Origin of the sequence: Sphingomonas sp. MM-1, from assembly GCF_000347675.2 — a bacterium.
In the GTDB taxonomy this organism is placed as follows: Bacteria; Pseudomonadota; Alphaproteobacteria; order Sphingomonadales; family Sphingomonadaceae; genus Sphingomonas_E; species Sphingomonas_E fennica.
Map to the genome: position 1 here is coordinate 736,123 of NC_020561.1, position 54,987 is coordinate 791,109.

A 54,987-nucleotide genomic window follows, 5' to 3' on the forward strand; every position below is an offset into this window, starting at 1 on the left:
CCACTCTACCAATCCGCCGATCCGGCGCTAGACTGGAAAGCGAAAGCAATCGGGGGATACAGGAAGACGTGGCGGAGGAAGGGCAGCCCGACGGCGCAAAGGCCGGACGGACGATCACGGTCGATCGGCACCAGAACGGCCTGCCGTTCGCGCGAATCGCGCTGGCCGGGGCGGCCGCGATCGCGCTCGTCGCCGTGGGCCTTCAATTCTCGAAGGGCGGCGCGACGGGTGACACGGCGGTCGCGTCCGCCCCGGCCGATCAGCCCCTTTCCCAGCAGGCCGATGTCGGCACGATGATCGCGCGGCTGGAAAAGAAGCTCGCCGACACGCCCGATGATGCCGAAGGCTGGCGGATGCTCGGCTGGTCCTATTACGGCACCGGCCGCTTCGCCGATGCAGTGAAGGCCTATCGCAGGGCGACCGCGCTCGATCCCGCCAATGCGGAAGGATGGTCCGCGCTGGGCGAGGCGATCGTGCTCGCCCTCCCATCCGGCCAGCCCGCCGCGATCACGCCGGAAGCGGACGCCGCCTTCCGCAAGGCGGTTTCGATCGATCCGGCGAACCCGCGCGCCCGTTATTTCCTGGGGGTGAAGAAGGATCTGGCCGGCGATCACAAGGGCGCGATCGACGACTGGATCGCCCTTCTCAAGGATACGCCCGCCGGTGCCCCCTGGGAGGGCAATGTCCGCCAGACGATCGAGCAGACGGCCGCGCAGAACAATATCGACCTCGCCGGACGCATGCCGGCACCCGCCGTCCCGCCCGGCTCGGCCGCGACCGATGCGATCCCCGGCCCGACGCGGGAGGACATCGCCGCCGCCTCGGCGCTGCCGCCCGGCCAGCAGGATGCGATGGTGCGCGGCATGGTCGACAGCCTGGCCGCCAAGCTGAAGGCCGATCCGAAGAATGCCGATGGCTGGCTGCGGCTGATCCGCAGCTACACGGTGCTGGGCGACAGGAAGGCCGCCGCCGGGGCGCTCAAGGATGCCCGCGCCGCTTTCGCCGGGGATGCGCCCACGCTCGCGAGGATCGACGAGGGCGCCCGCCAGCTCGGAATAAGCGCCCCCTGATCCGGCTGCTGTCCGTCGTCGGCACGCGGCCGGAAGCGATCAAGATCGCTCCCATCGCCCGTGCCGCCGCCGCGCGGCCCGCGATCGATCACCGGCTGGTCGCGACGGGCCAGCATCGCGAACTGTTCGACGACATGGCGGCCGCCTTCGGCCTGACGGTGGATCGCAACCTCGCCCTCGGCGAAACCGGCCAGACGATCGAGGCGCTCGAACGGCGCATCGCCGCCGCCCTGCCCGCCCTGGCCGATGAGCTGCGGCCGGACATGATCCTCGTCCAGGGGGATACCACCAGCGCCTGGGGCTCCGCGCTCGCCGCCCACCGGCTGGGCATGGCCGTCGGCCATGTCGAGGCGGGGCTGCGCAGCCACGACCTCGCCTTGCCGTTTCCGGAGGAACGCAACCGCGTGGAGATCGACGCCGTCTCCACCCTGCTGTTCGCGCCCACCACCGCCGCCCGCGCCAATCTGGAAGCGGAGCCCGCCGTCACGGGCCGCATCCACGTCACCGGCAATACCGGCATCGATGCCCTGTTGTGGATGCGGGGAATGGCCGCCGGGCATCGCCTGCATGATGGCGGCCGCCGGCTGGTCCTCGTCACCTGCCACCGGCGCGAGAATATCGGCGCGGGCATTGCGGGGATCTGCGAGGCGCTCCGCCGCCTTGCCCGCCGGCCGGACGTGCGGATCGTGCTGCCGCTCCATCCCAATCCTTCCGTCCGGGCCGGCATAAGGGAGGCGCTGGCGGGCATCGCCAATATCGAGCTTCTCGATCCGCTCGATTATCCCACGATGGTGCGGATGATGGACGGCGCCCACCTGATCCTGAGCGATTCTGGCGGCTTGCAGGAAGAGGCCCCAGCGCTGGGCGTCCCCCTGCTGGTGCTGAGGGACAATAGCGAGCGGCCGGAAGCGCTCGCCACCGGCAACATCGCGCTCGTCGGCACCGATCCCGACCGGATCGTCGCGGCCGCGACCCGCCTGCTCGACAATCCGGCCGCTTATGCCGCCATGGCGGTTCCGGCCTATCCCTATGGCCGGGGCGACGCCGCCGAACGCATATTGGACGCGATCGAGGATTGGGCCGCCACATTCCGCCCCCGCGCGTCGCAGCCGGCATCCGGCCGTTCGCCGCCTGCGTCCCAAGCCTAGCTTCTCCGCCGTCAAGGCCAGCCCGCTTGCCTTCCGGGCGCCGCTCCCCCAAGGGGATCGCGAAAGGATGACGAACATGGCGACGAACTGGACGCCCGACAGCTGGACGCAATATGAGGCCCGCCAGCTCCCCGAATATGCCGACAAGGCCGCGCTCGACCGCGCGACTGCCGAGCTTGCGCACTATCCCCCGCTGGTCTTTGCCGGCGAGGCGCGCGCGCTTACGGCGGATCTGGCGCAGGTGGCGGCCGGCAAGGCATTTCTGCTTCAGGGCGGGGATTGCGCCGAAAGCTTCGCCGAATTCCATCCGAACAATATCCGCGACACCTTCCGCGTCATCCTGCAGATGGCGGTGGTGCTCACTTATGCCTCCAAGCTGCCGGTGGTGAAGGTGGGCCGCATGGCCGGCCAGTTCGCCAAGCCGCGGTCGGCCAATATGGAGGAGGTGAACGGCGTATCGCTGCCCAGCTATCGCGGCGATATCGTCAACGACATCGCCTTCGATGCCGCCTCGCGCGAACCCGATCCCGATCGCATGATCCGCGCCTACAACCAGGCGGCGGCCACGCTCAACCTGCTGCGCGCCTTCGCGCAGGGCGGCTATGCCAACCTCCATCAGGTCCACGCCTGGACGCTGGATTTCATGGGCCGCAGCCCGTGGGCCGCGCAATATCAGGCGGTGGCGGAACGGATCGGCGACGCGCTCGATTTCATGGCCGCCTGCGGCATCAACCCGCAGACGGTGCCGCAGCTCAACGGCACCAATTTCTACACCAGCCACGAAGCGCTGCTGCTGCCCTACGAACAGGCCTTCACCCGCCGCGATTCGCTGACGGGCGACTGGTATGACACGTCGGCCCACATGCTGTGGATCGGCGATCGCACCCGCTTCGAAGGATCGGCGCATGTCGAATATCTGCGCGGCATCGGCAACCCGATCGGCCTGAAATGCGGGCCGAGCCTGGAGCCGGACGCGCTGCTGCGCCTGCTCGACACGCTCGATCCCGCCCGCACGCCGGGCCGCATCACGCTCATCACCCGCTACGGCCACGACAAGATCGAAAAGCATCTGCCGTCGCTCGTCCGCGCGGTGAAGCGCGAAGGCCGGCCGGTCGTCTGGTCGTGCGATCCGATGCACGGCAATGTCGTGAAGGCTGCCAACGGCTACAAGACACGGCCGTTCGAACGCATCCTGGCGGAGGTTCGCGGCTTCTTCGCCGTGCACCGCGCCGAGGGCACCCATGGCGGCGGCATCCATGCGGAGATGACCGGCCAGAACGTCACCGAATGCACCGGCGGCGCCGTGGACGTGACCGAGCAGAGCCTGGCCGATCGCTATCACACGCATTGCGATCCGCGCCTCAATGCCGGCCAGTCGATCGAACTGGCCTTCCTGCTGGCGGAAATGCTCAACCAGGAAATGCGGGAACGGGAAAAGGCGGCCGCCTGAACGGACACGCCACCTGACGAACGAAAGGCCGCCAACCCATCCGGTTGGCGGCCTTGTTTTCATCCGGCCCTTGCCAGCCGCACCAGCGCCTCATCCAGTGCGGACAGGAAGCGCGATCGATCCGTCTTGGAGAAAGGCGGCGGCCCGCCGATCCCGTCGCCCACCGCGCCGGCCCGCAGATCGGCCATGATCGCGCGGGCCGCGATGGCGGTGCCGATCGAATTGACGGTGAAGGGCTTGCCGTTGGGCGCGATCACCTCGGCGCCGGCCTTCAGGCAGCGATCGGCCAGCAATATGTCCGCCGTCACCACCACCGCGCCCGGCCCCGCACGCTCGGCGATCCAGTCATCGGCCTCGTCGAAGCCCGCGCCCACCACCACCCGCTCGACCAGCGGATGCGCCGGCACGCGCAGGTGGCTGTTGCTGACGATCGTCACCGGCACCTCCCGGCGGAAGGCGACCTTGTAGATCTCCTCCTTCACCGGGCAGGCATCGGCATCCACCAATATCCGAAGGGGCGTGGCCATGGCCTATCGCCCGCGCCGGGGGCCTCCGGGCCTGGGCGTGGGCCGGGCCTGATGCCGGCCGGGCGGCGGCCCGCTGCGCCGGTTCTGGCGCTGCGTCTCGCGCGGGTTGCCGTGCATCGGCTCGATCAATATGCCGCCGTCGCCTTCCGGGTCGGCCCCGGCGGTGCGCTTCAGCGCCGATGCGAAGCGTGCCGCGACATGGCGGGGTATCTCGAACATCGTCTCGTCGGCGGCGATGCGGATCGCGCCCACATCCTGCTTGGTGATGTGCCCCCGCCGGCAGAGCAAGGGCAGCAGCCAGCGCGGATCGGCATTGTGCCGCCGGCCCACATTCATGTGGAACCACACCGTATCCTCGAAGCCGGGGCGCGGCCCTTCCGGCCGTTCGCGCGGCTTCGGCCCCTGATCCACCAGATCCTCCGGCGCGGGTAGCTTCGCGCGATGGCTGCGCACCAGCATCGCGGCGATATCCTCCGCGCTCAGTTCCGCCATCAGCCGCTGGCCCAGCGCGCGATCCTCCTCGTCGATCTCGACGGGCGCGGAAAGCGTGGCGAGCAGCCGCTCGCGATCGGCAGCACGGATGTCGTCCGCGGTCGGCACCGGCACCCATTCCGCCTGGATGCGCGCGCCGCGCAGCATGGATTCCACCCGCCGGCGCCGCTGATAAGGCACGATCAGCACGGCCGTGCCCTTCTTGCCGGCGCGGCCGGTGCGGCCCGAACGGTGCTGCAGCGCCTCATGGTCGCGCGGCAGCTCCACATGCACCACCAGCGAAAGCGAAGGCAGGTCGATGCCGCGCGCGGCCACGTCGGTCGCCACGCACACCCGCGCCCGGCGATCGCGCAGCGCCTGCAAGGCGTGGTTGCGCTCGCTCTGGCTATGCTCGCCCGAAAGCGCCACCGCCTGGAAACCGCGCTCCACCAGATTGGCGTGGAGGTGGCGCACCGCATCGCGCGTCGCGCAGAACAGGATCGCCGTATCCGGCTCGTGCAGGCGCAGCAGGTTCACCACCGCCGCCTCGATGTCCGAAGGCGCCACCGTCACCGCCTGATAGGTGATGTCGCCATGACCGCGATCCTCGGTCATGGTCGAAATGCGCAGCGCATCCTTCTGGTAGCGCTTGGCCAGCATCACGATCGGCTTGGGCATGGTCGCGGAAAACAGCAGGGTCCGCCGGCCCTCGGGCGTCGCGTCGAGTATCTCCTCCAGATCCTCGCGGAAGCCCATGTCGAGCATCTCGTCCGCCTCGTCGAGCACGACGACGCCCAGGCCCGACAGGTCGAGCGCCCCGCGCTCCAGATGATCGCGCAGGCGGCCGGGCGTGCCGACCACGATATGCGCGCCATGGCTCAGGTTCCGCCGCTCGCGCGATGGGTCCATGCCGCCCACGCAGGAAACGATCCGCGCGCCGGCCTTGCCGTAAAGCCACATCAGCTCGCGACTCACCTGCAGCGCCAGCTCGCGCGTCGGCGCGATGGCCAGCGCGATCGGCGCGCCGGCCGGCCCCATCCGCCCCTGATCGTCCAGCAACTGGGCGGCGATCGCCAGGCCGAACGCAACGGTCTTGCCCGATCCGGTCTGCGCGGAAACGATCAGGTCGCGATGGTCCGCGCCCTCTTCCAGCACGGCGGCTTGGACGGGCGTGGGCGCGGCATAGCCGCGTTCGGTGAGCGCTTCGCCAAGAAGCGCGGGCAATCGGGAAAAGGGCATAGGCTTGCAGATGGCAGCAAAAGCGGGGTTGGCAAGGGCTTTCGTGCAGAACAATTCCCGGCGAACGGATTCGTTCAATCCCGCCGGAGCGCCCGCATCATGATTTCAGGATCGGCGCGGCCGGGGCAATGCCGGTCCGGCCGCCGCTACAGCGCCTGCGCCGCCGCCCAGCCGCTCGCCCAGGCCCATTGGAAATTATATCCGCCCAGCCAACCGGTCACGTCCACCGCCTCGCCAATGGCATAAAGGCCCGGCACGCGCCGCGCCTCCATGGTCTTGGAGGAGAGGCCGGCGGTGTCGATGCCGCCGATCGTCACCTCCGCCTTGGCGAAACCCTCGGTGCCGTTGGGGTGGAAGGCCCAGGCCGAAAGCCTGCGGCCGGCCTCCTCCAGCGCCCGGTCGGTCATGCCGCCCAGTTCGCCGGGCAGTCCCAGCCGATCGGCCAGCGTCTCCGCCAGCCGATCGGGCAGAAGAGCCGCCAGCACCGTGCGCAGCGCCGCCTTGGGCCGCGCGCGCTTGGCCTCGACCAGCCAGCGCGCCGCCTGATCGGGCAGGAAATCGATCGTGATCGGCTGGCCGTGCCGCCAGTAAGAGGAAATCTGCAATATGGCCGGGCCAGAAAGCCCCTTATGGGTGAACAGCGCCGCCTCGCGGAACGCCGCCTTGCCGCACCGCGCGACCACATCGGCCGCCACGCCGGAAAGGCCCCGGAACAACGCCTCTTCGCCGCCCAGCGTCAACGGCACCAGCGCCGGGCGCGGCTCCACCACCTTCAGGCCGAACTGGCGGGCAAGATCATAGGCATATCCCGTCGCCCCCATCTTCGGGATGGAAGGCCCGCCGGTCGCGATCACCAGTGCCGGCGCCCGCACCGTCCGCCGCGCCAGCTCTACGCGGAACAGCCCGTCGCCATGGCCGACGCTGCCGATCGCCTCGCCCAGCGCCGTCTCCACGCCGCCCGCGCGGCATTCCGCCTCCAGCATCGCCACGATCTGACGGGCGGAGCCGTCGCAGAAAAGCTGGCCCAGCGTCTTTTCATGCCAGGCAATGCCATGGCGATCGACCAGCGCAATGAAGTCGTCCGAGGCATATCGCCCCAGCGCCGATCGGGCGAAATGGGGATTGGCGGAAAGATAACGGTCGGGCGCGGTGTGGATGTTGGTGAAGTTGCACCGTCCGCCGCCCGAAATCAGGATCTTCTTGCCCGGCTCGTCCGCCCGGTCGATCAGCAGCACGCGCCGGCCCCTCTGCCCGGCCACGGCCGCGCACATCATGCCCGCGGCGCCGGCGCCCAGGATCAGCACGTCATATCGATCGGTATCGCTCACCGGGCGGCGCCTGCCCCACCGGCCCCTTCCCGTCAATCGGCCGCATCCTTTCCCGCATCGCCGCGTTCAGCCGGCATCATGCACCGGGGGCTGTGTCGTCCGGGCAGAAGATGCTAGTTTCGCACCCGGCCCGATCGGCCGCGCACCGCCACGGAGTATGCCCATGAAGATGAAGGCCGCCGTCGCCCACGCATTCAAGCAACCGCTCCGCATCGAGGAGGTCGACGTCCCCACCCCCGGCCCCGGCGAGGTCTTGGTGAAGGTCGTGGCCAGCGGCGTCTGCCACACCGATCTCCACGCCATCGACGGCGACTGGCCGGCCAAGCCCACCCTGCCGCTGATCCCCGGCCACGAAGGCGTCGGCTATGTCGCCGCCGTCGGCGCCGGCGTCACGGATGTGAAGGAAGGCGATGCCGTGGGCGTGCCCTGGCTGCACGATGCCTGCCGCGCGTGCGAATTCTGCGAAACCGGGTGGGAAACGCTGTGCGAGCGCCAGCACAATACCGGATACAGCGTGAACGGCGGCTTCGCCGAATATGTCGTCGCCAGCGCGCCCTTCGTCGGCCATCTGCCGAAGGACACGGATTTCGTGGCGATGGCGCCGATCCTCTGCGCCGGCGTCACCGTCTATAAGGGCCTCAAGGAAACCGAGGCGCGGCCCGGCGAATGGGTGGTGATCTCCGGCATCGGCGGCCTCGGCCATGTCGCCATCCAATATGCCAAGGCGATGGGGCTGCACGTCGTCGCGCTGGATGTCGCGGCGGACAAGCTGGCGCTGGCGAAGCAGGTCGGCGCCGATCTCGCCTTCGATGCCCGCGCCAACGATCTGGCGGATCAGGTCCACAAGGCCACCTCCGGCGGGGCGCAGGGCGTGCTGGTGACGGCGGTGTCCCCCGCCGCCTTCGGCCAGGCCATCGCCTGCGCGCGGCGCAAGGGCACGGTCAGCCTCGTCGGCCTGCCGCCGGGCGATTTCCCCACGCCGATCTTCGATGTCGTGCTGAAACGCATCACGGTGCGCGGGTCGATCGTCGGCACCCGGCGCGATCTGGCCGAGGCGATCGACTTCGCCGTGCGCGGCCAGGTGAAGGCCCATGTCACCGCCCGCCCGCTGGACGATGTGAACGCCGTGCTGGACGAACTGCGCGCCGGCAAGGTCGAAGGCCGGATCGCGCTGGTACCCTGACGCCTCAAAATCTTGCCGTCATGCTGACGAAGGTCAGCATCCATTATCGTTACGCTCGCGATCGAATGTAGCGTCAATGGATCCTGGCTTCCGCCAGGATGACGGAGGTCCTCTACTCCAGCACGCCCTCGTGCAGCCGCACCACGCGATCCATCCGGGCCGCCAGCCGTTCGTTATGGGTGGCGACCAGCGCGGCCGATCCCTCGCCGCGCACCAGCCGCAGGAACTCCGCCAGCACCACGTCGGCGGTCGCCTCGTCCAGATTGCCGGTCGGCTCGTCCGCCAGCACCAGCGCCGGCCGGTTGGCGAGCGCGCGGGCCACCGCCACGCGCTGCTGCTCGCCGCCGGAAAGCTTGCTCGGCCGGTGATCCAGCCGGTGCGCCAGCCCCAGCGCGTCCAGCAGCACCCGTGCCCGCGCATTGGCCTCCAGCGGGGTCGCCCCATGGATCAGCTGCGGCAGCTCGACATTCTCGATCGCCGAGAAATCGGGCAGCAGATGGTGGAACTGATAGACGAAGCCCAGCGCCTCGCGGCGCAGCCGGGTCCGCCCGTCATTGTCCAGCCGCGATGCCTCCTGCCCCTGGATGCGGATCGATCCCTCGAACCCGCCTTCCAGCAGCCCCACCGCCTGCAGCAGGGTGGACTTGCCCGATCCCGACGGGCCGAGCAGCGCCACGATCTCGCCCGCGTCCACATGCAGGTCGACGCCGCGCAACACGTGGATCTCCACCTCGGCCTGGCGGAAGCTGCGCTTCAGCCCCGTGGTCCGCAGCACCTCATTCATAACGCAGCACCTGCACCGGATCGGTCTTGGCCGCCCGCCAGGCCGGGATCAGCGTCGCCAGAAAGCTCAGGCCCAGGGTCAGGCCGATGATCGCCGTGATCTCGAACGGATTGGCCTTGTAGGGCAGCTCCGTCAGGAAACGGATGGAGGGGTCCCACAGATTCTGCCCCGTCACCGCCTGCACGAAATTCACCACCTGCTGCCGGAACAGCGCGGTGACGACGGCGAACACGATTCCCACCACGATCCCGGCGATGCTGATCGAAAGGCCGATGGCGATGAATATCTTGAGGATGGACCGGCTGGTCGCCCCCATCGTCCGCATGATCGCGATGTCGCGCGTCTTGGCGCGCACCAGCATGATGAGGGACGACAGGATGTTGAACGCCGCCACCAGCACGATGAAGGCCAGGATCACGAACATCGCCACCCGCTCCACGGCCAGCGCCTCGAACAGGGAAGCGTTCATCTGCCGCCAGTCGGTGACGACACCCTGCCGCCCCACCTTGGCGGCCAGCGGCGCCAGGATCGCGCCCACCTTGTCGGGATCGGCGGTCTCGATCTCCACCATGCCCACGGCGTCGCCCAGCATCAGCAGGGTCTGGGCATCCTCCATCGGCAGCAGCACGAACGCCTTGTCATAATCATAGACGCCGACTTCGAAGATCGCCGCCACGCGATAGCTCACGATCCGCGGCACGGTGCCGAAAGGCGTCGTCTGGCCCTGGGGGCTGATCAGGCTGATCTGCCCGCCCACCTCCGCGCCCAGCGCCTCGGCCAGCCGCGATCCGATGGCCACATTCTCCGATCCCGGCACCAGCGCGTCCATGGTGCCGGCCACCACATGGCCCTTCAGCGTGGGATTGGCGCGGATGTCCTCCACCCGCATGCCGCGCACCAGCACGCCTTCGACCCGCCCGTCATAGCTCGCCATCAGCGGCTGCTCGATCAGCGGCGTGGCGCTGGTCACGCCGGGGGTGGCCTGCGCCTCGCGCACGATCGCCTGCCAGTCCGGCAGCCGCCCGCCATAGCCCTGGACGACGGCATGGCCGTTCAGCCCCACCACCTTGTCGAACAGCTCGGCGCGAAAGCCGTTCATCACGCTCATCACGGTGATCAGCGCCCACACCCCCAGCGTCACGGCGAACAGGCTGATCGCGGCGACGAGGAAGATGAACCCCTCGCCCTTGCCGGGCCAGAGGTAGCGCTTGGCGATGGTGCGCTCGAAGCGGGAAAGGATCACCCAGCCAGCCTCGCCAGCGCATCCTCGATGGAAAGCTCCACCTTCTCGCCCGACTTGCGGTTCTTCAGCTCGACGACGCCGCGTTCCAGCCCCTTGGGGCCGATCACCACCTGCCAGGGCAGGCCGATCAGGTCCATCGTCGCGAACTTGGCGCCGCCGCGTTCGTCGCGGTCGTCGTAAAGAGCTTCCACACCGGCCGCGTTCAGCCTGGCATAGAGGTCGTCCGCCGCCGCCGTGCACCTGGCGTCGTCGGCGCGCATGTTGATGATGCCCACCTTGTAGGGGGCCACCGCCTCCGGCCAGATGATGCCGTTGTCGTCGTGGCTCGCCTCGATGATCGCGCCCATCAGCCGGGATACGCCGATGCCGTAGCTGCCCATGTGCGGCACGACCTCGCCGCCGTCCGGCCCCTGCACCTTCAGGCCCATCGGCGCCGAATATTTGGTGCCGAAATAGAAGATGTGGCCCACTTCCACGCCGCGCGACTGGCGCAGATCGCCGCCGATCGCCGCCTCGCGCGCCTCGTCGCGCTTCTCGTCGGTCGCGGCATAATCGGCGGTGTAGCCGGAAACGATCGCCTGCAGCCCTTCCACATCGTCGAAATCGACCGAGGAAAGCTCCGCCGGCTTCTCCCAGTTGCTGTGATAGAACACCTCGCTCTCGCCGGTCGGCGCCAGCACGATGAATTCGTGGCTAAGGTCGCCGCCGATCGGGCCGGTATCGGCCTGCATCGGGATCGCGCGCAGGCCCATGCGGGCATAGGTGTTAAGGTAGGCCACGAACATCCGGTTGTAGCTGTGGCGCGCGCCGGCCTCGTCCATGTCGAAGCTGTAGGCGTCCTTCATCAGGAATTCGCGGCCGCGCATCACGCCGAAGCGGGGGCGCACCTCGTCGCGGAACTTCCACTGGATGTTGTAGAGCGTGCGCGGCAGATCACGATAGCTTTTGGCGGAATCGCGGAAGATGGCGGTGATCACCTCCTCCGCCGTGGGGCCATAGAGCATGTCCCGCTCGTGCCGGTCCTTGATACGCAGCATCTCCAGCCCGTAATCGTCATAGCGACCGGACTGGCGCCACAGGTCGGCGGACTGGATGGTCGGCATCAGAAGCTCGATCGCGCCCGCCCGGTCCTGCTCCTCGCGCACGATCTGCTCGATCTTGCGCAGCACGCGATAGCCGAGCGGCAGCCAGGCATAGATGCCGGCAGCGGTCTGCCGAATCAGGCCGGCCCGCAGCATCAGCTTGTGGCTGATGATCTGCGCGTCGGCGGGGGATTCCTTCATGACGGGGATGAAATGGCGGGAAAGGCGCATGGGTTTCCTGATCCGAAAAAGCGGCCCCTGCTCTAGAGCGATTTCGGGCCGGATGGAAACATCCTCCCGCCGGAAATAGCGGCGACGGAGAAAATCGGGCGATTTCCCGGCCAAAACCGGGCCGGCGGGCGATCATCGGCCGCCCGGCCACGCAGATCGCGACGGCATGGCGGCGGGATTGCGCTGTTGCGGATAGAACACAGCCCCCCGCCTTTCGTGCGCCTGCCCCTTCTGCCCCGGTGACAGGAACGCGGGCAGGGCTTAGGACTCGCTTCACGAATTGCAGGCAATGGCCGTGGTTCGGGGAGGGCATGAGGTGTCCCGCAGCGCCGTTTTAGGGGACGGATGTTGCGTGTGGACCCCAGGTCTTCAAGGGGGTTGACGGGAGAATTCGTCACGGGCGCCCGGGTTGCTTCGGCAATCCGGGCGTTTCGTTTATAGCTCCCCTTTATCGGCCACAGATATTGGCGCAGATATTCATGGCCGGATCGCTCCGCTTCCAGGGCGGATCGCGGAGAAACCAGCCCCTTCCGCGCGTTCTTACGGTTGCCCTCAACATTGCCGTCATGGAGACGCGCTATGGCCAGCCAGCCGCCCATTCCCGAAACGCCGGGCGAATTCCCGTCCGACCCGCCAGTGCCCTCGCCCACGGACCCGATCCCGCCCAAGCCCAGCGATCCGGTGAAGGAAATCCGGCGGTAGAGCCCCTGCCCGAATGGCGAGCCGCAATCCTATCCTTTCGGCGGATCGCCCTCGGCCACGCCGTCGCGCCGCGCGCCTTCCAGCACGGTCTCCATCCGCGCCCGCTCGGCGGCCTCCAAGGCCTTCTGGCCCTTGGTGCGGCCGAAATGGGCGCGGTTGCGCGCGGCTTCGGCCTGCTTGTCGGCACGTGCCCTGGCCTTGCGCGCCTGGCGGAGGTTGATGACGTCGCCCATGGCCCTTCCATGCCGCCGCGCCGGCCGCCTGTCGATCCCACACATGACGCGCGCGTCGGGATCGGCTAGTGGGCCGGGATGAACGCCGATGCCTTCCCCGAATGGATCACCCGCACGCTGGGCCATGCCCCGCGCGACGTCGCCCTGTTCCAGCGCGCGCTGACCCATGGCAGCCACAGCGGCGCCAGCTATGAGCGTCTGGAATTCCTCGGCGATCGCGTCCTCGGCCTGATCGCCGCCGCATGGCTCTACGAACGTTTCCCCGACGAACCCGAAGGCGCCCTATCCCGCCGGATCAACGCGCTCGTCAGCCGCGAAACCTGCGCCGAGGTCGGCCGCGCGCTCGACGTGCCCAGTTGGCTGCGCCTCGGCAAGCAGGCGCGCGACGATGGCGCCACCGGCAGCGACAATGTGGTGGGCGATGCGGTGGAGGCGCTGATCGGCGCGCTCTATCTGGAAGCCGGGCACGATGCCGCCACCGCCTTCGTCCGCCGCGCCTGGGCGCCCTTCGTCGACGGCCAGCGCGCCGCGCCGCGCCACCCCAAGTCCGCGCTGCAGGAATGGGCGGCCGCCCATCGCTGCCGCCCGCCCGTCTACACGCTGGCCGGGCGTTCCGGCCCGCACCACGCCCCCCGCTTCACCGTGACGGTCGAGCTTCCCGGCCGCGCCGATGCGCAGGCCAGCGCCGAAGGCGCGTCCAAGCAGGAAGCCGAAACCGCCGCCGCCAAGGCCCTTCTGGAGAAATTGTCATGACCGCCCCGCACGCCGAAGCCGGCGCCCCCGAACAGCCCGGCGCCGAACGTTGCGGCCTCGTCGCCGTCGTCGGCGCGCCCAATGCGGGCAAGTCCACGCTGGTGAACGCGCTGGTCGGCCAGAAGGTCGCGATCGTCAGCCCCAAGGCGCAGACGACGCGGGTGCGGCTGATGGGTATTGCGATCGAGGGATCGAGCCAGATCCTCCTCGTCGACACCCCCGGCATCTTCGATCCCCGCCGCCGGCTCGATCGAGCGATGGTCGCGGCCGCCTGGGGCGGCGCCACCGATGCCGATCTGATCGCGCTCGTCATCGATGCCAAGGCCGGCATGAAGGCGAAGATCGAAACGCTGGTCGAAACGCTGAAGGACCGGCGCGAACCCCGGATCGTCATCCTCAACAAGGTGGACGTGACGCCCAAGGAGAAGCTGCTGGAACTGGCCGTCCAGCTCCAGCAGGCGCTCGATCCCGAGGCGATCTTCATGGTCAGCGCGGCGACGGGGGACGGCATCGCCGATCTCAAGGCCACGCTCGCCGCGCGCATGCCCGAAGGGCCGTGGCATTTCCCGGAGGATCAGGTTTCCGACGCCACCGATCGCATGCTGGCGGCCGAGGTGACGCGCGAGCAGCTCTACCTCCAGCTCCATGCCGAGCTGCCCTATGACAGCGCGGTCGAGACCGAGAAATATGAGGAGCGCAAGGACGGGTCGGTCGCGATCCACCAGCAGATCCTCGTCGCCCGCGATACCCAGCGCGCGATCGTGCTGGGCAAGCGCGGCGCCCGCCTCAAGGAAATCGGCAGCCGGGCCCGCGCGGAGCTTGCCGAGCTGCTGGGTCGCAAGGTCCACCTCTTCCTCCACGTCAAGGTGAAGCCCGATTGGGAGGAGGATCGCGGCCTTTACAAGGAAATCGGGCTGGACTGGGTGGACTGAGGCTCGTGGGCGGCGGCGCGGGGCGCCCTGCGCTCAATCGCGCCGGGCCGGCCCCAGCGCCTCGACGATCCGGCACTGCGCCACCGTGCCGCCGCCGCAGGAATCGATCATTGCCGCCAGCTCGCGCCGAAGCGCCGCCAGATCCGCGATCTTGCGCTCCACCTCGGCCAGATGCTCCCGCGCCAGCAGGTCGATGGTCGCGCAGTCGCGGCCGCGATCGTCCGACAGCGACAGCAGGGCGCGCACCCGATCGAGCGGGAAGCCCAGGGCACGCGCCCGGCGGATGAACGAAAGGCGGCCTAGATCGGCCTCGCCATAAGCGCGATAATTGCCGCCGGTCCGCGATGGCCGGGGCAGCAATCCGATCCGCTCATAATAACGGATGGTCTCGACCCCGGTCTCGGTCGCCCTGCCCAGCTCGCCGATCGTCAGCATGATCCGCCCTCTTGACCCTGTAGCTGCTACAGGGTGCATGTAGGCCGTCACATCGATGGAAGCGAGGTGGCATATGGCGGGCGGATGTTGCGGCGGATGCGAGGCGCCGTCGCCGAAGCAGGATCAATCCTGGCGGCGGGTGCTCTGGATCGCGCTCGCGATCAATGCCGGCATGTTCCTGGTGGAGATCGGCGTCGGCCTCGTCGCGCACTCGGCCTCGCTCAAGGCCGACGCGCTCGATTTCCTCGGCGACAGCGCCAATTACGCGATCAGCCTGGGTGTTGCCGGCATGGCGATCGGGTGGCGCGCGCGGGCGGCGCTGCTCAAGGGCGCCTCGCTGCTCCTGCTCGGCCTCTGGGTGTTGGGCAGCACGGCGTGGATGGCGCTGGCGGGCACCCTGCCCGGGGCCGAGGCGATGGGCATCATCGGCATCCTCGCCCTCGTCGCCAACCTCGTCTGCGCCGTCCTGCTGTGGCGGCACCGCGACGGCGACGCCAACCGCCGCTCCGTCTGGATATGTTCGCGCAACGATGCGATCGGCAATATCGCCGTCGTGGCCGCCGCCTTCGGCGTGTTCGGGACGGGCACGGCGTGGCCGGACCTGATCGTCGCCGCCGTCCTCGCCGGGCTCGGCATCAGCGGAGGATGGCAGATCATCCGGCAGGCGCGGGCCGAGCTTCGGGCGACCGCCCGCCTGTCGCTTCAGGCCGGGGGCTGACGCCCGCCATCCTCGGCCGCCGGTCCCGGCCGGGCGGCAGTGGGAGCGGCGGCGTCCAGCCGGGCGGCCACCTCTTCAACCGGCGTGCCGGCGGGAACGATCAGCCATTCGCCGGGGTGGCTGGCATCCACCACCGTCACGGCATGTTTCGGGCAGACGCCCAGGCAGCCGACCTCGACCACGCCCAGCCGGGCCTTGCGGCCCTTGCCGCCGTGCATTTCCTTGCGCAACGCCTTGGCGAGGCTGGTCTTGCCCTTCGGGCCGAAGCCGCCGCCGGCCTTCTTGCCGCATTTCCGGCAGACGAGGATCGCGCCCCGCCAATCCGAGCGGACGTGCGTTTTCACAGGCCCGGCCTCATGCCGCCGTCCGCCGTTCCTCTGCCTTGCGCAGCACCTCGAACGCGGCTTGGATCGATTGGAAGCGGGCGGCGGCGGCCGCGTCGTTGGGCTTCACATCGGGATGATTGGCCTTGGCCAGCCGGCGCCAGGCGGCCTTGATCTCATCGAAATCGGCATCCGATTCCAGCTCCAGCACGGCAAGCGCGCGCATTTCGTCGCGCGATCGGGTGCCGTCGCCAGGGCCGCCCCAGCCATAATGCTTCGAATCGGCATAGCCCGATGCCTCGCGCCGCTCGCGCGCCTCGCGCTCGGCCGCCTCCTCCGCGTTCAGCCCTTCGAAATAGTTCCAGTTACGGTTGTATTCGGCGGCGTGCTGCTCGCAGAAATACCAGCGCTCCGGGCTGTTGGGGGATTTGGGCGCGGGCCTGTCGCCCGGCTGGTCGCAGCCCTCGCGATCGCACATACGCACGGTCGAGGCGCCGCGTTCGCTGCCATAGCCACGCCAGCGGGGAAAGCCCCAGTCATAGGATCGGGAGGAACGCGCCATCCGCTCCATTTAGTGCGGGCCGCGTGAACGATCCATGGCCGAAGTGCAGGAAATCGCCAGAGGGCCTGTAAGCCGGGTTCTGTCCACCGGCCGAAGCCGGATGGGCGACCATTCCTCTAGGACCGCGGTTGCCCGCGGCCTCAAGCAACCAACCCGGACGACGGGGCGAAGCGAGCCCATATGCCGTCCCTATTCGGTCTTGCTCCCGGTGGGGTTTGCCATGCCGTTCCGGTTGCCCGGCCCGCGGTGCGCTCTTACCGCACCCTTTCGCCCTTACCCGGAGCCCACGGATGGGCCAGCCGGGCGGTATGCTTTCTGTGGCACTTTCCCTGACCCCGACCTTCGCCGGGGCCGCCGGGCGTTACCCGGCACCGCTGCTTCTTGGAGCCCGGACTTTCCTCCCGCCTCCGCGAACGGAGACCGGTGGCCGCCCGGCCCTCTGGCGCCGCGACCGATAGCAGGAACCGGCCCAAGAGCAAGATTGTCCGGCCGGCCGCCGCCGGTATAAGAAGCCGCACGACCGAATATGGAGACCTTCCTTGTCGAAGACGACGACGCGCGCGCTGATCCTGCTGGCCTGCCTGGGCCTGGCCGCCTGCAACACCGTGGAAGGCATGGGCCGCGACGTGCAGTCCGTCGGCAAGACGGTGGAAAAGGCCGCGAAGTAACGCCTATTCGCGGCCGCGCTCGCGATCCAGCAGCAGCGAGAGCAGGATCGCCCGGGTCTCGCCATCGGCGATGCCGTCGATCAGCTCGGGGCGGAAGCGCCGCTGGAAGGCCCGCACCGCCGCCGGCCCGTCGCTGACGTCGTAGCCGAACCGTTCCAGCGCGAGCAGGAAGCCGCCCGGCGTCCAGTGCGGATCGGCCAGCCCTTCGCGCGGGCGGGCCAGCGCGAGGCGGTGGCGGGCGAGCAGTTCCCAGTCGAACAGCTCGCCGGGATCGAGCTTGCGGGTGGGCGCGATATCCGAATGGCCGACGACATTGGGCCGCTGGATGCCATGCCGGCCGACGATATCGGCGACCAGCGGCAGCAGCGCCGCCATCTGTTCCGCCGGGAACGGGCGGTAGCCATATTCATGGCCGGGGTTGACGATCTCGATGCCGATGCTGGCCGAGTTCACGTCGGTGATGCCCCGCCAGTGCGATCGGCCGGCATGCCAGGCGCGGCGGCCTTCATCCACCAGCCGCAGCACCTGCCCGTCCTCCGTGACCACATAATGCGAGGACACCTTGGATTCGGGGCGCGTCAGCCAGTCGATCGCCGATGCCGCGTCGACCATGCCGGTATAGTGCAGCACCAGGATCGATACGGGCAGCGCCCGCGCGTCATGGTTGGGCGACGGGCAATCGATAATCTCGTCCATCAGGGGGCCTTGCTGATATCCGCCGGCCGTGGGGCCGGGCCGGCACGCGCGCTGCGCAGCGTAATGATGACGACCCCGGTGAGGGTGAGCAATCCCCCCGCGATCATCGGCGCCGTCAGCACCGTGCCGAAGAAATAGGAAGAAGCGCAGACCGCGATCACCGGCGCGGCGAGCGTGAGCGGCAGCACGGTGGAGATCGGGTGGCGCTGGAGCAGCCAGGCCATGCCGCCCTGCCCGATCAGGGTGGAACCGACGGCGGAAAAGACCAGCCAGCCGAGGCTGCGCAACGGCAGGTCGGGCAGCGCCGCCATCGCCCCCGGCTCCGCCCAGAGCGCGATCGGCAACAGGCCCACCACGCCGCCCAGCCCGATCCACGCATAGATGGTGAGCGCCGGCACGTCCGCGAGCTTGCGCTGGAGCAGCGCGCCGACCGACCAGGTGAAGGTGCCCGTCGCCATCAGCACGAGGCCGGGCAGCTCGCGGAACACGCCCGGATCGAACACCAGCACCACCACGCCCCCGAAAGCCAAGAGGATGCCGAACATGCGGGGTAGCGCGATCCTTTCGCCGAGAAAGGCGATACCCAGCAGCAGGGAGAAAGGCACGCCGAGCTGGCCGGCGATGGCCAGCGCGCTGACATTGTCGGCCGCCTCCAGCGCGACATTGACGAAGATCAGGTAGATCGCGCCGTTGAGCGCCGCGAGCCAGGCGAGCGGCACCATCCGCCCCGGCACCCAGCGGAAGAAGGGAAGGCAGAGCAGCAGCACGATGAGCTGGCGGAGCGCGCCGGCCGTAAAGGGCGCCGTGGCCGTCACCGCCATCTTCACGGCGATGATGTTGAGTCCCCAGGTGACGTTGATGAGCAGCGCCACCAGCAGGTCGCGCGGAGAAAGCCGGGCCGTCTTCTCGATCGTCATGGCTCTGCCACTAGGCCGGTTTCGCCGCGCTTGGAATCCTTGCCATGCGCCGATCGGGCCATGGATCACGCCACCGGGCGATAAAGCCCGCGATGGACGAAATCCGGATCGAAACGGATGGTGCTGCCCAGCACCGTCTCCCCCGCCCCCAGCATCAGGAAGCCATCGGATGCGATCGCGGCGGCGAGGCCGTCGAACACGCGCACCCGCTCCTCCGCCCCGAAATAGAGCAGCACGTTGCGGCAGAGGATGAGATCGACATTCGCCACCGGCGGCGCATCGAGCAGATTGTGCCGGTCGAAGCGCACCATCCGGCGCAGTTCCGGCGTCGCCCGCCAATTCTCCCCTTCGGGCGCGAACCAGCGCATCATCTGCCGGATCGGCAGGCCGCGCTGGATTTCGAACTGGGTGAATGAGCCTTCCGATGCGCGGCCGATCACGCCGGCGGAGATATCGGTGCCGAATATGTCGATCGTCCAGCCGTTCCAGCGATCGCCCTGTTCGGCAAAGGCCATGGCCAGCGAATAGGCTTCCTGCCCGCTGGAGCAGCCCGCGCACCAGATGCTGAGCCGGCGCCGCGTCGCGCGTGCCGCCGCAAGCGCATCGATCGGGCCGGCCATCAACTGGGTGAAGGCCGCCTGATCGCGGAAGAAGAAGGTTTCGTGGTTGAGCAGGGCTTCCACCACGGCTTCGGCCAGATTGCGATCGGCGGGATTGGCGAGGCCCGCCGCCAGCGAATCGAGCGAGGGGAATTCCCGGTCCTTGAGCAGCGGCTTCAGCGCCGTCTCGATCCGCCAGTGGCGGCCGGCGGAGAGTTCCTGGCCGGTGCGTGCCTTGAGCAGGCCGGCGAAGGCGCGCCGGGCGACGGGGCTCAGTTCCATCGCGCGGCGCCGCTGCGCTGGGCGACCCGCCGCGCGATGGCGGCGGGCGGAAGCACGGCGGCGGCCAGCCCGGCACGCGCGACGGCGCCCGGCATGCCCCAGACGACCGAGGTGCGCGAATCCTGCGCCAGCACCTCGCCGCCGGCGGACGCGACATTGTGCGCGCCGATCAGCCCGTCGCGGCCCATGCCGGTCAGCACGACCGCCACGGCCGCCGATCCGTAGATCGCGGCGATCGCGGCGAACATCGGGTCGACCGAGGGCAGGCAGCCGCTGGGCGCGGGATTGCGATCGATCCACACCTGGACGTTGGAGCCGATGCGGACGAGGCCGAGATGCCCGTCGCCCGGCGCCACCAGCAGTTCGCCGGGCCGCAGCTTCATGCCGTCCCTGGCCACCTGCGCGCGGCGCCCCGCCATCTCCGTCAGCTGGGAGGCGAAATAGGGCATGAATACCGGCGGCAGATGCTGGGTGATGAGGATCGGCGCGGAGAAATCGGCCGGAAGCTCCTGGAAGAAGTCCGCAAGCGCGTGGAGCCCGCCGGTGGAGGCGCCGATGGCAAGGCAGGCGATGGGCGCGTTGCCGGGCGCCGTTTCCGCCGCGATCCGCGGCTCCGCCGGCTCAGGCATGGCCGGCACGGCCCCGAACGGATCGGGCCGGGCATGGCCGATGCGAAGGAGGCGTTCGATCAGAGTGGCGGCGAAGCGGCCCGCAAAATTGCCCGCCCCCGGCTTCAGCAGCGTATCCGCCGCGCCGAGCGTGAGGGCGCGGATGGTGGCGGCCGCCCCGTCCGCCGCCGCCGAGGAGACGATCAGCACGCGCGCGCCGTGGCTGCGGGCGAGCAGATCGGGCAGCGCCGTCAGCCCGTCCATCCCCGGCATTTCGACATCGAGCAGGATGATATCCACCCGCACCTGATCGAGCAGCGCCAGCGCCTCGCCGGCATGGCCCGCCGTCGCCACCACGTCGAAGGCCTCATGCCCTTCGAGGATGCGGGAGATGACGGTGCGCGCGACGATCGAATCGTCGACGATCATCAGCCTTATCCGCCGGTCCCCCGGCGATATTGGCGTGCCGTTGCTGGATGGCAGGTGCGCGAGCACGGCCGGCGCCGATCAGGCGAGGCCGACGATCTGGAGCTTGCTTTCCAGCGTCTCGCGATCGAACGGCTTCATCACATATTCGTCGGCCCCCGCCTCGATCGCGGCGCGGATATGGCCGACGCCGTTTTCCGTGGTGCAGAACACGATCTTCGGCCGCCGGGCCACGCCGCTCGTGCCCAGCGCGCGGAGAAATTCCATCCCGCTCATCACCGGCATGTTCCAATCGAGCAGCACCACGTCCGGGGGCGTTTCCTGGCAGTAAGCCAGCGCCTCGCGGCCGTCGCCCGCTTCGGCGACGTTGAATTCCAGCGTTTCGAGGATGTGGCGCGCAACCTTGCGGATGACCTTCGAGTCATCGACCACCAGACATGTCTTCATCAGTTTTCCCGTCCTCGCGCCAGAAATGGCCAAACCGACCTATCCCGCTTCGGTAAGCGGCGGGTTAACGCCTTTCCTTCAGGCCGCCATCGCCCCCGGCCCCGCCACCAGGGCGGCGGGATCGATCAGCAGCAGGGCATCGCCGTCGATCTCGACCATGCCGGAGGCGACGCGCGACCAGCCCGGCTCCAGCACCGCGCATACCGGCGACGGCGCGTCGGCGAGCGAGATCACGTCCTCCACCTCCTCCACGAGCAGGCCGTAGAGATGGCCGTCGATGGTGACGATCACCGCCTGCATGACGTCATCCAGATCCATCCGGCCAAGGTCGAGCGCGGCGAGCGTATCGACGATGGTGAGCACGCGGCTGCGCAGCGCCGCGAGCCCCGCGATGTGCGGGACGACGAGCGGCACCGGCGTGACCGAATCGATTTCGACCACCGATTCGACATGCCTTGCCGCCAGCGCCACGCGTTGGCCGGCGATGCCGACGATCAGGTGAAGCGCCTCCATGCCCTACCTCCTCACCGCCGCGACGCCATCCAGCGCGGCGAGCAGGCCGACGCGGTCGTAGCGGTAGATGCTGTCGTCATTGCCGTTCGCCGGTGCCGGCGCCGCGCGCAGCCGCACGACCGGAACGCCGCCGCTGGCCTCGCCGCCGGTCGGCTCGCCGCCCCCGCCGCTGTCGATGATGATGTCGGGACGCATATCGGCCGGACCGCGCCCGACGACGACGCGATAGCCGGCCGCCTCGACGAGGGGGCGCAAGATTTCCGTGGTCCAGCGATCCTCAGCGGCCACGAGCAGGCAGGTCGGCCGCGCGGCCGGGGCCGGAAGCCCGCCGGCGGCATCGGCCAGCAGCCAGTGCGGATCGAGCAGTTCGACCTGCCGGCCGTCCACCATCACCACGCCCGCCACCGGGCCGGGCCGGAGCGCGCTGTCAGCGAGCGGCGGCAGGGCGACGATATCGATCACCTCGTCGATCATGTAAGCGAGCTGGGTTTCCCCATCGCTGATCCGCAGCACGCGCAGCCGCGTCCGTTCCGCCGGATCGGCATGGCCGAGCAGCGGCAGAAGCTGGTCGTTATGGGCGATGCGCAGGCGGCCGGCGCTGAAGCGCGCCGCGCTGGCCGGCACTTCCTCTATCCGTTCCACCACCGAAAGGCGGATGGCGCGCTCCACGCCGTCGCTGTCGTGGAACAGCAGGGTCTGGACCAGGGGCGTCTCCTCCTCGGCCGCGGCCTCCGGCTCGCTCTGCGCGATCGGCTGGCTGGCGACGCCGGAGACGACGGCGATGCCGGCGGGATCGAGCAGCAGCATCGGCCGGCCGTTATCGGGCAGCGTCGTGCCCGCATAGATGCCGGTCGCCATCACCGCGGGCGCGGCCGGCTTCACCACCAGTTCCTCATGATCGTGCACCGCATCGACGGAGAGCGCGAAAAGCGCGCCGCCGGCCGGCCGCAGCACCACCAGCGTGGGCGACGCGGCCGGACGGCCCGGCCCACGGGTCAGTGCGCCCAGCGGCACCACCGGCATCCGCCGTCCGCGAATGGCGGCGATATGCACGCCGCCCATCGGCTCCAGCCGGACGCCGTCGCCGGACGCGCGAACGATCTCCTCGATCGCGGAACGCGGGATGGCGAAGGTCTGGCCGGCGGCGCTGACGGTGAGCGCGGGGATGATGGTGAGGGTGAGCGGCACCCGAAGCGTGAGCCGCAGGCCCTGCGAGGGGCGGCTTTCGATATCGACCAGCCCGCCGATCCGCTCGACATTGGAACGCACCACATCCATGCCCACGCCGCGCCCGGAAATCGCGCTGACCGCGTTGGCGGTGGAAAGGCCGGGTTCGAACACCAGCGCCAGCTTCTGCGCCCAGTTCAGCGATTCGGCGCGTTCCGGCGCCAGCACGCCCGCCGCGATCGCCCTGGCGACAAGGCGGTCGCCGTCGATGCCGCGGCCGTCGTCCATCACCTCGATCAATATCTGGTTGCCGGCCTGCCGCGCCGAAACCGAAAGGCGGCCGGCGGCGGGCTTGCCGGCGATGCGGCGATCCTCGGGCGGCTCGATGCCATGGTCGATCGCGTTGCGGATGATGTGGGTGAGCGGATCGCGGATCATCTCGATCATCTCGCGATCCAGTTCGACATCGCCGCCGTCGATCTCCAGCGCCACCGCCTTGCCAAGCTCCGCCGAAAGATCGCGGACCATGCGCGGCAGCGCCGAGAAGATATGGTCGATGCGCTGCATGCGCGTGCGGGTGATCGCGTCGCGCATTTCCGCCACGCAAAGCGAAAGCCGTTCGAACGCGGCCTCGACCGCGCCGTCCGCCATCGAATCGCGCAGCTTGCGGGCCAGCTCGTTACGGGCGAGCACCATATCGGAAACGCCGCCCATCATCCTGTCCAGCAGGTCGATCGGCAGGCGGATGCTGCGCGAAACCGTGCGGATCGGCGCGCCGGAGCCGGGCTGCGCGATGCTGGGCGCGGCCTGGCTGGCCCTGGCGGCTTCGGCCGCACCGCTTGCCGAGAATGTGGGTGCCAGCGCCGCGAGCAGCCGGCGGTCGTCCTCTTCGGGCAGGCTTTCGCCCGCCTCGATCGCGTCGGTCAGCTCGCCGATGCGGTCGATGATCGCCAGCACGGCGTTCACCAGCGGCACGTCCGCCTGGCGCTCGCCGCCGCGCACCGAGGCGAGCGCCTCCTCGGCGGCATGGCTCAGCCGTTCGAGGCGGGGAAGATCGAGGAAGCCGCAGCTTCCCTTCACCGTGTGGACGAATCGGAAGATCGAATCGAGCCGCGCGCGATCGCCGGGCTCGGTCTCCCAGGCGATGATCTCGCCTGATATCGCCGCCAGCATCTCGCGCGTTTCGGCCAGGAATTCCTGCAGCAGATCGTCCATCGAGCCCTTCCGTCCGAAATCCGGAAGCAGCCATCTGCCATGCCACTGGTGAAAAAGGGGTTTACCCTGCGGCCGTTTTCGGCCGGGGCCAGCACCCCGCCGGTCAGGGCCGGGGCAGCGTCGCCCCGAACATCAGCACGCCTTCCTCCGGCTCGGAAACCTGCACCGATCCGCCGACATCCTTGGCAAGCTGGTGGACAAGCCAGGCGGCCGCCGCGCGCGGGCTCAGCGCATCCTCGCTGGTCCAGCCCAGCAGCGCATCGCGCAGCTCGGAATCCAGCACCAGGCGCGGGCCTTCGGCGCGGATCACGATTTCCGATCCTTCGGCGCCCACGTCCAGCCGGCCGCCGCGCACCAGCGCGTCGCCCGCGATCAGCGCGAGGTTCAGCAGGATCTTGATCGCCGTCTTGTTCAGCGACGGTTCGGCCACCATCCAGCCCAGCAAAATCTTGCCGTCCTGGCCGAACAGCCCCTCGATCGCGGCGCGCGCCTCGCGCGTGTCGACCTGATCGGCGAAGCCGCCGGCGGCGCCGAAAGCGAGGCGGAAGAATTTCAGCTTGTTGGCGGACGCGCGGGCGCTTTCGGCCAGCAGCTCGATGCAGCGGGCGCGCATCTCGGGGTCGGTCTCGTCGGCCAGCAGCTCGATGCCATTGTTCAGCGCGCCGACCGGGCTCAGCAAGTCATGGCACAGGCGGGAACAGAGCAGGCTCGAAAAATCGACAGCATTCGTCATGAAAAGGATGGTCCCCGAATGAGGAGGCCGTTTTGGAGGCTGACGCCAGCGAACGCAAGCGGGCAAGCCACGTCTGGCCGCGCCCCGGCATCGGATCAGTCATGGACCGATAGCGTAACGCGATCAAAACAATCGTGGATTTCGCCGCCGCGATGCGCGCGGAAACAGGTCGCCTCGCCCCCGGCGACGATCAGCCACAGGCGATCGGCCGAAGGATCGGCGGCGGCGGCATCCTCAACCGAAGGAAATGCGGGGCCGCGCGGATGCGAATGATAATGGCCGATCAGCCGCTCGCCCCCTGCCCGTTCCCCTCGGAGCGCGGCGAACAGCGCCACGGGATCGACCTCGAAGAAGGAAGCCGGATCGGGATGGACGTTCGCCGCAGGGCGGGCGGCCGCTATCTCCGCCCCATCGCCGAACAGCAGGCCGCACACCTCCTTTTCCGGGTCCGCCGCCGCATGATCGATAATTTGGGCGAGCAGGCGCCTTGCAATCGCGATCTTCATCGCCACATCGCTAGGCGATGGATGCGGGGGTGTCGACATTGCGCGCGATCGTGCCGGCGGAAGCCGGGGGATGGCGGCTGGACAAGGCCCTCGCGGCCGCGCTCCCCGAATTTTCCCGCGAAAGGCTGAAGGGCCTGATCGCCGACGGGCGTGTCCGCCGCGCGGATGGCGCGCCGGCGAACGATCCCGCGACCAAGGTGGCGCCGGGCAGCGCCTACGACGTTTCCGTGCCGCCGCCGGTGGCCTTGGAGAACGAGGCGCAGGATATCCCGCTCGATATCGCCTATGAGGACGAGCATCTGATCGTGGTGGACAAGCCGGCCGGGCTGGTCGTCCATCCCGCCGCCGGCAATCTGGACGGCACGCTCGTCAACGCCCTGCTCCACCATTGCGGCGGCAGCCTTTCCGGCATTGGCGGCGTCGCGCGGCCGGGGATCGTCCACCGGATCGACAAGGACACGTCGGGCCTGATGGTGGCGGCCAAGACCGATCTCGCCCATGAGGGGCTGGCCAGGCAGTTCGCCGCGCACAGCATCGATCGCCGTTACCGCGCGATCGTCGCCGGCCTGCCCCATCCGACGTCGGGCACGGTGGACGGGCCGATCGCCCGATCCGCCACCAACCGAAAGAAGATGGCGATCGTGGACGACGGGCGCGGCAAGAGGGCCGTGACGCATTATCGCCTGATTCAGGCGCTAAAGAGCGCGGCGCTGGTGGAATGCCGGCTGGAAACCGGGCGGACGCATCAGGTGCGCGTGCACATGGCGTCGATCGGCCACGCGCTGATCGGCGACCCGGTTTACGGCCGCACGCGGCCGGAACATCGCAGCCTGCTCAATCGTTTGGATTTTGCGCGCCAGGCACTGCACGCCGCCCATCTCGGGTTCATACACCCGTATAGTGGCGCCCACCTTGCGTTCGACAGTATGATCCCGGCTGACATGCAGGCCCTGTTAATCGAGCTTGCGCTATGAAAGGTTTCAATCGGGCACGGAAAGATTCGGCCCATCAGTCGGTCCATCTGGACCAGGGAGTGAAGTAGATCATGGCAAGCGGCAAGAACGTCCCTGCGACGATTCCCGCGCTCGGCGGAGAGGCTGGCCTCAACCGCTATCTCGCCGAGATCCGGAAATTTCCCCTCCTCGCCCCCGAGGAGGAATATATGCTGGCGAAGCGCTATCAGGAACATGGCGATCCTGAAGCGGCGACGCGGCTCGTGACCTCGCACCTGCGGCTGGTCGCCAAGATCGCGATGGGCTATCGCGGTTACGGCCTGCCCACGTCGGAGCTGATCTCCGAAGGCAATATCGGCCTGATGCAGGGCGTTAAGAAGTTCGAGCCCGATCGCGGCTTCCGCCTGGCCACCTATGCGATGTGGTGGATCCGCGCCTCGATCCAGGAATATATCCTGCGGTCGTGGAGCCTGGTGAAGCTCGGCACCACCGCCGCACAGAAGAAGCTGTTCTTCAACCTTCGCCGGATGAAGTCCAAGCTCGATGCCTTCGAGGATGGCGATCTTCGCCCCGAGGATCTCGCCAAGATCGCCACCGACCTCGGCGTGACCGAGGAAGAGGTGACGAGCATGAACCGCCGCATGGCGATGGGGGGCGATACGTCGCTCAACGTCTCGATGCGCGAGGATGGCGACGGCCAGTGGCAGGATTGGCTGGTCGACGAAGATCCTCTGCAAGACGAGCGCATCGCCGATGCGGAGGAACGCGACGTCCGCCACAATATGCTGGTCGAGGCGATGGACGCGCTGAACGATCGCGAGAAGCATATTCTCGCCGAGCGTCGCCTGTCCGACGATCCGAAGACGCTGGAGGAACTGAGCCAGGTCTACGGCGTCAGCCGCGAACGCGTCCGCCAGATCGAGGTGCGCGCGTTCGACAAGCTGCAAAAAGCGATGATGCGCATCGCCGGTGAAAAGCGCCTGCTGCCCTCGCTGGCCTAAACCACCACGAAGGCACGCCACCAAGGAAAATGGGCGCGCCCGGCAACCAGGCCGGGCGCGCCCTTTTCATATCCGGCGGCACCGCTCGGGACCGGTGCGGTTGGGATCAATCCACATTCGGGGACCGAAGGCGGCACAGTTAAATTGGCGACTTTCGAGCCTCGGAGCGCGGGCTACTCAAAATAGACCAGCATCAGAAGCGCTGGGATCAAACCATCAGGGTCGATCGTCGATTGCCTTGGTAAATCAGGACATAAATCAACGTCGGTTTCAGACATCACGCAAGCGATCAGCACAGCCGATTTGGCGAGGAATTGCGGACAACACCCCCCATCGTCACCCCGGACTTGTTCCGGGGTCCACCGTCAAGCAGGCGCCACCATCAGCGGCTCAAGCCCGAACGCACCGCCATACATGTCATGACGGATCGTCCCGCTCGATCAAATTCCGTTTTCACCCTCCGCCAGCCCTTGATCCGCTTTTTGTGCAGGATCGCGAGATAGATCGGACATTACGCCGACATACAATGCGCACTTACAGCGGCTGACGGGAATGTAGCCACAAGGCTGGCCGTTCGATCGCCAACGCCAATGCCTGCGGCATAGTGGCCCCCAGAACACGTCCGGGGTGACGATCAAGCCTGTGCGCAAGGCCATGCCCGCCTTGCCGGCGTGTCAGGCCTGCCCGCCATCGGCCATTCCAACCGGCATCGGTTCCGATCGCCCGGCGCCACCCGCTGGCTAAGCGGCTCTCCAAGCGAGCACGGCGGACCGCGATCGACCCGCCGCACCCCTCCCCTTATGCTTCGATCGGTTCGGCGTAGAACTGGCTGAACCACTTGCGCCACAGCAGGATCGGTCCGTCGCCGTCGCACAGCAGCGGCTGCGGGCGATATTTCTTGTTGTCCCACACGATCAGGTCGACGGATTCGAAGCCGGCCGAATCCTCGCCATCGGCCGCACCGATCGAATGTTCGTAGAGATGCTGGGCGATGGCGCGTTCCTTCGATCCTTCCGGATAGTTGCGGAAGGTGAAGGCCATGCGCGTCTTGGTCATCTCCGTATCGATCGGCGTGGACATGGCGAACATCGTCATCGTCACGCCATCCTTGGTGAAGCGCTGGATGACCACGCCCGGCCCATGGGATTCGCCGATGATGTAGCCGGCGCCGATATCGGTGCGGAAGATATGCCCTTCCGCCTTGGCCGTGCCCGGCGGGATGATCGGCGCGTGGTGCAGATATTTGAGGTGGGGATAATCGACGCCGTTCTCGCCGATTTCCTGGATCATCGTGCCGATATCCCATTCGCCGCGGCGCATCGGGATATATTCGTCGCTTTCCAGCTCCGGCACGTCGGGAATACCGAAATAGGGCTCATCGCCATTGGGATGATACCAGGCGAAGATCACGCCGTAACGTTCCTCGATCGGCAGCGTCTTCAGCACCGGCTTCTTGCGCGCGATGCCGGGCATCACCTTGGCGTAGGGGATCTTCTTGCACCAGCCTTCGGCGTCATATTCCCAGTGATGGAAGGGGCAGCGCAGATTGTTGCCCACCACTTCGCCGCCATGGCCCATATGCGCGCCCAGATGCGGGCAATAGGGATCGGCGAGGCCGGCCTTTCCGTCTTCCCCACGGAAAAGCACCCATTCGCGGCCGAACACATGGATGTTGGCGATGCCGCCGGGCTTCAGTTCCTCGGACAGCGCCACGGCGAACCAGCCCAGGGGGATCGGAAACGGGCAGCGTTCCAGCTCGTCGCCCGTCTGGATCCGCTCCAATGTCGTCATCTCGTTCATCGCGCGCCTCTCCTACGCATATCCGAAACGGTTTAAGCGACTCATAGTGAATCACATTCAGTTTGTCACGGCGAAAGTGCGCGAAACGGAAACGGCGCGTCGGCGCGAAACGGCCATTTTCGGCCCATTATGTATCGAAATTAGCAATAAAATCACCTGTCGCCCACTCCGGACGATCGTTGCATTGCGGAGTGAAAAATTCGCCTTGCCACGCAAACGCGCATCATCCATGCTGAAGCACATTCATTTTGTGTCCAGGTGATACAAAGCACCGGGCGGAATGTAATCGCGGAACCGAAGAGTCGGTCCGTGCAGGATTTGGGGAGGAAGTCCTATGAGGAGCCTGACGCACGCCCTTTGTCTGTCCACCAGCTTACTGACGATGATCGGGGCGGCCTCCGCCCCGGCCTTTGCCCAGGATGCGGCGCCCACCGCGGGCAGCGGCGTCAGCAATGCCGAGGCCTTCGGCGACATCGTCGTCATCGCCCGCCGGCGCGAGGAAGCCGCGCAGGAAGTTCCGCTGGCGATCACCGCCCTTTCGGGCAACGCGCTCGACCAGAAGGGCGTGCAGGCCGTGGAGCAGCTTCGCGATGTCGCGCCCGGCGTGAACATCGGCGCGCAGAAGCGCGACGAAGCCCAGTTCTACATTCGCGGCCAGGGCCCGGGCGTGATCAACGCCGGCCAGCGCAACTTCTCCTCGGTCGCCACCTATTTCGCCGAAGTGCCGATCCCGGTCGCGGGGCCGGGCACCTTCTTCGACCTGCAGAGCGTGCAGGTGCTGAAGGGCCCGCAGGGCACGCTGTTCGGCCGCAACACCACCGGCGGCGCCGTGCTGTTCGAACCGAACCGGCCGAGCGACAATTTCGAGGGCCTGGCCCGCGTGAATGTCGGCAATTATGATCGCTACGGGTTCGAAGGCGTGGTGAACGTGCCCTTCGGCAACGATCTGGGCGGCGTTCGCGTCGCGGGCCAGGTGGAACGGCGCGACGGTTTCACCAAGAATATCCTGAGCGGCCAGAAGCTCGACGGGCGCGCTTTCGAATCGATGCGCGTATCGGTGCTGCTGCGCCCGGCGCCGGGCCTCGAAAACCTGCTGATCGCGGACTATTCGAACCGCGATGCCAGCGGCTCTTCCGCCATCCTGCGCGGGATCAATCCGGACGCACAGATCAGCCCCAACGTCATCCCGGCGGCTCTTCAGCCGATCTTCGACGAAAATTTCGGGCCGGGCACGAAAATCCCCATGTATCTGGGCCAGAGCGGCACGCTCGTGCCGATCGCCTGCACCAGCGCCAGCCTTCCCGGCTGCCCCCCGGGCGGCGCGTTCGGCGCATTCGCGGCTGCCTTTCAGGGTGGCGGTTTCGGCTTTGCTCCGACGCCCGCAGTGCTCGGCGTGCTCCAGCAGCAGCGCCAGCTGGGCATTCGCAAGGTCGCCTATGAGGGGTTGAACTACAACCGCGCCCAGAATTTCGGCATCACCAACAAGACGACCTGGGAAGTCACCGACAATATCACGCTGAAGAACATCATCGCCTATCGCGGCCAGCGCACGGACGAAGGCAATGATTATGACGGCACGGTGCTGCCGCTGATCGCGCAGTTCAACGAATATACGCAGGACTGGCAGTTCGGCCAGGATCAGTTCACCGAGGAATTCCAGGTCCAGGGATCGATCGCCGACCGCTTCCGCTACATCCTCGGCTATTATCACGAAAAGTCGAAGCCGGCTTTCGATCCCAAAATCTCCAGCAACACCTTCGGGTCGCTCACCACGCGCGCCGTTACCAATACCGACACCAGCGACGCGCTGTTCGCCCATGGCGAATTCGACGTGACCGATACGATCCAGGTGAGCGGCGGCTATCGCCGCACGTGGGACAAGCGCAAGGCGTCGCTGTCCCAGTTCAGCACGCCCACCGGCGAGTGCGTGCTGGTCGATCCGCAGACGATCACCGAGGATAACCCCATCGGCACCATCCGCTGCCCGATCAACTACAAGGCCAAGTTCAGCGCTTCCACCTATGACGGCACCGTCCAGTGGAAGCCGATCGATGGCGTGCTGCTCTATGCCGCCTATCGGCGCGGCTTCAAGTCGGGCGGCTTCAACCTGCCGGCGCCGACGCCGGACCTGGAAAGCTTCCAGCCCGAAAAGGTCGACGATTACGAAATCGGCATCAAGGCCGATTGGGACGTCGGCTTCCCGCTGCGCACCAACCTCTCGCTCTTCTACGACAAGTTCAAGGACGTGCAGGTGACGGTGCCGATCGCGATCGCCACCACCGGCATCGCCTCGGTCGCCCGCAACCTTGGCAAGCAGACCAACAAGGGCGTCGAGTTCGAAACCGTCGTCGTCCCGATCGAGGGGCTGACGCTTTCGGGCTTCGTCTCCTATCTGGATGCGGCCAGCGACATCACCCTGCCGTTCACGCCGGCGATCAAGGGCCGCCAGGCGGTGTATCAGCCGAAATGGAAATATAATATCAGCGGCCGTTACGCCTACCCGTTGAGCGACGGCGGCGAGATCGCCCTGCAGGCGGATTTCAGCCATCAGTCCGGCACCAATTCACCGGACTTCGCGGCGCCGCCGCCGCTCAACCGCTTCCCGGGCTATGACATGCTCAACGCCCGGCTCGAATGGAACAAGGTGGCCGGCAGCAAGTTCGATCTCGCCGCCTTCGCCACCAACCTGACCAACGAGAAATACATCACCGGCGGCTACCCGCTCTACAGCCAGATCGGCTTCGATTCGGTGATCTACGGCGATCCCAGGATGTATGGCCTGTCGCTCACCTATCGTTGGGGCGACTGATCCGGAAGGGCGGCTTCCCCCGGCCCGAAGCTGGGGGAAGCCGGCTTGCACGCCATTGACACCGCTGTTTCAATCCTGTCTGAATCCGCGCTTTCGAAGGCGTGGCTTCGGCACGCCGCCCAGCAACTATCCGGGGGTCAGGGTTTGGCAAGGGATGCGACGGCGCGCAGCGGCGGCCGCGGACGTGGCGGCGGTGATGCCGCGACCTATGAACTCGATGAAATCGACGAGAAGATCATCGCCACGCTGCGCCAGAGCGGGCGGATCGCCAACCGCGACCTCGCCCGCATCGTCGACGTCAACGAGGCGACGGTGCGCACGCGCCTGCGCCGGCTGGAGGAAAGCGACTCCGTGCGGGTCGTGGCGATGCGCGATCTCGCGGCGATGGGCTTCGAATGCCTTGCCGCCGTGGGCATCCAGGTGAAGGGCCGCTCCGCCGCCGATGTCGGCCACGATCTCGCCCAGCTTGACGAGGTCGTGACGGTCAATGTCTCGATCGGCACACATGACGTGGAGGCACAGGTGGTCGCGCGCGACCTCGCCGATCTCGATCGGCTATTGACGCACGTGATCGCGCATGTGCCGGGGGTCGAGAAGATCGTCCCCGGCCTCGCGCTCAAGGTTCTGAAATATACTCCGGATTGGGCACCGCTATGAGCAAGGGCGTCGCGCTCGACGAAATCGACCACAAGATCATCGAGCGGCTGGGCATCGACGCCCGGGTTTCCAACCGCGAGATCGGCCGCGAGCTGGGCCTGACCGAGGGCACGATCCGGTCGCGCCTGAAGCGGCTGTTCGACAATCGCGTGATCCGCGTGGCCGCGATCACCAACACCAGCCGGCTGCGCAACCCGATCCTGGCCTATCTCTGGATCGAGGCCAATTCCGCCAGCGACATAGAGGATATGGCCGCCGCGCTGGCCAAGGTGCCGGAGATCGGCTTCGTCGCCACCATGCTCGGCCGGGCCGACGTGCTGGCGATGACGCTGGTGGAGAACGGCAACGAGCTGACCGATTTCCTCCACCAGACGGTGGACCGCATCCCCGGCGTGCGCCGCGTGCGCTACAGCCTGGGCCAGAATTTCATCAAGCATGATTTCCGCTGGTGCGCGCTGGTCGATTGACCGGCGCCACCCGATGACCACCCCGAGGTTAAGCGCAATAACTTAACCCCGCCGCCCTTGCGCCCCGAGTCGTGCAATTCCGCGATCCGGGCGCTGCCGTTATGGTGCCGATCCGCTGAGCCCGATCGTTTCGGGGGCGGGTCATCCTTCCCTGTCGAAACGCGCATCGGGCTCCGTTCATATGGTTGCGGCCCCGATTGCGTGGCCGGGCTCGATCGGCCCGGCCGGCCCCGGGGCCTCGGGAAGGATCGATATCATGACGGACAGCCGCATTCAGGCGGATCACCTGCGGGCCAAGATCATGGACGCGGAAGCCGCCGCCGCGTTCATCGAATCCGGCAGCAGCGTGGGGATGAGCGGCTTTACCGGTTCAGGCTATCCCAAGGCGGTGCCGCTGGCGCTGGCCGCCCGGATCGAGCGCGAGCATGCCGCCGGCAATCCCTTCCGCGTCAAGGTATGGACCGGCGCCTCGACCGGGCCGGAGCTGGACGGCGCGCTGGCCAAGGCCAACGGCATCGAGTTCCGCCTGCCCTATAATTCCGATCCCATCGCGCGCGAGAAGATCAATCGCGGCGAGATGGAATATTTCGACATGCATCTGAGCCAGGTGGCGCCGATGGCATGGCAGGGCTTTCTGGGGCCGCTCGACACCGCCGTGATCGAGGTAACGGGCATCCGGCCGGACGGATCGCTGATCCCCTCTTCCTCGATCGGCAACAACAAGACCTGGCTGGATCGCGCGGAAAGGATCATCCTCGAGGTGAACGAGTGGCAGAATCCCGCGCTCGAGGGGATGCACGACATCTATTACGGCACCGCGCTGCCGCCCAATCGCGTGCCGATCCCGCTCGTCCGGCCCGACGACCTGATCGGCGATCCCTATTTCCGCTGCGATCCCGACAAGATCGTCGCGATCGTCCGCACCGACACGCCGGATCGCAACGCCCCCTTCACCCCGCCGGACGAGACCGCGCGCAACATCGCCGGCCACCTCCTCGAATTCCTCGTGCATGAAGTGAAGATGGGCAGGCTGCCGGCCAGGCTGCTGCCGTTGCAATCGGGCGTCGGCAACATCGCCAACGCCGTGCTGACCGGGCTGATCGACGGGCCGTTCGACGAGCTGACCGCCTATACCGAGGTGATCCAGGACGGCATGCTGGATCTGCTCGACAGCGGCAAGCTGCGCTTCGCATCGGGCACCGCCTTCTCGCTCTCGCCCGATGCCGCCGCCTCGCTCAACGGCCGGATGGATTCGATGCGCGGCCGCCTGCTGCTCCGCCCGCAGGAGATCAGCAACCATCCCGAATTGATCCGCCGCCTGGGCTGCATCGCCATGAACGGGATGATCGAGGCCGATATCTACGGCAACGTCAATTCCACCCACATCATGGGATCGCGCATCCAGAACGGCATTGGCGGCTCCGGCGATTTCGCGCGCAACGCCTTCCTGTCGATCTTCATGACGCCGTCCACCGCCAAGGGCGGCAAGATATCGGCGATCGTGCCGATGGCGAGCCATGTCGATCATATCAACCAGGATGTGGCGGTGATCGTGACCGAACAGGGCCTCGCCGATCTTCGCGGGCTCAGCCCCAAGCAGCGCGCCGACGTGATCATCGCCAACTGCGCGCACCCCAGCTATCGCCCGCACCTGGCCGATTATTACCGCCGCGCCCGTGAACATTCCTTCGGCCAGCAAACCCCTCATTTGCTGGCAGAATCCCTTTCCTGGCATCAAAGATACGTGGAGACGGGATCGATGATCCCCTGAAAATAACAAATGATCTTCCATGTTGCGCAAGTCACGATGCAAATGATGCGGCGCAACATGGAAGATCGGCTGGAATCCTGTCGAGACTCCTTACATATCCGCATCGGTCCATGACCTGCACCCCTTCCAAGTGCCAGAAACAATTACAGATCAGATTCTGGCACGCACTTTGCGTAATTTACGCTGGATGACATGGAAGGAGGGCGTAATGCGCAGAATGTTGGTTGTTGCCGCTGCGGCTGCCGCGGCTCTTGGACTTGCAATGCCGGCTCAATCGGCTCTGGTGGCCAGTGGCATCACCAGTGTCACGGATGTTCCCTCGGACAATGACTTCGCAAGTGATCTTGCCGGGCTGACGCTCACGAAAATGGCGTTCGGCTATTCGATCGGCGTGGTCGGCGCACCGGTCAACATCTCCGTCTTCCGTGTCGCGGCCGAAAGCGGCGACAATAATTGGGTCGAAATCAACGGCACCAATTATCCCGAAGGCAATGATGCGTGGGATCTGGGCGATCTGCTGATCACCTACAGCCAGGCGTCGGATGGCCCCCTGAGCGGCAATATCTCGTTCAACTCGATCTCGGGCCTCGGCAGCCCGGCGGTCGCCTTGTTCGTTCCCGATGGCGTGGGGTCGAACACCGGCGATGAATATATCTCCAGCTCGCTGTTCTTCGGCTTCAACGATGCCGGCAGCCCCGATGGAGATTTCGACGACTATATCATTCGGATCACGTCGGTGGACATCCGCTCCAACGCCGTGCCGGAACCACACACATGGCTGATGCTGATCCTCGGCTTCGGCATGATCGGCGCTTCCATCCGCTACGGCCGCAAGAACGTCATCCCCACGGCCGCCTGACATCTGACAAACAGGGGGAAATGGCTCGCCAGCAATGGCGGGCCATTTTCATTGGCCGGGCGCGTTAACCGCGGGACTGGTGGGCGATCCCGAATCTCCACCCCGTCCGCGTTCAGGCCGCCGCCGTGCACGCTCCCGCCGCGTCATCGGCCGTCATTTCGGCGACCGGCAGAGTGAAGGAGAAGGTAGCACCCGGCGCGGCCTCGTTGCCCCGGCCGCAGATGGTGCCGCCATGCGCCTCCACGATCGAGCGGCTGATCGACAGGCCCATTCCCATGCCGCTGTCCTTGGTGCTGGCGAAGGCCGTGAAAAGGCGGTCGGCAACCACCGGATCGATCCCCGGCCCGCTATCCTGCACCTCGATCCGAACCATATTGTCGCCGGCAAGCCCGGTGCGGATCACGAGCGCGCGGCGATCCTCGGGCACCTGCGCCATCGCCTGCACGGCGTTGACGATCAGGTTCACCGCCACCTGCTGTATCTGGATGCGGTCGGCCCGCACGCGGGGCACCGCCTCCACCTCGGCGATGCTGAGCGCCACGCCCCGCGCCTGCATGTCGTGCCGCACGAGCTGGACGGCTTCCTTCACCGCCTCGCACGGATGGAACAAGGTGGGCTTGGGCACAGACTTGGTCGCCATCGCGCGGATGCGGCCGATGATGTCGGAAGCGCGGCGGCTGTCCCCGATCATCCGCTCGATCGCGGCGGCGGCCTCGGCCATGTCGGGTTCCGGGCGGTTCAGCCAGCGCTTCGCCGCCTCGCCGAAATTGACGATGGCGGCGAGCGGCTGGTTCACCTCGTGCGCGATCGAGGCCGCCAGTTCGCCCAGCGTGGCGACGCGCGCCGCGTGCGCCAGCTCCGCCTGCACCCGCTGCACCTCCTCCTGCGCGCGCACGCGGCCGCTGATGTCCAGCACGCCGACCAGCACATTGCCGCGCCCCATGCATTCGGGCGGGAAGCTGCAGGTGAACAATATCTCCACCTCGCGCCCGTCGACGGTGAGCATCTTGGTTTCGGCTTCGAAATTCGATTTGCCGCTGATCGCCGCGACCACGCTGGCGGCGAACACCGCCTCGCTGTCGCGCGGCCAGAAGCGCTCCACCGTATCGCCCAGTTCCGCCCGGTCGGCGGCGCCGAACAGCAGCAAGGTCTTTTCGTTGACGTCGACGATGCGGGTTGCGCCCATCACCCGGCGCACCGCATCGGGATCGGCGGCGAAGAAGGCGGAAAAATCCTCCACGCCCATGTCGCGCCATTCGCGCAGCAGACCCTTCACCCCGGAAAAATCGAGTTCCCAGAAGGATACCGCCATCGCCCGGAACATATTCTGGTAACGATATTCGCTGCGGCGCAATTCCTCCGCCGCCACGGCCTTGACCGTCACGTCCCGCGCCGTCTCCACGATCTCGCCGATCGATCCGTCGGGACGCAGCCGCGCTGCCCAGCGGGCGGAAACGATGATCTCGCTGCCGTCGCGCGCGGTGCGGGTGATGCCGCCCTGCCAGTGGCCGGTGCGGGCCAGCTCCTCGAGAACCGTCTCCTCCGGGACATCGCACCGCGATTGCAGGCGGCCGTAACCGCCGGGGGCCGCCAGATCGGCCGCCTCCCAGCCATAGACGCGCGCCGCGCCCGCATTCCAGTAGGATATCGCCCCGGTCGCCCCGTCGCGGATGAAGATGGTGTCATGGCTGAGATCGAGCAGCGCCGCGAGGTCGGGCTGCGGCGGAGCTTCGTTCTTCTGGGTCATGACGGTGGCCATGGCGACCTCCACGGAAAGGGTGTTGCGCGATTTTCTCAAACCACGTCCGCATCGTCCAGCGACAAACGCTGCGGCGCATCAAACCTAGGTATGAGGTCCGCCATCTTGAAGATGCATCGGGCCAACCCCCCGTCTAATTTTCCCGCGCGCGCCTTCCCGGCATTGTCACATCGTCAAATCAAGGGAGGCGACGATGGCTTTTCTGGATCTCAACACCACCGAAGGCGCACCGCTCGTCTCCATCGGCGGCCGGGTGCGGGCCACGGCCATCGCCACCCCCGCCCCGATGTGGCGGCGCCCGCGCCGGGCGAAGCGCCCGCAGGGATGGCGCAAGGCCAGCCCGATCGCCCTTTCCATTCCGGCGGCCCTGATCCCGGCGGCCTATACCGCGGATTATCTGGGCGATCCGCTGCTCGGCATGCTGGCCGCCACATTGCTATATGCCATGGCCGCGCCGTTCGCCGCATGGCTTGCGGGCGATCGCGGGATCAACGCCGATCATACCAAGATATGATGCGGGAAGCCCTATGGGCAGGGTGGAAATAGCCGCCCGAACCACCATATCGCGTTCAGACGGACAGTCCCCCACCGTCTGATGGACCGCCCCCTCCCCCCCTGGGGCGGCTACCCCGAGCGGGCCGGTTCCCTTGCCGGCCCGCTCATCGGTATCAATACTATCTCATCAATAGAAAAAAGGCGGATTGCCCGCCCCCGCCCGATGGGCTTAGACGGTCGCCATGGATCGTCCGCCTCATCCGTTTCGCATCCGCGATTTCCGTGCCTACTGGTTCGCCCGGCTTTCCACCACGCTGGCGCAGAACAGCATGGTCGTGGTGATCGGCTGGCAGGTCTACGACATTGCCCGCCGCACCATGTCCACCAAGGAAGCCGCCTTCCAGCTCGGCCTGATCGGCGTGTTCCAGTTCGTGCCGCTGCTGGCGCTCACGCTGATCGTGGGCTGGACGGCGGACCGGATCGACCGGCGCTGGATCGCGCGCGCGGCGGTGCTGCTGGAGGCCGGATGCGCCGCCACGCTGGGCCTGCTGGCCTGGAACGACGCGACCACGCTTTTCCACCTGTTCGCGGTCGCCGCCCTGCTGGGCGTCGCGCGCGCCTTCGCAAGCCCCGCGCTGAGCGCGCTTGCCCCCAATCTGGTGCCGCGCGCGGTGCTGCCCAACGCCATCGCCTTGAGCTCGATCGCCTGGCAGACCGGCGCGATCCTCGGCCCGGCGGCGGGCGGCTATCTTTATGCCCATAGCCACTGGCTGCCTTATGCCGCGTCGGGCGGCCTGTTCGCCCTCGCCTTCCTGGCGCTGATGGTGATCCGGCCGGTGGCGCGGACCGCGCTGGACGGGCGGGCCAACCCCTGGGCGCAGATGGTGGACGGCCTGCGCTATGTGCGGGAGAACCGGCTGGTGCTGGGCGCGATCTCGCTCGATCTGTTCGCCGTGCTGCTGGGCGGCGCCACCGCCATGCTGCCGATCTTCGCGCGCGACGTGCTGGCGGTCGGCCCGGCGGGGCTCGGCCATCTGCGCGCGGCGCCGGCGGTGGGGGCGGCGGCCGTGGCCCTGTTCTTCGCCTTCCGCCCGTTGCGCTACAATGTGGGCGTGAAGATGCTGTGCGCGGTCGCCGTGTTCGGCGCGGCCACGGTGGTGTTCGGCTTTTCGCGCTGGCTGCCGCTGTCGCTGTTCTGCCTTTCGCTGCTGGGCGCCGCGGACATGTTTTCCGTCTACGTCCGCCAGTCGCTGATCCAGCTCTACACGCCGGACGAGATGCGCGGCCGCGTTGGCGCGGTATCCACCCTGTTCATTTCGGGTTCGAACGAGCTGGGCGAGGCCGAATCCGGCTTCCTCGCCGCGCTGATCGGCCCGGTGGCGGCGGTGGTCGCCGGTGGGGCCGGCGCGATCGCGGTGACATTGCTGTGGGCGCGCTGGTTCCCGGAACTGCGCCGCGCGCGGACCTTCGATACCCCGGAAACGATGGAAGAACGACCCGTGCAGGAGAAAGCGATATGACCAAGGCGGCCAATATCCTGGAAACCATCGGCAACACGCCGCACATCCGCATAAACCGGCTGTTCGGCGATGCCGAGGTGTGGGTGAAATCCGAACGATCCAACCCCGGCGGATCGATCAAGGATCGTATCGCGCTGTCGATGATCGAAGAGGCCGAGCGCACCGGCCGGCTGAAGCCCGGCGGCACGATCATCGAGCCGACCAGCGGCAACACCGGCATCGGCCTCGCGCTGGTGGCGGCGGTGAAGGGCTACAAGCTGATCCTGGTGATGCCCGAATCCATGTCGCTGGAACGGCGCCGGCTGATGCTGGCCTATGGCGCCAGCTTCGATCTCACCCCGCGCGAAAAGGGCATGAAGGGCGCGATCGAACGCGCGCTGGAGCTGGTGGAATCGACGCCGGGCGCCTGGCTGCCGCAGCAGTTCGAAAACCCCGCCAATATCGACATCCATGTGAAGACGACGGCGGAGGAGATTTATCGCGACTTCGCCGACACGCCGATCGACGTGCTGATCACCGGCGTCGGCACCGGGGGCCACATCACCGGCTGCGCGCAGGTGCTGAAGGAACGCTGGCCCAACCTCAAGGTGTTCGCGGTGGAGCCCACGCTTTCGCCGGTCATCTCCGGCGGCCAGCCCGGCCCGCACGCCATCCAGGGGATCGGCGCGGGCTTCATCCCCGCCAACCTGCACACCCAGCTTCTGGACGGGGTGATCCAGGTCGACCCGGCCGACGCCAAGGAATGGGCGCGCCGCGCCGCGCGCGAGGAAGGGATGCTGGTCGGCATATCCTCCGGCGCCACGCTATCGGCCATCGCCCAGAAGCTGCCGGATCTGGCGCCCGGCACCCGCATCCTCGGCTTCAACTATGATACGGGCGAACGCTATCTCTCGGTGCCCGATTTCCTGCCGGAATGACGGTGGCGCCGCCCCGGCGCGCACCGGGGCGGCGCCACCGATGGTTGCCGTGAACGTCAAGGCGGGCTAACGCGGGGCCATGACCACGCTTCCCACGGGTCGATCGTTCGATCCCGCCGCCTTCATCGATACGTTCCGATCCTACGGCCATAATGGCGCGCTCGGCACGCGCTTCGTCCAGCACGGCCCGGACTGGGTGGAGCTGGCGCTCGATTATGACGAGAAGCTGATCGGCAACACCGAAACGGGCGTGCTGGCATCGGGGCCGATTTTCTCGCTGATGGACATGGCGACCAGCCTGGCGATCTGGGTACGGACGGACATATTCCGTCCGCAGGCGACGCTGGACATGCGTGTGGATTATCTGCGTCCGGCCACGCCGGGCCGCACCGTGTTCGGGCGCGGCGAATGCTATCGCGTCGCGCGGCGCATCGCCTTCGTTCGCGGCCAGGCGCATGATGGCGATCCGAACGATCCGGTGGCCCATGTCGCCGGCACCTTCATGTTCCTGGATGGGGAATGACGCCCATGTCCCTGCCCCCTTATGCCGATTTCCTGGGCCTGAAGCTCATCTTGGACGCGGAAGGCCCGCTGCTGATGATGCCGAACAGCGATGCGGTGCTGGGCCGGCCCGGCTTCCTCCATGGCGGGGCGATCAGTGGCCTGCTGGAAATCGCCGGCATCGCCGCGCTGCAGGCATCGCTGGGGGATGGCAACACGCGGGTGAAGCCGATCAACGTCACCGTCGATTTCATGCGCGGCGGGCGGCTGGTGGATACCTATGCGCGCGGCCGCGTGACGCGCGTGGGCCAGCGCATCGCCAATGTCGCGATCGAGGCATGGCAGGACGATCCCGCCCGTCCGATCGCGGCGGCGCGCATGAACATGTCGCTCGACCGCGCCGGCTGAGAGGCCCTTGAAGGTCGAGCCTCGCCGCAAATCATGCTAGCGGACCGGCCGAAGCGCACCAACCAGCGAGAATGATGGTGAAAACGCAGGACGGCCCCACCCTTCCCGCTGCCGCCGACCTTTACGGCGATCTCGAATCCACCCCCGTCGTCCGCTGGCGCGATTATGGCCCCGGCCTGATCGTCGCGATATTGGCGACGCTGGCGGCGGCATGGATCTCCGATCGCTATGGCGCGCCGCTGACGCTGATGGCGCTGCTCGTCGGCCTCGCGCTCAACTTCCTGAGCGCGGACCTCCGGCTCGCGGCCGGCCTGGCCTTCGCGTCGCGCACGCTGCTGCGCTGGGGCATCGTGCTGGTGGGCGCGCGGGTGACGCTGGGGCAGATCGTCGATCTCGGCCCGGCCGCGCTGCTGGCGATCGTGGCGATATTGGTGCTGACCCTGCTTTCCGGCGTGGCGCTTGCGCGGCTGCTGGGCCTCGGCGCGGCCTTCGGCGCATTGGCCGGCGGCGCGGTGGCGATCTGCGGGGCATCGGCCGCGCTCGCCATCGCCACCGTGCTGGGGGAGAAAAGGGCCAATCAGGCGCAGCTTGCCCTCGTGCTGGTCGGCATATCGGCGGCAAGCTCGCTCGCCATGGTGGCCTATCCGCTGGCCGCGCACCGATTGGGCATGGGCGATGCGGCCGCCGGCTTCATGCTGGGCGCCTCGATCCACGATGTCGCGCAGGCGCTGGGCGCAGGCTATTCCTATTCGGGCGCCGCCGGCCAGACGGCCGCGATCGTCAAGCTCAGCCGCGTCGCGCTGCTGGCGCCGGTGCTGGCCGGGCTCGGCTGGTTCTTCCCTTCGACAGGTGGGCGCAAGGCGAGCTTTTCCGGCATTCCCTGGTTCGTGGTCGGCTTCTTCGGGCTGGCCGCGCTCAATTCCACCGGGATGATCCCCGCCGCGATCGGCCATGGCGCGCAGGAAGGCGCCTCCGCGCTCCTCGCCTGCGCGGTCACCGCCACCGGCATCCGATCGCCGATGCAGACCCTGCTGGAAGCCGGCGCCCGCCCGCTGCTGGTGATCGCAGGCGCCACGATCGCCGCGCTGGCGCTGTCGATCGCGGCGGCACTCTGGCTGGTCGGCTGATCCCTCAGGCCAGCAGCCGTTCGACGGCGCGCCAGCCCAGCCCGGCGATCACGCCGACCTGGACGATCACGATCATCGCCAGCAAGGCGGAAAAGGGCTGCTTGCGCGTCTTGTGGCGGAAGCGCTGCCGGGCCACGAGCGCGCCCGGCGATCCGCCCAGCGCCGCCAGCCACAGCAGATTGGCTTCCGACCGGCGGAACGCCCCGCGCCGCGCGCGCCTTTTGTCATCCCGGAAGGCGATATAGGCCATTAGGTTGATGATCAGGAAATAGGCCGGCACCATCCACCAGCGCAGGGCCGGCGGCGCGGCGGGGGGCGGCTCCGCGGGCGCGGGCATCTCCCCGCACGACAGGCGGCCATAGCGTTCGACGGCAAAGCCGTCGCGCACCATAGCGCAGGAAAGGTCGGCGCCGTCCGCCGTGCAGCGCGCGATGGTGCGGCCATAATGATCGCGGTCGACCGCCTCGCACAGCACCTTCCGCCCGGCCGTCAGCTCCGCCAGATGATCGCGCGATGCATAGGGATCGCCCGGCGTGCAGCGCCGTCCGGGCCGGCACGATCCCGGCATTTCCGGCGCGTCGATCGCATAAAGCCGCATCGACCGCCCCTTGCCGCCGCAGCGTATGCCGTCGCCGTCATGATGGGTGGGATGCGCACAGAGAAAGGCGGCGGAGGACGCCACGGCAAGCAACGGGAACATGCCGGCCTTTGAGTCCAAACCGGCCGCCAATACAAGGGGATGGCTTTGCGCTCGCCCTCAACGGCCCGCCTTTTCCACCGGTTCGCCTACCAGGCCGGATCGTCCATCCAGGGCGAGAAATGCGGCATGTCCCGCGATACGCGATCGGGGAAGGTCGCCGCGCGCTTTTCGAGGAAGCTTTCCACGCCCTCCCTGGCATCGGCCGATGCCCCGCGCGACCAGATCGCCCGGCTGTCCAGCCGGTGGCCTTCCATCGGGTGCGGCGCGCCGAGCATGTGCCACAGCATCGATCGGGTCAGCGCGATCGATACGGGCGCCGTGCCTTCGACATAGCTTTTCGCGATCGCGCGCGCGGCGGGCAGCAGGTCGTCCCCCGCGTGCACCGACCGCACCAGCCCGATGCCGCGCGCTTCCTCCGCGCCGATGATCCGTCCCGAAAAACAGAGGTCGAGCGCGTTGGAGATGCCGACGATGCGCGGCAGGAACCAGCTCGACGCCGCTTCCGGCACGATCCCGCGCCGCGCGAAGACGAAGCCGAAGCGCGCCGTGTCGCTGGCGATCCGCACGTCCATCGGCAGGGTCATCGTCACGCCCACGCCCACGGCCGCGCCGTTGATCGCGCCGATCACCGGCTTCTTCGAAGCGAAGATGCGCAGCGCCAGCAGGCCGCCGCCATCGCGTATGGCGGGGTGCGAATAATCGACGCTGCCGTCGGCCGCGACGGGCGTTTCCTCGCTGCGCCATTCGCTGCCGCCGCCATAATCGAAGGTGGCGCCGCCGGCGCTCAGATCCGCGCCCGCGCAATAGGCCCGGCCCTCGCCGGTGACGATCACGGCGCGGACGTCGTCGTCCGCATCGGCGCGATCGAAGGCGGCGATCATCTCGCCATGCATTTCGGGATTATAGGCGTTCAGCTTTTCCGGTCGCGCCAGGGTGAGCGTCAATATGCCGTCGGCGATGTCGATGCGCGTGGCATTGCCCATGCACTCGTCCTTCCGCTTTTCTTTCTCTCGGGCGACGGGAATTCAGGCGATCGGCGAACGGGCTTCGTCCACCACGAACATCCGCGTCTTCGATCGATCGAAGACATTCTCCTCATCCTCGGCCACCTGCCGGGCGACGTCCGGGCTGGTGAGCACGGCCATCGCGCGATCGTAAGCGGCGCGATCCTCGAACCACACTTCCGTCACGCAATCGAAATTGGTTTCCGATCCGTCCGCCGCCTCGAACGCGCCGTTCCAGTCGATGAAGTTGCGGTGATAGGCCTTGATGCCCGGCGTCAGCCGCACGATCAGCGGGGCGTGGCTGTTCTCGTAATAATCGATGAACTGCTGCCGGGTGAGCCCCGCTTTCTTCTTCAGAAGCGCGATCGACTTGAACGCCATCCAACCCTCTCCCATTCTTATATTTAATCAGCGCTTGCCTATTCCCCGCACGAACATGTGCGCCAGCCGCTTCGATGTCTGCGGCACTTCCAGCGGCTGCCCGCCCACCAACAGGTGCAGGGCGATATGCTCGATGCCGCCGAAGATCACGTCGCGCAGCATGCGCGGGTCGGTATCCGCCTCGACCTCGCCCGAAGCCACGGCCTCCTCGACGACATGGACGAGAAGGTCGGTGTAGCGCTTCGTCATGTGGAAAAGCGGCGAGCCACGGAAATTGCCGGAATTGCGCAGTTCGCGAATATAGAGCCGGCAGAGGTCCGGCTCTTCCTGGAAGATCGAAAGCTGGGACGCGATGAACTGCTCCAGCCGCCTTTCGATACCGGTCACCGCATGGACGGCGCTGACGGTGCGTTCGATGATCCGTTCGAACAGCCGTTCCAGCACAGCGCTCAGCAGCGCGCGCTTGTCGTCGAAATAACGGTAGATCAGCCCGTCCGAAACGCCCGCCGCCCGCGCGATGCCCGATATGGAGGTCGCGTCATACCCCTTTTCGGCGAACTGGATCGTCGCCGCATCCAGCAGCAGATCGTGGCGGTCCTGGCGGCGGGCTTCGCTCAATCTGGGCATTGGCACCTCGAAAATCGGCCCCGTGGCGGGCCTTGCCTGGCGAGACGCTTCTCCCAAGCATGATGAACATGATTCATTTTTCAGGTCAATGGCGGCGCGGCCGAACGGCCGGCCGCCCACCCGTCCGCCGTCAGAACGGCAGCTTGAACCCCGGCGGCAGCGGCAGGCCCGCGCCCATCTTGCTCATTTCCGCATTGGATGCGGTATCGGCCTTGGCGCGCGCATCGTTGAAGGCGGCGGCGACGAGATCCTCCACCATCTGCTTTTCGGACGGCACCAGCAGCGATTCATCGATCGATACGCCCAGGATGCGGCCCTTGGCGGTGGCGCGCACCGTCACCAGGCCGCCGCCCGAAACCCCTTCCACCTCGATCGTATCGAGCTTGGCCTGCGCCTCGCCCATCTGCTTCTGAATATTCTCGGCGGCTTCCTGCGCCGCCTTCATCATCTTCTCGATATCCATCTCAAGCGCTCCTGGCTTCGGCCGCTGTTTCGGGCGGCGTGTAGCCTTCGTATTCGGCATCCGCAAACGCCTCGAACGCGGCGCGCACCACCGGCGTTGCCAGAATGGCGTCGCGCGCGGCGTTTTCGGCCGATTTCTGCTGGTCGAGCAGGCTGGGTTCGGCCGGCCCGTCGCTGATCTCCACCTTCCATGGCTCGGCGAAGAGGTTTCTCAGCAGCGTCGTCAGGTCGCGGATGAAATCGGCGGGCAGCGGCCGGTTGGGCCGCAGCGCCAGCTCCGGCGGGGCATAGCGGACGAGGCCCACGAAATCGTGAAGCTGCTGCCCCAAAAGCGGGCGCTGGCCGTTCACCAGCTCCACCAGCGCCCCGAAGCTGGCCGGCGGGGCCGGCCGCGCGGGCGGTTCGGGGGCCGGCTGCGGCGCGGCCATCAGCGCCGGCTGGGTTTCCGCCGGGGCCGGCCCGCCGGAAGCCTGCGCCGCCGCCGGAACCGCCTCGCCATTGGCAAGCCGGCGCGCCAGCTCGCCCGGATCGGGCAGCGTGGAGGCGTGGACGACGCGCAGCAGCGCCATCTCGGCGGCCTCGATCGGCAGAGCGGCCGCCTGCACCTCGGCATGGCCCTTCAGCAGCAACTGCCACAGCCGGTGGAGCGTGGCGAAGCCCAGCCGCGCCGCCCATTCCGCATGGGCCTCCCGCTCCTCCATCGACAGCGCCGGGTCCTGCCCGCCGCCCGCCTTGGCGCGGGTCACGCCGTGCACCGCCTCCAGCAGGCCGACGAACAGGGTCGCCGGCTCCACGCCCAGATCATATTGATCGCGCACCGCCGCCAGCACGCCGGGGGCGTCGCCGGCCAGCAGCAGCCCGAACAGCCGGCGCACCGCGCCGCGATCGGAAAGGCCCAGCATGTCGCGCACCTGCGCCGCCGTCACCAGCGCGCCCTCGCCCGACGTGCCCGAATGGGCGATCGCCTGATCGAGGATGGAAAGGCCGTCACGCGCGGAGCCTTCCGCCGCGCGGGCGATCAGCGCCAGCGCCTCGGGTTCGGCCTCCACCTTCTCCGCCTCGACGACATGGGCGAAATGCCTGGCCAGCGCCTCCGCCGGAATGCGCTTCAGGTCGAAGCGCTGGCAGCGGGAAAGCACCGTCACCGGGATCTTCTGCACCTCGGTGGTGGCGAGCAGGAACTTCACATGCGCCGGCGGCTCCTCCAGCGTCTTCAGGACGGCGTTGAACGCCGCCTTGGACAGCATGTGCACCTCGTCGATGATGTAGATCTTGTAGCGGGCGGATACGGCCGCATAGCGCACCGCCTCGCTGATCTCGCGCACGTCGTCCACGCCGTTATGGCTGGCGGCGTCGATCTCGATCACGTCGATATGCCGGCCCTCGGCGATCGCGCGGCACGGCTCGCACACGCCGCAGGGATCGATGGTGGGGCCGCCCTGCCCGTCCGGGCCGATGCAGTTGAGCGCCTTGGCGATCAGCCGCGCCGTCGATGTCTTGCCCACCCCGCGCACGCCGGTCAGCAGGAAGGCATGGGCCAGCCGTTCGCGCCGGATGGCGTTGGCCAGCGTCTGCACCATCGCATCCTGGCCGATCAGATCGGCGAAGCGCTGCGGACGATATTTGCGCGCGAGGACGCGATAGGGCTGCGGGGATTCGGACATAAGGCGAACCTAGTGGCTGAACCGCCCAGGGGAAAGGGCTGCTAGCCGGCCCACGCCTCCGCCAGCCCCTCGACGCGGAGCACCCGCTCCACCGCGGGCCGGGCGCGGATGCGGGTGCGGTGCGCGATCACGTTGGGCACCAGCGCGGGATCGCCGCGATCGCCCATCCGCAGATAATTGGCGTAAGCGAACAGATAGATATCGGAAAGGGTGAAGGCGTCGCCATGCACATAGGGCCGCCCGTCGGCCAGCTTCGCCTCGATCAGCGCGAAATAGCGATCGGCAAGCTCTGGCACCTTCGCGCGCAGCGCCGCGGCGGCGGCATCGCCGTCGGCATAGCCGTCCGGGAAGGCGATCTGGCGGAAGGCGACGTGGATGTTGGTCGCGATGAACAGGTTGAACGATTGCACGCGGGCGAAGGCCAGCGCATCGCCGATCGGCGCCAACGCCGCCTCGGGGTAGCGCATCGCGATATAGGAGAGGATGGCCACATTCTCGGTCAGCGGCCCATCTTCCGTCATCAGCGCGGGCACGCGGCCCAGCGGGCTGATCGCCCGATATTCCCCGGTCAGATTCTCGCCGCCGGCATAATCGACGAAATGCAGCCGGTAGGCGGCACCCGCTTCCTCCAGCGCGATGTGCGGAATGATCGAACAGGCCCCGCGCGCGGCATAGAGCGTCAGCATGCCCCCTCCCCCCTTTTGCTATGGATGAGCGGCTAGCACGGCCACGCGCGGCGCGGCAACGGCGCGGCGGCCAAGGCTCTGGAGCGATGGAGGATGGGTGGGAGCCGGAACGACCCGGAACGAAATCGTTGCGGCTGCTTCCTTCCGGACCTGACCGGGTTGGCGACGGCTCCGTCCGCCCGACTCCCGCGCGCCATATGGGCGAAGGCGCGGGCGAACGCAAGCCATGGCCGGATGCGCGGATCGGGAGGACGGGTGCACCGCCCCCGCCCGCCTCATTTCATTGCAGCGAGGCCGGCACCTTGCCGCCATTGGCCGCCAGCTTCTGCATCACCTGCTTGTGTAGCCAGATGTTCATCGTCGCCGTATCGTTGGTATCGCCGGTATAGCCCAGCTCGTGCGCCAGCTCCCGCCGGTTGGCGAGGCTGGAATCGAGGCCGAGCAACGTCATCAGGTCGACGATCGAGACCCGCCAGTTGGACGGGCGCCCGCTGGCCGCGACAAGGCCGTCCAGTATCTTTTCGACGTCCACCGTCTCGATCGGCGCGGGCGCCGCCGGCGCGGCGGGCTGCACGGGCGAAAGTTCGACCGGGACGGTCGGGGCCAATGGCGCATCGGCCTTCGCCTTGCCGAAAATGGCATCCTTGATCGAACCGAAAATGCTCATCGCCGCATGCTCCTTCCAGCCCGCCCCTTCGGATCGCGAAAGGCGGGGGCGGAGCGCAAAGGCCCCGCCCCACCCCTCACTTCTTGGTAACGACCAGCTCGGTCCGCCGGTTCTTGGCGCGGCCTTCCTCCGTGCCGTTGTCGGCGATCGGATTGGCCTCGCCCATGCCGCCGGTCTGCAGCCGGGCCGCGTCGATGCCGCCCGCGATCATGCTCTGCGCGACCGTGGTGGCCCGCTTCAGCGACAGGGCCTTGTTGGCGGCCGGATCGCCCGTATTGTCGGTATAGCCGACGACCCCGGCGTTGACGTTGGGATAGGCCTTCAGGATGGCGACGAGGGTGTTGACCGTCGCCTGGCTTTCCGGCGTCAGCGCATCGGATGCCGTGTCGAAGTTCAGGTTATCGAACACGAAGGTCTTCGGCGCGGGCTCGCTCGATTCCAGGAACTTCGCGAGGCTGTGGCCGATCGTCCCCGGCGCCACGGATATCGTGCCGCCGCCCGGCAGGGTGAGCGTTTCCACCGCCGCCGTGGAGGCGACGGGGGGCGCTGCCTCCGGCGCCTTGCGGTTGCAGCTCTTCATGCCGAACAGGAGCGCGATCAGCGCCAGCGCCACCAGCAGCAGCGGCCAGAGCTTGCGCAAGCCCCCGGCCGCCGCCTCCGCCCCATGGTCGACGACATGGGCCGCCTGCGCCGCGGCACCGCCGCCCAGCCCCAGCAAGGATCCGATCCCCGCCGGCAACGCGCCGGTGATGTTCGAACGCTGATCTTCCAGCAGCCCCTTCACCGCGGAAGGCGACGGATTGGGACCGGTGCTCTTGCCGATCGCCCCCATCACCAGCGGCGCGGCCAGGGCCAGCAGGCTGGATATGCTGCCGGATTTCGCGCCGACGAGCGACGCCAGCATGTTCGCGATACCGCTGCCATTGCCGCCGAGCAGCGAGGCGACCATCGGCCCGCCCTGGTTGAGCAGCGATCCGCGCGCCGTATCGTCGCCCACCAGCGCGCCGATATTGTCGAGCGGGTTGCCGCCGCTGAGCGACTGGCTGACGAGATCGGTGATCCGCGCGGCCCCGCCCGGCGCGGAGCTTTGCTGGAGAGCGCCCGCGAACAGCGTGGGAATGACGGCCGCGAGGCCCTTTGTCGTGGTTTCGGGAGATTCGCCGAACGAGCCGGAAATCCTGGAGATCAAGTCCGGTGACACAGCACCGATCACCATCTGGACGAGGTTGGTCATACCGGTCCCCTCCAATCATGAAAAACAATGGCGACTCAATGCCGCCATCGCATCCCAATAATCATTCACATATGGCCATAAATTGAAAGACCTTTGTAAGATCAGACGCGACATGGAACCATTAGATCGCGAATACAGCATTCCACCCGATACAATATGGACCCAAGCCACGCGATATGCGTTGTGGCCCTTTTTCGCGCGGCGATTATTGTGCAAATGCAGCATTTCATCACGAAACCGAAACAAACCGGTCGCGACCTATCGGCGGAACGGTTTTTCCCAAGCGCGACTCGCCGCTTTCGCCCCGTGCGCGCATCTGCCAGACTGGCCTGATGAAGGGTCGCTTGCTTTTCCGTGCCATCCGGCTGGGCCTGCTGGGCGCCGCATTGCACTTCGCCGGCATTCCGGCCGCCACGGCGCAACCGATCGAAGGCGCCAATCCGGCGGTGTGGAGCGGCGATGTCGCGGGGCCGCTGATGCACAAGCCGACGGGTGCCAGCTTTCCGCCATCCTACGGCATCTTCCACCGCAGCCGCGTGCTCGCCCTGACGCCGGACGGCAGCGACGTCGCCCTCAATTATGATGCGCAGGATGGCGATACCCGCACCCGGCTCAGCATCTTCCTCTATCGGCCGCGCGATCCCGCGCAGCACGGCCTGAAAGGCGCGCTCGCCGCCATCGCCGCGCGATCGCCCAAGGCCTTCATATGGGCGGACGGCCCCTTCGCCATCCCCGCCCCCTCCGCCTCGCCCGTGGCGCTCCGGGCCTTCAAGGGCGCCTACAAGACCGGCATCGGCCCCCAGACGGTGATGGATTATCTCTATCTGGCCGAATTGGGCGCATGGACGGTCAAGGTCCGCGCCACGATCACCCATGTCCGCGATCCTTCGCAGGAGGAGGCGATCGACCTGATCGTGCGGCAATTGCCCTGGGGCACGATCCTGGATGCCAACGGCCCCTGCCAGGGGCCGGCCTGCCGCACGACCGGGGCGATGCCGTTCGACAGCCATATGGTGGAAAGCATGCTGCCCGCCGTGCTGGCCAAGCGGCTGCCCTTCGATCCCGCCGCCGAACGATCGCTGCCGGAAATCGCGCAGGCGCCCGTCCCGCCGCTCGGCGCCGTCGCCATCCGCCAGTCGCGCAAGCCGCCGCTTCTCTATGTGGCGGAGGTGAAGGACCTCGGCACCTTCCGCGCCGTCCGCCTGCCGGACAATCTTTCCGGCATGATCGACAGCGCCTTCGGGAAGCTCTCGATCGCAGGCCCGGTTTACGCCGTGACGATCCAGAGCGAGCCGCCCTCCGGCGCAAAACCGGGAGGCGCGGAGCCCAGCCTGCTCATCCCCCGCTTCTTCGCGGGTGAGCCGACGCCCGCGCAATTCGGCGCGGCCGTGGGCGAATTCGTCCTCCATTCCACCGCATCGCCCTTCGTGACCGTGGCGGAAACCGTGGCGGCGATGGACGCGGAGCCGTGAAGGCGGCTCAATAATCCACGATGGATTCGAACAGGGCCGTCAGCGCCTCGCGCTCGGCCGCGTCGATTTCCGGCCGCCAGATCTCGAACAGCAGCACCACGCGCGTCTCGTCGCCCCGGTTCCAGGCTTCATGCTCGATGCTGTCGTCGAAGATCAGCATCCTGCCTTCTTCCCATTCCCGCGTCTCGTTGCCGACGCGCAGGCCGCAGCCGGGCGGCACGATCAGCGGCAGGTGGCAGATCAGCCGGGTGTTGATCATGCCGTTATGCGGCCGGATGTGCGTGCCGGGGTGAAGGCGGGAGAACAGCGCCATCGGCGATCGGGACCGGATATCCGGCATCGGCGCCGCCCCCAGCGCCGCGACGGTGCGCGGGCAGCGTTCCGCGATCTCGGGGACGAGCGCGCCTTCCTTCCAGATATAGGCAGCCCCCCAGCTCGGATCTTCCAGCAGCACGTTCGGCGGGTTCGGCCGGTCCGTCCGCGCGCGGATATAGGGCGCGAAGCTGTCCTCGTCCCCCATCAGGGCGATCAGTTCCTCGCGGATGGCGGGCGCGGCCGCCTCCAGTTCGGCAACCCACGGAAACTGCTCGCGCTCATAGAACTGGATTTGCGGCAGGCCGGGAAAATAGAAGCTGTTGGGCTGTTGCAGATAGACCTGCCGGCGTCCCGACAGGATATCCATCGCCTCGGCGAAGCGCCGCCCGGCCCGCATGCCCTGGACCTGCGCCAGCTTCGCTTCCATGTGCGCCTGGAAGCTCTGCCGGTTCGCCTCGATCGCCTGCTCCACCCGCCGCAGGTCCGCCGCGAGCGCGGGGGGCACGCTGCCGTCGCGCGGCGCGGTCTGCAGCGCGCGGGTATAGAAGGCGGAAGCCGCGCGATCGTCGCCCGCCCGCGCCCGGCAATCGCCCTTCATCACCAGCCCGCGCAGGCTGTTCGGCTGATCGGCCAGCAGGCGGTCGATCGCGGATTCCTCGGCGGCATCGTCGCCGCCCAGCCGGCACGCCTGCGCCAGCAGCAGCCAGGGCGGCGCCACGCCGGCTTCGGGATCGACCAGCGCCTCGAACAGCCGGCGCGCCGTGGCGGCATCGCGCCGCTGCATCGCGGCCACGCCCTCGCGTATCATCGCATCCGCCTGCCCCGCGTCGAACGCCACGTCCCACTCCCCGTTCGGAAAGCCCCTCTATAATCCGCGCCGATCCGCACGCAACGGCCGCTTGCCGCCGCGCCAAATCCGCGATCTAATGCCGAAATCATTGAAAAGAGGGGGCGAGTCATGGCGAAGGACTTCCAGGCGGATCATCTCGGCCGGATGAATCTGGCGGACAGGCGCGCGGTGCTGCGCGGCGCGGCGGCGGGCGCGGCGCTGTTCGCCCCCGGCGCGGCGCTCGCGGAAAGCGGCGATCTCGCGGCGATCCGCAAGGCGGTGGCCGCCGGCCACGACCACGCCGTGCAGCTCCTTCAAGACTGGATACGCCTCCCCTCCATTGCCGCCGAGAATCGCGACATGGAAAAAGGCTGCGCGCACATGATGGCGCTCGCCCGCGATGCCGGCTTCCAGCATGTCGAGCGCGTGCCCACCAGCGGCCATCCTGGCGTGTTCGCCACGCTCGATGCCGGCGCGAAAAAGTGGATGGGCATCTACTTCATGTATGACGTGAAGCAATATGATCCCGCCGAATGGTCGGTGCCGCCGGTGGAGGCGCGGCTGATCGACAAGGCCGGCTTCGGCAAGGTCATCATGGGCCGCGGCGCCGTGAACCAGAAGGGGCCGGAAGCGACCTTCCTCGCCGCGCTCCACGCCTTGCGCGCGGCCGGCCGCAAGCTGCCGGTCAACCTCGTCCTCGTCGCCGAGGGCGAGGAGGAGATCGGATCGCCCCATTTCAGCGAGATCGTCCACCGGCCGGACGTGCTGGCGGCGATGAAGAAGTGCGTCGGCGTCATCATCCCGACCGGCTGGCAAAGCCCCAGCACCGGCGGCGTGGCGGTGAACCTCGGCGCCAAGGGCGTGATCGAGTTCGAGCTGATCGCCTCCGGCGAAAAATGGGGGCGCGGCCCCGCCAGGGACATCCATTCCAGCGAGAAGGCCCGCGTGGACAGCCCCGCCTGGCGGCTGGTCGCCGCACTCTCCACGCTCGTTACGCCCGACGGCAACATGCCCGTCGTCGACGGCTATATGGACAATGTCCGCCCGCTGACGGCGCGCGAGAAGGCGCTGATCGCCGAGGCCGGGCGGACGATGAGCGAGGCGGACGCCAAGCGCGCGCTGGGGGTCGAGCGCTGGATCGGCGATCTGCCCTGGCAGCAGGCGCTGGAGCGGCTCGCCGCCGTGCCGACGATCAACATCGAAGGGCTGGTTTCGGGCTATACAGGCCCCGGCGGCAAGACGGTGCTTCCCGGCCGCGCCGTCGCCAAGATCGATTGCCGCATCGTGCCCAACCAGACCAAGGACGAGGCCGTCGCCAAGATCCGCGCCCATCTGGACAAGCATGGCTTCCAGGATGTCGAGATGGCGGTTTCCGGCGGCTACGACCCGACCGAGACGGCCGAGGACAGCAAGCTCGTCAAGGCGGAGCTTGCGGTCTATGCCCGCAACAAGGTGCCCACCACTGTCTATCCCCGCCTTGCCGGGTCGTGGCCGGGCGTGGTCTTCACCGGCCAGCCGGTCGGCCTGCCCGCCGGCCAGTTCGGCCTGGGCCATGGCAGCGGGGCGCATGCGCCGGACGAATATTTCGTGATCGAAAGCACCAACCCCAAGATCGCCGGCATGGACGATGCGGCGATGGGCTTCGTCGATTTCCTCTACGAGATCGCGGCGGTGGGCTGATCCCGCCTCAATGCGCGGGCCGGCCGGTGCGGCGCACCTGGATCAGCCCGCGCATCGCGGCCACGTAGAGCGTCCCGTCCGGCGCCAGCGCGATCGATCCCCAATTATTGTTGAACGCGCCGCCATGGCCGGTCGGTATCTTCACCACCTGCCGGCCGGTGCGGAAATCGAGGCCGACGATCGACCAGTCCTGCCCGCCGCCGGGCGCTGCATCGAAGCCGTAGAAATAGGCGATGCCGTTCCCGGTCGCGAGCTTGGGGACCACGGACGGCGACACCAGCGGCGATGTCCAGACGATATCGCAGCCGCTTTCGTCCTCGCGGATATCGACGCGGACGATGCCGCCTTCGATCGCGCCCCAGTCCTTCTGGCTGAAGCCGTTGGAAAAGCCGGCATTGTTTTCCAGGATGATCGATCGTCCCCAGCCGATCATCGAATTGTCCGTGGCGCTGGCGCCGGGGGTGAAGACCGGCACGCGGCATATCTCCCGCGCCTCCCCCGGCTTCAGCACGCCCCGCCGCAGCACGACGATGTTGATGCGCGGATCGGCATTGTCCGCGAAGGTGACGTAGCGATCGCCGATCAATGTCGGCGTCGTTCCGCTGCCCTGGTTGATGCTGCCCACCTTGCGGCCGCCGCCGCGATCATAAGGATGGCGCCAGAGGATGCGCGGCCGGCCGTCCGCGCCGGCGGTCAGCGCATATTGGGCGTGATCGCTGACGATATAGGCGGCGCGATCGTCGACCGCGAAGGCATTCTGTATCTCCTCGCCCGCCAGCCGCGTCTGCGCGACCTTGCCGGTCGCGGGATCGAGCGTGCCGATCCGCCCCTGCCGCGTCACCCACCAGAGCCGCCCGTCCGGCCCCGGCATGACGGTGGTTATCATGTCGCATTCGCCGGACGGGGACCAATTGTCGTAATTCTGGCAGTCGTGCGGAACGTGCGGCGTCATGTCCCAGCGGTTCTCGGGCACGAAGCGCCAGTCCTTGCCGTCGCGCACGGTGGCGATGCGCTGGATGACCTGCCGGCTG

The 54,987-nt window shown here is 67.6% G+C and carries 56 protein-coding genes and 2 other RNA genes (1 of these 58 only partly in view); 24 read left to right on the top strand and 34 right to left on the bottom strand.

Annotated elements, in window-relative coordinates; translation table 11 throughout:
- Window positions 1–68: 68 nt before the first annotated feature.
- The 3 genes from G432_RS03545 (at window position 69) to G432_RS03555 (ending at window position 3,668) form a co-directional block, all read left to right on the top strand.
- Window positions 69–1,070: a tetratricopeptide repeat protein gene (locus tag G432_RS03545; protein ID WP_015457444.1), complete on the top strand. Its 1,002-nt coding sequence runs from the start codon at window positions 69–71 to the stop codon at window positions 1,068–1,070.
- A 44-nt stretch (window positions 1,071–1,114) separates the two neighbouring features.
- Window positions 1,115–2,218: a non-hydrolyzing UDP-N-acetylglucosamine 2-epimerase gene (gene wecB / locus G432_RS03550; protein ID WP_236626888.1), complete on the top strand. Its 1,104-nt coding sequence runs from the start codon at window positions 1,115–1,117 to the stop codon at window positions 2,216–2,218.
- A gap of 76 nt (window positions 2,219–2,294) precedes the next feature.
- Window positions 2,295–3,668: a class II 3-deoxy-7-phosphoheptulonate synthase gene (locus tag G432_RS03555; RefSeq protein WP_015457446.1), complete on the top strand. Its 1,374-nt coding sequence runs from the start codon at window positions 2,295–2,297 to the stop codon at window positions 3,666–3,668.
- 59 nt (window positions 3,669–3,727) lie between these two features.
- Here the strand turns inward: G432_RS03555 and G432_RS03560 are convergent, their stop codons facing one another.
- The 3 genes from G432_RS03560 to G432_RS03570 form a co-directional block, all read right to left on the bottom strand.
- Window positions 3,728–4,195 (bottom strand): YaiI/YqxD family protein, encoded by a 468-nt coding sequence (locus tag G432_RS03560; RefSeq protein ID WP_015457447.1) that lies wholly within the window; start codon window positions 4,193–4,195, stop codon window positions 3,728–3,730.
- A 3-nt stretch (window positions 4,196–4,198) separates the two neighbouring features.
- Window positions 4,199–5,905: a DEAD/DEAH box helicase gene (locus G432_RS03565; RefSeq protein WP_015457448.1), complete on the bottom strand. Its 1,707-nt coding sequence runs from the start codon at window positions 5,903–5,905 to the stop codon at window positions 4,199–4,201.
- Window positions 5,906–6,051: 146 nt separating this feature from the next.
- Entirely contained in the window at window positions 6,052–7,179 is a 1,128-nt protein-coding gene (locus G432_RS03570) for an NAD(P)/FAD-dependent oxidoreductase (protein WP_051128795.1), read from the bottom strand.
- Window positions 7,180–7,390: 211 nt separating this feature from the next.
- Here G432_RS03570 and G432_RS03575 point away from each other — a divergent pair, with 211 nt between their 5' ends.
- Window positions 7,391–8,416, top strand: coding sequence for a zinc-dependent alcohol dehydrogenase (locus tag G432_RS03575; protein WP_015457450.1), 1,026 nt, complete (start codon window positions 7,391–7,393; stop codon window positions 8,414–8,416).
- A gap of 112 nt (window positions 8,417–8,528) precedes the next feature.
- On the opposite strand, the gene G432_RS03580 is transcribed toward G432_RS03575, so the two are convergent.
- The 3 genes from G432_RS03580 to proS are packed head-to-tail and all read right to left on the bottom strand — an operon-like array spanning window position 8,529 to window position 11,756.
- On the bottom strand, window positions 8,529–9,200 hold the full coding sequence (locus G432_RS03580) for an ABC transporter ATP-binding protein (RefSeq protein WP_015457451.1): 672 nt from the start codon (window positions 9,198–9,200) through the stop codon (window positions 8,529–8,531).
- Window positions 9,193–10,443: a lipoprotein-releasing ABC transporter permease subunit gene (locus G432_RS03585; RefSeq protein WP_015457452.1), complete on the bottom strand. Its 1,251-nt coding sequence runs from the start codon at window positions 10,441–10,443 to the stop codon at window positions 9,193–9,195. Before G432_RS03585 ends, G432_RS03580 begins: the two co-directional genes overlap by 8 nt.
- Complete coding sequence (proS, locus tag G432_RS03590) at window positions 10,440–11,756, bottom strand: proline--tRNA ligase (protein ID WP_015457453.1); 1,317 nt, start codon at window positions 11,754–11,756, stop codon at window positions 10,440–10,442. The genes G432_RS03585 and proS overlap by 4 nt, the downstream gene beginning before the upstream one ends.
- A 579-nt stretch (window positions 11,757–12,335) precedes the next feature.
- On the opposite strand from proS, the gene G432_RS24250 reads away from it, so the two are divergent.
- Window positions 12,336–12,458 (top strand): hypothetical protein, encoded by a 123-nt coding sequence (locus G432_RS24250; protein ID WP_269078699.1) that lies wholly within the window; start codon window positions 12,336–12,338, stop codon window positions 12,456–12,458.
- 29 nt (window positions 12,459–12,487) lie between these two features.
- Here the strand turns inward: G432_RS24250 and G432_RS03595 are convergent, their stop codons facing one another.
- Window positions 12,488–12,691 (bottom strand): DUF4169 family protein, encoded by a 204-nt coding sequence (locus tag G432_RS03595; RefSeq protein WP_015457454.1) that lies wholly within the window; start codon window positions 12,689–12,691, stop codon window positions 12,488–12,490.
- Between the two features lie 78 nt (window positions 12,692–12,769).
- On the opposite strand from G432_RS03595, the gene rnc reads away from it, so the two are divergent.
- Together rnc and era are read left to right on the top strand one after the other, a co-directional pair.
- Window positions 12,770–13,444: a ribonuclease III gene (gene rnc / locus G432_RS03600; RefSeq protein ID WP_015457455.1), complete on the top strand. Its 675-nt coding sequence runs from the start codon at window positions 12,770–12,772 to the stop codon at window positions 13,442–13,444.
- Window positions 13,441–14,376 (top strand): GTPase Era, encoded by a 936-nt coding sequence (era, locus tag G432_RS03605; protein ID WP_015457456.1) that lies wholly within the window; start codon window positions 13,441–13,443, stop codon window positions 14,374–14,376. Before rnc ends, era begins: the two co-directional genes overlap by 4 nt.
- Window positions 14,377–14,409: 33 nt before the next feature.
- Here the strand turns inward: era and G432_RS03610 are convergent, their stop codons facing one another.
- Window positions 14,410–14,811 (bottom strand): MerR family transcriptional regulator, encoded by a 402-nt coding sequence (locus G432_RS03610; RefSeq protein ID WP_015457457.1) that lies wholly within the window; start codon window positions 14,809–14,811, stop codon window positions 14,410–14,412.
- 73 nt (window positions 14,812–14,884) lie between these two features.
- Here G432_RS03610 and G432_RS03615 point away from each other — a divergent pair, with 73 nt between their 5' ends.
- The gene (locus G432_RS03615; protein WP_015457458.1) at window positions 14,885–15,529 is read left to right on the top strand and encodes a cation transporter; all 645 of its coding nucleotides are present in this window, start codon (window positions 14,885–14,887) and stop codon (window positions 15,527–15,529) included.
- Here the strand turns inward: G432_RS03615 and G432_RS03620 are convergent.
- The 3 genes from G432_RS03620 to rnpB all read right to left on the bottom strand — a co-directional run bounded on the left by G432_RS03620 (window position 15,514) and on the right by rnpB (window position 16,857).
- Window positions 15,514–15,873, bottom strand: a complete 360-nt coding sequence (locus G432_RS03620) for a hypothetical protein (protein WP_015457459.1) — start codon at window positions 15,871–15,873, stop codon at window positions 15,514–15,516. The genes G432_RS03615 and G432_RS03620 overlap by 16 nt on opposite strands.
- Window positions 15,874–15,883: 10 nt before the next feature.
- Window positions 15,884–16,414 carry a J domain-containing protein gene (locus G432_RS03625; protein ID WP_015457460.1) on the bottom strand — a complete coding sequence of 177 codons (531 nt, stop codon included), beginning with the start codon at window positions 16,412–16,414 and terminating at the stop codon, window positions 15,884–15,886.
- A gap of 52 nt (window positions 16,415–16,466) precedes the next feature.
- Window positions 16,467–16,857: RNase P RNA component class A (gene rnpB, locus G432_RS22225), an RNA gene on the bottom strand.
- A gap of 96 nt (window positions 16,858–16,953) precedes the next feature.
- On the opposite strand from rnpB, the gene G432_RS03630 reads away from it, so the two are divergent.
- Window positions 16,954–17,082 carry an entericidin A/B family lipoprotein gene (locus tag G432_RS03630; RefSeq protein ID WP_015457461.1) on the top strand — a complete coding sequence of 43 codons (129 nt, stop codon included), beginning with the start codon at window positions 16,954–16,956 and terminating at the stop codon, window positions 17,080–17,082.
- A gap of 3 nt (window positions 17,083–17,085) precedes the next feature.
- Here G432_RS03630 and G432_RS03635 read toward each other — a convergent pair whose 3' ends face one another.
- From G432_RS03635 to G432_RS03675, 9 genes are all read right to left on the bottom strand, one after another.
- Complete coding sequence (locus G432_RS03635) at window positions 17,086–17,778, bottom strand: N-acetylmuramoyl-L-alanine amidase (protein ID WP_015457462.1); 693 nt, start codon at window positions 17,776–17,778, stop codon at window positions 17,086–17,088.
- Window positions 17,778–18,695 (bottom strand): DMT family transporter, encoded by a 918-nt coding sequence (locus G432_RS03640; protein WP_015457463.1) that lies wholly within the window; start codon window positions 18,693–18,695, stop codon window positions 17,778–17,780. The genes G432_RS03635 and G432_RS03640 overlap by 1 nt, the downstream gene beginning before the upstream one ends.
- Window positions 18,696–18,760: 65 nt before the next feature.
- Window positions 18,761–19,576: a CheR family methyltransferase gene (locus G432_RS03645; RefSeq protein ID WP_015457464.1), complete on the bottom strand. Its 816-nt coding sequence runs from the start codon at window positions 19,574–19,576 to the stop codon at window positions 18,761–18,763.
- On the bottom strand, window positions 19,567–20,613 hold the full coding sequence (gene cheB, locus G432_RS03650; protein ID WP_015457465.1) for a chemotaxis-specific protein-glutamate methyltransferase CheB: 1,047 nt from the start codon (window positions 20,611–20,613) through the stop codon (window positions 19,567–19,569). Before cheB ends, G432_RS03645 begins: the two co-directional genes overlap by 10 nt.
- 78 nt (window positions 20,614–20,691) lie before the next feature.
- A complete protein-coding gene (locus G432_RS03655) occupies window positions 20,692–21,057 on the bottom strand; it encodes a response regulator (RefSeq protein ID WP_015457466.1) in 366 nt (121 codons plus the stop codon).
- Between the two features lie 78 nt (window positions 21,058–21,135).
- Window positions 21,136–21,570, bottom strand: a complete 435-nt coding sequence (locus tag G432_RS03660; RefSeq protein ID WP_015457467.1) for a chemotaxis protein CheW — start codon at window positions 21,568–21,570, stop codon at window positions 21,136–21,138.
- Window positions 21,571–21,573: 3 nt separating this feature from the next.
- Window positions 21,574–23,952, bottom strand: coding sequence for a chemotaxis protein CheA (locus G432_RS03665; RefSeq protein ID WP_015457468.1), 2,379 nt, complete (start codon window positions 23,950–23,952; stop codon window positions 21,574–21,576).
- Between the two features lie 103 nt (window positions 23,953–24,055).
- Window positions 24,056–24,685: a histidine phosphotransferase family protein gene (locus G432_RS03670; protein ID WP_015457469.1), complete on the bottom strand. Its 630-nt coding sequence runs from the start codon at window positions 24,683–24,685 to the stop codon at window positions 24,056–24,058.
- Between the two features lie 95 nt (window positions 24,686–24,780).
- Window positions 24,781–25,191 carry a M67 family metallopeptidase gene (locus tag G432_RS03675; protein ID WP_015457470.1) on the bottom strand — a complete coding sequence of 137 codons (411 nt, stop codon included), beginning with the start codon at window positions 25,189–25,191 and terminating at the stop codon, window positions 24,781–24,783.
- Window positions 25,192–25,208: 17 nt separating this feature from the next.
- On the opposite strand from G432_RS03675, the gene G432_RS03680 reads away from it, so the two are divergent.
- Complete coding sequence (locus tag G432_RS03680) at window positions 25,209–26,165, top strand: RluA family pseudouridine synthase (RefSeq protein WP_015457471.1); 957 nt, start codon at window positions 25,209–25,211, stop codon at window positions 26,163–26,165.
- Between the two features lie 71 nt (window positions 26,166–26,236).
- Window positions 26,237–27,145, top strand: a complete 909-nt coding sequence (rpoH, locus tag G432_RS03685) for an RNA polymerase sigma factor RpoH (protein ID WP_015457472.1) — start codon at window positions 26,237–26,239, stop codon at window positions 27,143–27,145.
- A 798-nt stretch (window positions 27,146–27,943) separates the two neighbouring features.
- On the opposite strand, the gene G432_RS03690 is transcribed toward rpoH, so the two are convergent.
- Window positions 27,944–28,945, bottom strand: a complete 1,002-nt coding sequence (locus G432_RS03690; RefSeq protein WP_015457473.1) for an aromatic ring-hydroxylating oxygenase subunit alpha — start codon at window positions 28,943–28,945, stop codon at window positions 27,944–27,946.
- Between the two features lie 334 nt (window positions 28,946–29,279).
- Between G432_RS03690 and G432_RS03695 the strand changes: the two genes are divergently transcribed.
- From G432_RS03695 to G432_RS03715, 5 genes are all read left to right on the top strand, one after another.
- Complete coding sequence (locus G432_RS03695; RefSeq protein WP_236626845.1) at window positions 29,280–31,754, top strand: TonB-dependent receptor; 2,475 nt, start codon at window positions 29,280–29,282, stop codon at window positions 31,752–31,754.
- 144 nt (window positions 31,755–31,898) lie between these two features.
- Window positions 31,899–32,411 (top strand): Lrp/AsnC family transcriptional regulator, encoded by a 513-nt coding sequence (locus G432_RS03700; protein WP_015457475.1) that lies wholly within the window; start codon window positions 31,899–31,901, stop codon window positions 32,409–32,411.
- Window positions 32,408–32,878, top strand: coding sequence for an Lrp/AsnC family transcriptional regulator (locus G432_RS03705; RefSeq protein WP_015457476.1), 471 nt, complete (start codon window positions 32,408–32,410; stop codon window positions 32,876–32,878). Before G432_RS03700 ends, G432_RS03705 begins: the two co-directional genes overlap by 4 nt.
- 256 nt (window positions 32,879–33,134) lie before the next feature.
- On the top strand, window positions 33,135–34,649 hold the full coding sequence (locus G432_RS03710) for an acetyl-CoA hydrolase/transferase family protein (protein WP_015457477.1): 1,515 nt from the start codon (window positions 33,135–33,137) through the stop codon (window positions 34,647–34,649).
- A gap of 169 nt (window positions 34,650–34,818) precedes the next feature.
- Window positions 34,819–35,508 (top strand): PEPxxWA-CTERM sorting domain-containing protein, encoded by a 690-nt coding sequence (locus G432_RS03715; RefSeq protein ID WP_236626846.1) that lies wholly within the window; start codon window positions 34,819–34,821, stop codon window positions 35,506–35,508.
- A gap of 112 nt (window positions 35,509–35,620) precedes the next feature.
- Here the strand turns inward: G432_RS03715 and G432_RS03720 are convergent, their stop codons facing one another.
- Window positions 35,621–37,267: a PAS domain-containing sensor histidine kinase gene (locus tag G432_RS03720; protein ID WP_015457479.1), complete on the bottom strand. Its 1,647-nt coding sequence runs from the start codon at window positions 37,265–37,267 to the stop codon at window positions 35,621–35,623.
- A 193-nt stretch (window positions 37,268–37,460) separates the two neighbouring features.
- Between G432_RS03720 and G432_RS03725 the strand changes: the two genes are divergently transcribed.
- The 6 genes from G432_RS03725 (at window position 37,461) to G432_RS03750 (ending at window position 42,235) form a co-directional block, all read left to right on the top strand.
- Window positions 37,461–37,781 carry a hypothetical protein gene (locus tag G432_RS03725; RefSeq protein ID WP_015457480.1) on the top strand — a complete coding sequence of 107 codons (321 nt, stop codon included), beginning with the start codon at window positions 37,461–37,463 and terminating at the stop codon, window positions 37,779–37,781.
- 223 nt (window positions 37,782–38,004) lie between these two features.
- Window positions 38,005–39,282 carry an MFS transporter gene (locus G432_RS03730; protein WP_015457481.1) on the top strand — a complete coding sequence of 426 codons (1,278 nt, stop codon included), beginning with the start codon at window positions 38,005–38,007 and terminating at the stop codon, window positions 39,280–39,282.
- Window positions 39,279–40,199, top strand: coding sequence for a cysteine synthase A (gene cysK / locus G432_RS03735; RefSeq protein WP_015457482.1), 921 nt, complete (start codon window positions 39,279–39,281; stop codon window positions 40,197–40,199). Before G432_RS03730 ends, cysK begins: the two co-directional genes overlap by 4 nt.
- Before the next feature lie 79 nt (window positions 40,200–40,278).
- Window positions 40,279–40,722, top strand: a complete 444-nt coding sequence (locus tag G432_RS03740) for a PaaI family thioesterase (RefSeq protein WP_015457483.1) — start codon at window positions 40,279–40,281, stop codon at window positions 40,720–40,722.
- A gap of 5 nt (window positions 40,723–40,727) precedes the next feature.
- On the top strand, window positions 40,728–41,108 hold the full coding sequence (locus G432_RS03745) for a PaaI family thioesterase (protein ID WP_015457484.1): 381 nt from the start codon (window positions 40,728–40,730) through the stop codon (window positions 41,106–41,108).
- A gap of 74 nt (window positions 41,109–41,182) precedes the next feature.
- Window positions 41,183–42,235 (top strand): YeiH family protein, encoded by a 1,053-nt coding sequence (locus tag G432_RS03750; protein WP_051128796.1) that lies wholly within the window; start codon window positions 41,183–41,185, stop codon window positions 42,233–42,235.
- A 4-nt stretch (window positions 42,236–42,239) separates the two neighbouring features.
- Here G432_RS03750 and G432_RS24310 read toward each other — a convergent pair whose 3' ends face one another.
- The 10 genes from G432_RS24310 to G432_RS03800 all read right to left on the bottom strand — a co-directional run bounded on the left by G432_RS24310 (window position 42,240) and on the right by G432_RS03800 (window position 49,660).
- Entirely contained in the window at window positions 42,240–42,935 is a 696-nt protein-coding gene (locus G432_RS24310; protein ID WP_015457486.1) for a DUF1294 domain-containing protein, read from the bottom strand.
- 86 nt (window positions 42,936–43,021) lie between these two features.
- Window positions 43,022–43,918, bottom strand: coding sequence for a crotonase/enoyl-CoA hydratase family protein (locus G432_RS03765; protein ID WP_015457487.1), 897 nt, complete (start codon window positions 43,916–43,918; stop codon window positions 43,022–43,024).
- Window positions 43,919–43,960: 42 nt separating this feature from the next.
- Entirely contained in the window at window positions 43,961–44,320 is a 360-nt protein-coding gene (locus tag G432_RS03770; protein WP_015457488.1) for an EthD domain-containing protein, read from the bottom strand.
- A gap of 27 nt (window positions 44,321–44,347) precedes the next feature.
- A complete protein-coding gene (locus tag G432_RS03775; RefSeq protein WP_015457489.1) occupies window positions 44,348–44,947 on the bottom strand; it encodes a TetR/AcrR family transcriptional regulator in 600 nt (199 codons plus the stop codon).
- 130 nt (window positions 44,948–45,077) lie between these two features.
- The gene (locus tag G432_RS03780; protein ID WP_015457490.1) at window positions 45,078–45,410 is read right to left on the bottom strand and encodes a YbaB/EbfC family nucleoid-associated protein; all 333 of its coding nucleotides are present in this window, start codon (window positions 45,408–45,410) and stop codon (window positions 45,078–45,080) included.
- Between the two features lies 1 nt (window position 45,411).
- Window positions 45,412–47,073: a DNA polymerase III subunit gamma/tau gene (locus tag G432_RS03785; RefSeq protein WP_015457491.1), complete on the bottom strand. Its 1,662-nt coding sequence runs from the start codon at window positions 47,071–47,073 to the stop codon at window positions 45,412–45,414.
- A 41-nt stretch (window positions 47,074–47,114) separates the two neighbouring features.
- Window positions 47,115–47,759: a glutathione S-transferase family protein gene (locus G432_RS03790; protein ID WP_015457492.1), complete on the bottom strand. Its 645-nt coding sequence runs from the start codon at window positions 47,757–47,759 to the stop codon at window positions 47,115–47,117.
- A gap of 93 nt (window positions 47,760–47,852) precedes the next feature.
- An RNA gene (gene ffs / locus G432_RS22295) (signal recognition particle sRNA small type) lies at window positions 47,853–47,950 on the bottom strand.
- A gap of 89 nt (window positions 47,951–48,039) precedes the next feature.
- On the bottom strand, window positions 48,040–48,426 hold the full coding sequence (locus G432_RS03795) for a DUF3597 domain-containing protein (RefSeq protein WP_015457493.1): 387 nt from the start codon (window positions 48,424–48,426) through the stop codon (window positions 48,040–48,042).
- A gap of 76 nt (window positions 48,427–48,502) precedes the next feature.
- Window positions 48,503–49,660: an OmpA family protein gene (locus tag G432_RS03800; protein ID WP_015457494.1), complete on the bottom strand. Its 1,158-nt coding sequence runs from the start codon at window positions 49,658–49,660 to the stop codon at window positions 48,503–48,505.
- 344 nt (window positions 49,661–50,004) lie between these two features.
- Between G432_RS03800 and G432_RS03805 the strand changes: the two genes are divergently transcribed.
- Window positions 50,005–51,132, top strand: a complete 1,128-nt coding sequence (locus G432_RS03805) for a hypothetical protein (RefSeq protein ID WP_015457495.1) — start codon at window positions 50,005–50,007, stop codon at window positions 51,130–51,132.
- A 7-nt stretch (window positions 51,133–51,139) separates the two neighbouring features.
- Here G432_RS03805 and G432_RS03810 read toward each other — a convergent pair whose 3' ends face one another.
- A complete protein-coding gene (locus G432_RS03810) occupies window positions 51,140–52,285 on the bottom strand; it encodes an aspartyl/asparaginyl beta-hydroxylase domain-containing protein (RefSeq protein ID WP_015457496.1) in 1,146 nt (381 codons plus the stop codon).
- A gap of 120 nt (window positions 52,286–52,405) precedes the next feature.
- Here G432_RS03810 and G432_RS03815 point away from each other — a divergent pair, with 120 nt between their 5' ends.
- A complete protein-coding gene (locus tag G432_RS03815; protein WP_015457497.1) occupies window positions 52,406–53,956 on the top strand; it encodes a M20/M25/M40 family metallo-hydrolase in 1,551 nt (516 codons plus the stop codon).
- Between the two features lie 7 nt (window positions 53,957–53,963).
- Here the strand turns inward: G432_RS03815 and G432_RS03820 are convergent, their stop codons facing one another.
- Window positions 53,964–54,987, bottom strand: partial view of a hypothetical protein gene (locus G432_RS03820; RefSeq protein WP_015457498.1) — the 3' portion only. It continues 557 nt past the right edge of the window; only the last 1,024 of its 1,581 coding nucleotides appear in the window; its start codon lies off the right edge, out of view — the gene reads right to left on this strand; its stop codon occupies window positions 53,964–53,966.

What these genes read in the sequence shown, in the direction of transcription:
- G432_RS03625 (WP_015457460.1), bottom strand. Translation starts at nt 16,414, where the DNA reads ATGGCGCGTTCCTCCCGATCCTATGACTGGGGCTTTCCCCGCTGGCGT.
- G432_RS24250 (WP_269078699.1), top strand. Translation starts at nt 12,336, where the DNA reads ATGGCCAGCCAGCCGCCCATTCCCGAAACGCCGGGCGAATTCCCGTCC.
- G432_RS03765 (WP_015457487.1), bottom strand. Translation starts at nt 43,918, where the DNA reads ATGGGCAATGCCACGCGCATCGACATCGCCGACGGCATATTGACGCTC.
- G432_RS03560 (WP_015457447.1), bottom strand. Translation starts at nt 4,195, where the DNA reads ATGGCCACGCCCCTTCGGATATTGGTGGATGCCGATGCCTGCCCGGTG.
- G432_RS03660 (WP_015457467.1), bottom strand. Translation starts at nt 21,570, where the DNA reads ATGGAGGCGCTTCACCTGATCGTCGGCATCGCCGGCCAACGCGTGGCG.
- G432_RS03555 (WP_015457446.1), top strand. Translation starts at nt 2,295, where the DNA reads ATGGCGACGAACTGGACGCCCGACAGCTGGACGCAATATGAGGCCCGC.
- G432_RS03750 (WP_051128796.1), top strand. Translation starts at nt 41,183, where the DNA reads ATGGTGAAAACGCAGGACGGCCCCACCCTTCCCGCTGCCGCCGACCTT.
- G432_RS03800 (WP_015457494.1), bottom strand. Translation starts at nt 49,660, where the DNA reads ATGACCAACCTCGTCCAGATGGTGATCGGTGCTGTGTCACCGGACTTG.
- rpoH (WP_015457472.1), top strand. Translation starts at nt 26,237, where the DNA reads ATGGCAAGCGGCAAGAACGTCCCTGCGACGATTCCCGCGCTCGGCGGA.
- G432_RS03705 (WP_015457476.1), top strand. Translation starts at nt 32,408, where the DNA reads ATGAGCAAGGGCGTCGCGCTCGACGAAATCGACCACAAGATCATCGAG.
- G432_RS24310 (WP_015457486.1), bottom strand. Translation starts at nt 42,935, where the DNA reads ATGTTCCCGTTGCTTGCCGTGGCGTCCTCCGCCGCCTTTCTCTGTGCG.
- G432_RS03775 (WP_015457489.1), bottom strand. Translation starts at nt 44,947, where the DNA reads ATGCCCAGATTGAGCGAAGCCCGCCGCCAGGACCGCCACGATCTGCTG.
- G432_RS03695 (WP_236626845.1), top strand. Translation starts at nt 29,280, where the DNA reads ATGAGGAGCCTGACGCACGCCCTTTGTCTGTCCACCAGCTTACTGACG.
- G432_RS03645 (WP_015457464.1), bottom strand. Translation starts at nt 19,576, where the DNA reads ATGGAACTGAGCCCCGTCGCCCGGCGCGCCTTCGCCGGCCTGCTCAAG.
- G432_RS03680 (WP_015457471.1), top strand. Translation starts at nt 25,209, where the DNA reads ATGGATGCGGGGGTGTCGACATTGCGCGCGATCGTGCCGGCGGAAGCC.
- G432_RS03675 (WP_015457470.1), bottom strand. Translation starts at nt 25,191, where the DNA reads ATGAAGATCGCGATTGCAAGGCGCCTGCTCGCCCAAATTATCGATCAT.
- G432_RS03720 (WP_015457479.1), bottom strand. Translation starts at nt 37,267, where the DNA reads ATGGCCACCGTCATGACCCAGAAGAACGAAGCTCCGCCGCAGCCCGAC.
- proS (WP_015457453.1), bottom strand. Translation starts at nt 11,756, where the DNA reads ATGCGCCTTTCCCGCCATTTCATCCCCGTCATGAAGGAATCCCCCGCC.
- G432_RS03770 (WP_015457488.1), bottom strand. Translation starts at nt 44,320, where the DNA reads ATGGCGTTCAAGTCGATCGCGCTTCTGAAGAAGAAAGCGGGGCTCACC.
- G432_RS03785 (WP_015457491.1), bottom strand. Translation starts at nt 47,073, where the DNA reads ATGTCCGAATCCCCGCAGCCCTATCGCGTCCTCGCGCGCAAATATCGT.
- G432_RS03670 (WP_015457469.1), bottom strand. Translation starts at nt 24,685, where the DNA reads ATGACGAATGCTGTCGATTTTTCGAGCCTGCTCTGTTCCCGCCTGTGC.
- G432_RS03690 (WP_015457473.1), bottom strand. Translation starts at nt 28,945, where the DNA reads ATGAACGAGATGACGACATTGGAGCGGATCCAGACGGGCGACGAGCTG.
- G432_RS03710 (WP_015457477.1), top strand. Translation starts at nt 33,135, where the DNA reads ATGACGGACAGCCGCATTCAGGCGGATCACCTGCGGGCCAAGATCATG.
- G432_RS03730 (WP_015457481.1), top strand. Translation starts at nt 38,005, where the DNA reads ATGGATCGTCCGCCTCATCCGTTTCGCATCCGCGATTTCCGTGCCTAC.
- G432_RS03610 (WP_015457457.1), bottom strand. Translation starts at nt 14,811, where the DNA reads ATGCTGACGATCGGCGAGCTGGGCAGGGCGACCGAGACCGGGGTCGAG.
- G432_RS03570 (WP_051128795.1), bottom strand. Translation starts at nt 7,179, where the DNA reads ATGATGTGCGCGGCCGTGGCCGGGCAGAGGGGCCGGCGCGTGCTGCTG.
- G432_RS03580 (WP_015457451.1), bottom strand. Translation starts at nt 9,200, where the DNA reads ATGAATGAGGTGCTGCGGACCACGGGGCTGAAGCGCAGCTTCCGCCAG.
- G432_RS03640 (WP_015457463.1), bottom strand. Translation starts at nt 18,695, where the DNA reads ATGACGATCGAGAAGACGGCCCGGCTTTCTCCGCGCGACCTGCTGGTG.
- G432_RS03780 (WP_015457490.1), bottom strand. Translation starts at nt 45,410, where the DNA reads ATGGATATCGAGAAGATGATGAAGGCGGCGCAGGAAGCCGCCGAGAAT.
- G432_RS03565 (WP_015457448.1), bottom strand. Translation starts at nt 5,905, where the DNA reads ATGCCCTTTTCCCGATTGCCCGCGCTTCTTGGCGAAGCGCTCACCGAA.
- rnc (WP_015457455.1), top strand. Translation starts at nt 12,770, where the DNA reads ATGAACGCCGATGCCTTCCCCGAATGGATCACCCGCACGCTGGGCCAT.
- cheB (WP_015457465.1), bottom strand. Translation starts at nt 20,613, where the DNA reads ATGATCGTCGACGATTCGATCGTCGCGCGCACCGTCATCTCCCGCATC.
- G432_RS03655 (WP_015457466.1), bottom strand. Translation starts at nt 21,057, where the DNA reads ATGAAGACATGTCTGGTGGTCGATGACTCGAAGGTCATCCGCAAGGTT.
- G432_RS03595 (WP_015457454.1), bottom strand. Translation starts at nt 12,691, where the DNA reads ATGGGCGACGTCATCAACCTCCGCCAGGCGCGCAAGGCCAGGGCACGT.
- G432_RS03615 (WP_015457458.1), top strand. Translation starts at nt 14,885, where the DNA reads ATGGCGGGCGGATGTTGCGGCGGATGCGAGGCGCCGTCGCCGAAGCAG.
- G432_RS03745 (WP_015457484.1), top strand. Translation starts at nt 40,728, where the DNA reads ATGTCCCTGCCCCCTTATGCCGATTTCCTGGGCCTGAAGCTCATCTTG.
- era (WP_015457456.1), top strand. Translation starts at nt 13,441, where the DNA reads ATGACCGCCCCGCACGCCGAAGCCGGCGCCCCCGAACAGCCCGGCGCC.
- G432_RS03795 (WP_015457493.1), bottom strand. Translation starts at nt 48,426, where the DNA reads ATGAGCATTTTCGGTTCGATCAAGGATGCCATTTTCGGCAAGGCGAAG.
- G432_RS03635 (WP_015457462.1), bottom strand. Translation starts at nt 17,778, where the DNA reads ATGGACGAGATTATCGATTGCCCGTCGCCCAACCATGACGCGCGGGCG.
- G432_RS03815 (WP_015457497.1), top strand. Translation starts at nt 52,406, where the DNA reads ATGGCGAAGGACTTCCAGGCGGATCATCTCGGCCGGATGAATCTGGCG.
- G432_RS03575 (WP_015457450.1), top strand. Translation starts at nt 7,391, where the DNA reads ATGCCCATGAAGATGAAGGCCGCCGTCGCCCACGCATTCAAGCAACCG.
- G432_RS03665 (WP_015457468.1), bottom strand. Translation starts at nt 23,952, where the DNA reads ATGGACGATCTGCTGCAGGAATTCCTGGCCGAAACGCGCGAGATGCTG.
- G432_RS03740 (WP_015457483.1), top strand. Translation starts at nt 40,279, where the DNA reads ATGACCACGCTTCCCACGGGTCGATCGTTCGATCCCGCCGCCTTCATC.
- G432_RS03725 (WP_015457480.1), top strand. Translation starts at nt 37,461, where the DNA reads ATGGCTTTTCTGGATCTCAACACCACCGAAGGCGCACCGCTCGTCTCC.
- cysK (WP_015457482.1), top strand. Translation starts at nt 39,279, where the DNA reads ATGACCAAGGCGGCCAATATCCTGGAAACCATCGGCAACACGCCGCAC.
- G432_RS03790 (WP_015457492.1), bottom strand. Translation starts at nt 47,759, where the DNA reads ATGCTGACGCTCTATGCCGCGCGCGGGGCCTGTTCGATCATTCCGCAC.